This window comes from Sporanaerobacter sp. PP17-6a, assembly GCF_900095615.1.
Taxonomy (GTDB): Bacteria; Bacillota; Clostridia; order Tissierellales; family Acidilutibacteraceae; genus Acidilutibacter; species Acidilutibacter cellobiosedens.
On the sequence record NZ_FMIF01000026.1, the window covers coordinates 1 to 57,671 of the forward strand.

General features: G+C 33.9%; 43 protein-coding genes and 1 pseudogene (1 of these 44 running past the window's edge). 37 read left to right on the forward strand and 7 right to left on the reverse strand.

Annotated elements, in window-relative coordinates; all coding sequences use genetic code 11:
• Positions 1-362: 362 nt before the first annotated feature.
• The 15 genes and pseudogenes from PP176A_RS10665 to PP176A_RS16245 all read left to right on the forward strand — a co-directional run bounded on the left by PP176A_RS10665 (position 363) and on the right by PP176A_RS16245 (position 28,209).
• Positions 363-1,337, forward strand: coding sequence for a PstS family phosphate ABC transporter substrate-binding protein (locus PP176A_RS10665; protein ID WP_071140465.1), 975 nt, complete (start codon positions 363-365; stop codon positions 1,335-1,337).
• A 219-nt stretch (positions 1,338-1,556) separates the two neighbouring features.
• Complete coding sequence (locus PP176A_RS10670) at positions 1,557-1,808, forward strand: hypothetical protein (protein ID WP_071140466.1); 252 nt, start codon at positions 1,557-1,559, stop codon at positions 1,806-1,808.
• 172 nt (positions 1,809-1,980) lie between these two features.
• Positions 1,981-2,391, forward strand: a complete 411-nt coding sequence (locus tag PP176A_RS10675) for an NUDIX hydrolase (protein ID WP_071140467.1) — start codon at positions 1,981-1,983, stop codon at positions 2,389-2,391.
• A 39-nt stretch (positions 2,392-2,430) separates the two neighbouring features.
• Entirely contained in the window at positions 2,431-3,066 is a 636-nt protein-coding gene (locus PP176A_RS10680; RefSeq protein WP_071140468.1) for a flavodoxin family protein, read from the forward strand.
• Between the two features lie 44 nt (positions 3,067-3,110).
• Complete coding sequence (locus PP176A_RS10685; protein ID WP_071140469.1) at positions 3,111-3,965, forward strand: SDR family oxidoreductase; 855 nt, start codon at positions 3,111-3,113, stop codon at positions 3,963-3,965.
• An 85-nt stretch (positions 3,966-4,050) separates the two neighbouring features.
• Entirely contained in the window at positions 4,051-5,226 is a 1,176-nt protein-coding gene (locus PP176A_RS10690; protein ID WP_071140470.1) for a M20 metallopeptidase family protein, read from the forward strand.
• A 19-nt stretch (positions 5,227-5,245) separates the two neighbouring features.
• The gene (locus PP176A_RS10695) at positions 5,246-6,964 is read left to right on the forward strand and encodes a phospho-sugar mutase (protein WP_071140471.1); all 1,719 of its coding nucleotides are present in this window, start codon (positions 5,246-5,248) and stop codon (positions 6,962-6,964) included.
• Positions 6,965-8,034: 1,070 nt separating this feature from the next.
• Positions 8,035-9,155 (forward strand): annotated as a pseudogene (locus PP176A_RS16530) (ATP-binding cassette domain-containing protein).
• Entirely contained in the window at positions 9,112-10,797 is a 1,686-nt protein-coding gene (locus PP176A_RS10705) for an ATP-binding cassette domain-containing protein (RefSeq protein WP_071140472.1), read from the forward strand. Before PP176A_RS16530 ends, PP176A_RS10705 begins: the two are co-directional and overlap by 44 nt.
• Before the next feature lie 179 nt (positions 10,798-10,976).
• Positions 10,977-13,424 carry a sugar phosphate nucleotidyltransferase gene (locus PP176A_RS10710; protein ID WP_083381916.1) on the forward strand — a complete coding sequence of 816 codons (2,448 nt, stop codon included), beginning with the start codon at positions 10,977-10,979 and terminating at the stop codon, positions 13,422-13,424.
• A 27-nt stretch (positions 13,425-13,451) separates the two neighbouring features.
• Complete coding sequence (locus PP176A_RS10715; RefSeq protein WP_071140473.1) at positions 13,452-21,959, forward strand: GH36-type glycosyl hydrolase domain-containing protein; 8,508 nt, start codon at positions 13,452-13,454, stop codon at positions 21,957-21,959.
• A gap of 228 nt (positions 21,960-22,187) precedes the next feature.
• Positions 22,188-22,727 carry an NADH-quinone oxidoreductase subunit NuoE gene (gene nuoE / locus PP176A_RS10720; RefSeq protein ID WP_071140538.1) on the forward strand — a complete coding sequence of 180 codons (540 nt, stop codon included), beginning with the start codon at positions 22,188-22,190 and terminating at the stop codon, positions 22,725-22,727.
• Positions 22,717-24,471, forward strand: a complete 1,755-nt coding sequence (locus PP176A_RS10725; protein ID WP_071140474.1) for an NADH-quinone oxidoreductase subunit NuoF — start codon at positions 22,717-22,719, stop codon at positions 24,469-24,471. The genes nuoE and PP176A_RS10725 overlap by 11 nt, the downstream gene beginning before the upstream one ends.
• A gap of 17 nt (positions 24,472-24,488) precedes the next feature.
• Positions 24,489-28,067 carry an NAD(P)-binding protein gene (locus PP176A_RS10730; RefSeq protein ID WP_071140475.1) on the forward strand — a complete coding sequence of 1,193 codons (3,579 nt, stop codon included), beginning with the start codon at positions 24,489-24,491 and terminating at the stop codon, positions 28,065-28,067.
• Complete coding sequence (locus PP176A_RS16245; RefSeq protein ID WP_159429060.1) at positions 28,042-28,209, forward strand: hypothetical protein; 168 nt, start codon at positions 28,042-28,044, stop codon at positions 28,207-28,209. The genes PP176A_RS10730 and PP176A_RS16245 overlap by 26 nt, the downstream gene beginning before the upstream one ends.
• A 72-nt stretch (positions 28,210-28,281) precedes the next feature.
• Here PP176A_RS16245 and PP176A_RS10735 read toward each other — a convergent pair whose 3' ends face one another.
• The 6 genes from PP176A_RS10735 to PP176A_RS10755 all read right to left on the reverse strand — a co-directional run bounded on the left by PP176A_RS10735 (position 28,282) and on the right by PP176A_RS10755 (position 32,367).
• Positions 28,282-28,602, reverse strand: coding sequence for a hypothetical protein (locus PP176A_RS10735; RefSeq protein WP_071140476.1), 321 nt, complete (start codon positions 28,600-28,602; stop codon positions 28,282-28,284).
• A 2-nt stretch (positions 28,603-28,604) separates the two neighbouring features.
• On the reverse strand, positions 28,605-28,805 hold the full coding sequence (locus PP176A_RS16060; protein ID WP_143037687.1) for a hypothetical protein: 201 nt from the start codon (positions 28,803-28,805) through the stop codon (positions 28,605-28,607).
• 137 nt (positions 28,806-28,942) lie between these two features.
• Positions 28,943-30,499, reverse strand: a complete 1,557-nt coding sequence (locus PP176A_RS10740; protein ID WP_306341341.1) for an S-layer homology domain-containing protein — start codon at positions 30,497-30,499, stop codon at positions 28,943-28,945.
• Positions 30,453-31,835, reverse strand: coding sequence for an alpha amylase C-terminal domain-containing protein (locus PP176A_RS10745; protein WP_071140478.1), 1,383 nt, complete (start codon positions 31,833-31,835; stop codon positions 30,453-30,455). The genes PP176A_RS10740 and PP176A_RS10745 overlap by 47 nt, the downstream gene beginning before the upstream one ends.
• Before the next feature lie 32 nt (positions 31,836-31,867).
• Positions 31,868-32,110 (reverse strand): hypothetical protein, encoded by a 243-nt coding sequence (locus tag PP176A_RS10750; protein ID WP_071140479.1) that lies wholly within the window; start codon positions 32,108-32,110, stop codon positions 31,868-31,870.
• Positions 32,111-32,112: 2 nt separating this feature from the next.
• Positions 32,113-32,367 (reverse strand): hypothetical protein, encoded by a 255-nt coding sequence (locus PP176A_RS10755; protein ID WP_083381917.1) that lies wholly within the window; start codon positions 32,365-32,367, stop codon positions 32,113-32,115.
• Between the two features lie 194 nt (positions 32,368-32,561).
• Between PP176A_RS10755 and PP176A_RS10760 the strand changes: the two genes are divergently transcribed.
• The gene (locus PP176A_RS10760; RefSeq protein ID WP_071140480.1) at positions 32,562-33,254 is read left to right on the forward strand and encodes a response regulator transcription factor; all 693 of its coding nucleotides are present in this window, start codon (positions 32,562-32,564) and stop codon (positions 33,252-33,254) included.
• 3 nt (positions 33,255-33,257) lie between these two features.
• Here the strand turns inward: PP176A_RS10760 and PP176A_RS10765 are convergent, their stop codons facing one another.
• Complete coding sequence (locus tag PP176A_RS10765) at positions 33,258-35,198, reverse strand: sensor histidine kinase (protein ID WP_200796131.1); 1,941 nt, start codon at positions 35,196-35,198, stop codon at positions 33,258-33,260.
• 376 nt (positions 35,199-35,574) lie between these two features.
• On the opposite strand from PP176A_RS10765, the gene PP176A_RS10770 reads away from it, so the two are divergent.
• The 21 genes from PP176A_RS10770 to PP176A_RS10860 form a co-directional block, all read left to right on the forward strand.
• Complete coding sequence (locus PP176A_RS10770) at positions 35,575-36,153, forward strand: TetR/AcrR family transcriptional regulator (RefSeq protein ID WP_071140482.1); 579 nt, start codon at positions 35,575-35,577, stop codon at positions 36,151-36,153.
• Positions 36,150-36,434 (forward strand): hypothetical protein, encoded by a 285-nt coding sequence (locus PP176A_RS10775; RefSeq protein ID WP_071140483.1) that lies wholly within the window; start codon positions 36,150-36,152, stop codon positions 36,432-36,434. The genes PP176A_RS10770 and PP176A_RS10775 overlap by 4 nt, the downstream gene beginning before the upstream one ends.
• Positions 36,435-36,624: 190 nt before the next feature.
• A complete protein-coding gene (locus tag PP176A_RS10780; protein ID WP_071140484.1) occupies positions 36,625-37,314 on the forward strand; it encodes a LytR/AlgR family response regulator transcription factor in 690 nt (229 codons plus the stop codon).
• A 161-nt stretch (positions 37,315-37,475) separates the two neighbouring features.
• A complete protein-coding gene (locus tag PP176A_RS16065) occupies positions 37,476-37,667 on the forward strand; it encodes a hypothetical protein (protein WP_143037688.1) in 192 nt (63 codons plus the stop codon).
• A 153-nt stretch (positions 37,668-37,820) separates the two neighbouring features.
• Positions 37,821-37,958, forward strand: coding sequence for a hypothetical protein (locus PP176A_RS16250; protein ID WP_159429061.1), 138 nt, complete (start codon positions 37,821-37,823; stop codon positions 37,956-37,958).
• Positions 37,959-38,020: 62 nt separating this feature from the next.
• The gene (locus PP176A_RS10785) at positions 38,021-39,346 is read left to right on the forward strand and encodes a radical SAM/SPASM domain-containing protein (protein ID WP_071140485.1); all 1,326 of its coding nucleotides are present in this window, start codon (positions 38,021-38,023) and stop codon (positions 39,344-39,346) included.
• 18 nt (positions 39,347-39,364) lie between these two features.
• Positions 39,365-40,480 (forward strand): DUF4932 domain-containing protein, encoded by a 1,116-nt coding sequence (locus tag PP176A_RS10790; RefSeq protein WP_071140486.1) that lies wholly within the window; start codon positions 39,365-39,367, stop codon positions 40,478-40,480.
• A 72-nt stretch (positions 40,481-40,552) separates the two neighbouring features.
• Positions 40,553-42,202: an ATP-binding cassette domain-containing protein gene (locus PP176A_RS10795; protein ID WP_071140487.1), complete on the forward strand. Its 1,650-nt coding sequence runs from the start codon at positions 40,553-40,555 to the stop codon at positions 42,200-42,202.
• Positions 42,202-43,311 (forward strand): DUF4932 domain-containing protein, encoded by a 1,110-nt coding sequence (locus PP176A_RS10800; RefSeq protein ID WP_071140488.1) that lies wholly within the window; start codon positions 42,202-42,204, stop codon positions 43,309-43,311. The genes PP176A_RS10795 and PP176A_RS10800 overlap by 1 nt, the downstream gene beginning before the upstream one ends.
• Before the next feature lie 230 nt (positions 43,312-43,541).
• Positions 43,542-44,807: an MFS transporter gene (locus PP176A_RS10805; RefSeq protein ID WP_071140489.1), complete on the forward strand. Its 1,266-nt coding sequence runs from the start codon at positions 43,542-43,544 to the stop codon at positions 44,805-44,807.
• Positions 44,808-44,920: 113 nt separating this feature from the next.
• Positions 44,921-46,048, forward strand: a complete 1,128-nt coding sequence (locus PP176A_RS10810) for a DUF4932 domain-containing protein (RefSeq protein WP_071140490.1) — start codon at positions 44,921-44,923, stop codon at positions 46,046-46,048.
• A gap of 295 nt (positions 46,049-46,343) precedes the next feature.
• Positions 46,344-47,006: a class I SAM-dependent methyltransferase gene (locus PP176A_RS10815; RefSeq protein ID WP_200796132.1), complete on the forward strand. Its 663-nt coding sequence runs from the start codon at positions 46,344-46,346 to the stop codon at positions 47,004-47,006.
• 61 nt (positions 47,007-47,067) lie between these two features.
• A complete protein-coding gene (locus PP176A_RS10820; RefSeq protein ID WP_071140491.1) occupies positions 47,068-48,774 on the forward strand; it encodes an ABC transporter ATP-binding protein in 1,707 nt (568 codons plus the stop codon).
• Positions 48,755-50,431 (forward strand): ATP-binding cassette domain-containing protein, encoded by a 1,677-nt coding sequence (locus tag PP176A_RS10825; protein ID WP_071140492.1) that lies wholly within the window; start codon positions 48,755-48,757, stop codon positions 50,429-50,431. Before PP176A_RS10820 ends, PP176A_RS10825 begins: the two co-directional genes overlap by 20 nt.
• 265 nt (positions 50,432-50,696) lie before the next feature.
• Positions 50,697-51,623, forward strand: a complete 927-nt coding sequence (locus tag PP176A_RS10830) for an ABC transporter ATP-binding protein (RefSeq protein WP_083381919.1) — start codon at positions 50,697-50,699, stop codon at positions 51,621-51,623.
• Positions 51,620-52,417, forward strand: a complete 798-nt coding sequence (locus PP176A_RS10835) for an ABC transporter permease (protein ID WP_071140493.1) — start codon at positions 51,620-51,622, stop codon at positions 52,415-52,417. Before PP176A_RS10830 ends, PP176A_RS10835 begins: the two co-directional genes overlap by 4 nt.
• A 24-nt stretch (positions 52,418-52,441) precedes the next feature.
• Positions 52,442-53,650, forward strand: coding sequence for an MFS transporter (locus PP176A_RS10840; RefSeq protein WP_071140494.1), 1,209 nt, complete (start codon positions 52,442-52,444; stop codon positions 53,648-53,650).
• Positions 53,651-54,547: 897 nt separating this feature from the next.
• Complete coding sequence (locus tag PP176A_RS10845; RefSeq protein ID WP_071140495.1) at positions 54,548-55,486, forward strand: ABC transporter ATP-binding protein; 939 nt, start codon at positions 54,548-54,550, stop codon at positions 55,484-55,486.
• Complete coding sequence (locus PP176A_RS10850; protein ID WP_071140496.1) at positions 55,473-56,273, forward strand: ABC transporter permease; 801 nt, start codon at positions 55,473-55,475, stop codon at positions 56,271-56,273. Before PP176A_RS10845 ends, PP176A_RS10850 begins: the two co-directional genes overlap by 14 nt.
• 50 nt (positions 56,274-56,323) lie before the next feature.
• A complete protein-coding gene (locus tag PP176A_RS10855; RefSeq protein WP_071140497.1) occupies positions 56,324-57,124 on the forward strand; it encodes an ABC transporter permease in 801 nt (266 codons plus the stop codon).
• Between the two features lie 225 nt (positions 57,125-57,349).
• Positions 57,350-57,671: the 5' portion of an NUDIX hydrolase gene (locus tag PP176A_RS10860; protein WP_071140498.1), read on the forward strand. Its footprint extends 182 nt past the window's final position; 322 of the gene's 504 nt are visible here — the first part of the coding sequence; its start codon is at positions 57,350-57,352; its stop codon lies off the right edge, out of view.

A 57,671-nucleotide genomic window follows, 5' to 3' on the forward strand; every position in this document is an offset into this window, starting at 1 on the left:
ACGTTTCAAGACCACTGATAAAGTCGTTATTTTTAAAAATTACTCCAGCAAAAATGTGGATTTGTAGATATAAAAAATTAAAAAATCGGACTTTTTCACTGGTCTCGGACGTTTCATTTGTCCTTTTTGCGTTTTTTATTTAAAAACATTGAAAAAGGCCGTATATATGCTAATTTTATATACGGCCTTTTTTATAACTCATAGGAAAATCAAGATTTTCTTAATATAAATTTTCCGTAAAATGGGTTTCAAAAAAGGCATCATTTATTTATAATTTTAATAGAAAGCTTTTTTATAAATATGACTTTTAAAAATAGATATGATGTTTGTTGAAGTTAAATTATTTATGAGGAGAGGATATAATGAGAAAGCGGTATGGAATATTTCTATGTATCTTATTTATGCTATCTTTATTATTAGCTGGCTGTAAAGAAGATGAAGATACCCAATCGATAAAGCCATCAGAAGAAGGCATAGCTGTTAGTAATACAGGTTTAGAGCTTGGACTCACATCGGAAAATTACCCTTCTATAGACGGTTCAACTTCTACCCTGCCTCTTGTACAGGAGATCTACAAAACTATGGTTGTATCAACCGGAGAAGGAGAAGAGTGGTTGAATTTACCTCAAACCCCATCAAAAACGGTACCTTCCTATAAAAAATTAATTGCCGGAGAAGTAGATATGATATTTGTTCCTTATGCTTCTCAGGATATTTTAAAAGAGGCGGAAACTCAAAAGGTGAAGTTGGAATTTTTTCCCGTATCGACAGAAGCTTTGATTTTCATTACAAGTAAGGATAATACGGCACAAAATATTACTGAAGAACAGGTACGCAGCATTTATATTGATTATGCAATAGATAACTGGAAAGAAATAGGAGGACCGGACAAGGAACTGATACCCTTATGCAGGAATGCAGACAGCGGCAGTCAATCTCAGCTTGACAACCTGATTTTAAAAGGGCAGCCTATGAATGAACGGGTCAAGGAGAATTTTGTGGAACTTACTATGGATGGTTTGCTGGAACAAGTGGCTTTTTATCATAATGTCTCTGAAAAGAAATGTTTTGGATTGGGCTATACTTTGTATCACTATTTGCAAAACGTAGACGGAATGACGGGTATCGGTGAAAAATTGAGAATCTTAAATTATGAAGGCATCCCCGCTACTTCGGAAACCATTAAAGATGGCACCTACCCTTTAGTTTCAAATTATTATGCGGTCGTAAGAAAAGATTTGCCTAAAGATCATGCAGCACGTAAAATAATTGAATGGTTGAAAACAGATGACGGGGGAAAATGCATTCGTCGCAGCGGGTTATATCCTGTAACTTAAACAAATATATCAAAGTACTAAAGTACTGCCGACTTATTTATATCAATGCCAAAAAATAATTCATCCCGATAAAAAGGATGTTCGTCCCAATTGCCAGGCAGTTTGTTTGAAAGAGTTTATTAAAATGATAAATAATCAAAGAAGTTGCTGTTTTAAGATTTTTGTTATTTCTGAAAAGTCAGCAAAGTTAATCGGAGTTTATGTTGAAATAATATATTAATGGATTGGATTGAAAGTACTTATCCGGAAGAGAGTGAGGTAGTGATGACTTTAGTCGAAAAGCTCAGAAAAGAAGGAGAAGAAAGAGAACTTTTAAAAGGAATGGAGAAAGGGTTGGAACTGGGAACAAGACAGAGTAAGATAGAAGTAGCAAGAAAATTAGTTAAAATGGATATGAAGTTAGAACAAATAGTATATATAACGGGATTACCATATGAAGAAGTAAAAAAAATAGCAAAGAAAATAGAATAAACATTTTCTTCGATACTAACTTACTATGATAAAAAATGGCATCATGTTAATATGATAAAGCATGGTGTCATTTTTTATCGCCTTGGGTTTTGCCGATTCAGGTAATGTTATGATTTTTATTTTATGATATAATTAATTGGATAATATTATGGCAAAAAAGAAGGATGAAATTATGCAATGTATGATACATAAATTAAATGAGCTTAAAAGTTATAAATTTGTTGTGATTATATCTCGGTTTAAGGGAAAATGGCTTCTGAGCAGACACAAAGGCAGAAATTCCTGGGAAACTCAAGGAGGACATATAGAAAAAGAGGAAGAGCCCTTAGATGCCGCAAAACGTGAATTATTTGAGGAATCCGGAGCAATTGAATTTTCTATAAAGCCGGTTTTTGATTATTGGGCAGGGGATGAGATATCCGGGGCAAATGGAATGGTTTTCTTTGCCGACATTGTTAAATTAGGTAATATGCCTGAGAGTGAAATGGAGGAAGTAAACTCATTTGATAAACTCCCAAAGGATTTAACTTATCCCGATATAACTCCTAAGCTTTTCGAACATATAGAGAATATGGGAAAATAAAAGATTTAGAAAGTATTTATTAAAGAGGAGGTAAAATAAATGAAAGTTGTGGCTTTTAACGGAAGCCCTAATGAGAAGGGAAATACTTATTATGCAATAAAAATGGTTTTGGAAGAGCTTGAAAAGGAAGGCATAGAAACGGAAATAGTTCATATAGGCGGAAAACCAATCAGAGGATGTATTGGCTGTGAGAAATGCAGAAAAAACAAGGACGAAAAGTGTATTCTTCCTGATGACGGAGTAAATGAATGTATTCAAAAGATGAAAGGAGCAGATGGGATACTTTTAGGTTCTCCCGTTTATTATTCATCAATTGCAGGTACTATGAAATGCTTTTTGGACAGAACTTTTTATGTTGCAGGTGGGAATAACAGGATGTTGAGACATAAGGTCGGAGCATCGGTTGTTGCGGTAAGGCGCTGTGGCGGGATGCCGACCTTTAACCAATTAAATAATTATATTGGATATTCGGAGATGTTAATGCCGGCTTCAAATTATTGGAATGTTATTTATGGGGAAGAGCCCGGAGAGGTTTTACGAGATAAAGAGGGTATGCAGATAATGAGAGTTCTCGGGAAAAATATGGCATGGCTTATGAAATTAGTTGAAAACGGAAAGGGAAGAGTTAAGGAACCGGAGGCAGAAGGGAAACTATCTATGAATTTTATTCGTTAGGTAATTTTACCTTTTATTTACTACCCTTTATTGGAGGGATTATTGTGAATAAAAATAAGGTGACAATTATTACTGGAGGAAGCGGAGGCATTGGAAAGGCTGCTGCAATAAAGTTGGCAGAAGAAGGCGGGAAGATAGTCATATTTTCTCGAAATGAAGAAAAAGTAAAAAGAGCAGTTGAGGATATAGTAAGAAAAACGGGCAATAATAGGATAGAATATATATTATGTGATTTGAGCAGTTTTAAAAGTATAAGAAGAGCTGCTAAAGAATTTAAAGAGCGGAATGGGAGGCTGGATGTTCTCATTAATAACGCCGGAATGAATCAGCTGGAACGAAAGATAACAGAAGACGGATATGAGATGCAGTTTCAAGTGAATTATTTAAGTCAATTTCTTCTTACAAATCTTATGCTGGACTTGTTAATTAAAAGTACACCTTCAAGGATAATAAACGTTTCATCGGCTATGCATAAATACGGAAAAATTAATTTTGGTGATATTAACTTTAATAGGGGATATTCCAAATATAAAGCCTATACCCAATCAAAATTAGCAGTTATATTTTTTACCGAAAGCCTTTCAGAAAAGTTGGCCGATAAAGGAGTTTCTGTTAATGCCCTCCATCCCGGACTTGTAAGGACAGAAATAGGAATTAATAGGGAAAATGGTAATGGTAAGTTTATAAGGAGATTGAAAAATCCCTTTGCTATACCGCCGGAAAAAGGTTGTGAGACCTTAGTATATTTAGCATGTTCTCCAGAGGTCGAGAAAATTACGGGAAAATATTTTATAAGAAAGAAAATAAAAAGGACTTCAAATCTCTCCCACGACAAAGAAATAGCCGATAAATTGTGGCAACTTAGCGTTGATGCTACAGGAGCGGATATAATAATATGAGATTTTAAAAACTGCTGTATGAATTTGAAAGGTAAAATATTATAATAATTATTGTGAAAAAAGAATAATTATATGGAGGCATAATATGGATATAAAGAGCAGAGCTATGGATATAAAGGATTGGGTCATAGGTATAAGAAGAGATTTTCATATGCACCCGGAGTTAGGGTTTGAAGAATACAGGACCAGAGATAAAATAATAGAAAATTTAAAAGAAATCGGTATAGAATATAGAATAGTTGCCAACACAGGAGTTGTAGGAATTATAAGAGGAAAGGAAGGAGGAAAAACTGTTGCTTTAAGAGCAGATATGGATGCCCTTCCCATAAAGGAGAAAAATGATGTTTTATACAAATCAAAAGTTGAAGGAAAGATGCATGCTTGCGGCCATGACGCTCATAGTGCCATATTATTGGGAGTGAGCAGAATATTAAACGATATAAAGGATGAACTAAAAGGAAATGTTAAATTATTTTTTCAACCTGCCGAAGAAACGACAGGCGGTGCAAAGCCCATGATAGAACAAGGAGTATTGGAAAACCCAAAGGTAGACGGAATATTTGGACTTCATGTAGATAACGGATTGGATGCGGGACAGATAGGAATAAGATACGGTCAAATGAATGCTGCATCGGATATGATTAAAATAATAATAGAAGGTAAAAACAGCCACGGAGCATATCCTGATTTGGGAGTAGATGCTATAGCTATTGCTGCTTATGTAATAACCGCAATTCAAACTATCATAAGCAGAAATACCGATCCCAGGAATTCAGGAGTAATTTCTCTCGGAGTTATTAATGGAGGATATGCAGGTAATATTATAGCTGATAGAGTTGAAATTGAAGGAATAGTTAGGACATTAGATGAGGAGACGAGAGAAAGGACTATAGAAAGAATTAAAAATATAGTTGAGAAAGTAGCTGAAAGTATGGGAGGAAAAGGAGAAATCAAAAGGAGAAAAAGTTATAATGCTTTGATTAATGATGATAAAATGGTAGATATCATAAAGCAAAGCGGAGAAGGATTTCTTGAAAAGAAAAATGTGATAAAAATAAAATATCCCAGTTTCGGGGTGGAGGATTTTTCATTTTTCTCGGAAAAATGCAGCGGAGGTTTTTTCCTTCTTGGTTCTAAAAATGAGGAAAAAAATATTGTATATAGAAATCATACCCCTAAATTTGATATAGATGAAGATTGCCTTGTTTATGGGGTAATGGTTCAAGTGCAAAATGTTTTAAATTTTTTAAATGGAAATTAAAATAAAGGAGGGCATTATTTTGAATTACATAGATAAGTATAAATCATGGTTAAAAGAAGATTATTTTGATAAAGATACCAAAGAAGAACTTTTATCTATTAAAGATAATGCTAAGGAAATAGAAGATCGGTTTTATACGGATTTAAGTTTTGGAACTGCAGGACTTAGGGGAAAAATCGGAGCCGGAACAAATAGAATGAATAAATATACCGTATCTTTAGCAACTCAAGGATTAGCGGATACTATAGCTGGCTTTGGGGAAGAAGCAAAAAAAATGGGAGTTGCAATAGCCTATGATATCAGACATTATTCTAAAGATTTTGCAACAGAAGCCTCTTTGGTTTTAGCCGCTAACGGAATCAAAGTATATCTATTTGAGGATATAGCTCCTACGCCGGAACTTTCCTTTGCAATAAGGAGACTTAAGACATTATCCGGAATAGTCATTACGGCAAGTCATAATCCTAAGGATTACAATGGGTATAAGGTATATTGGAAAGAAGGCTCTCAAATACTTGATAATATAGCCGAGAAAATACTAAAAAATATTAAGGCTATAAAAAGTTTTAAAGATATTAAGACTATGAGTAAGGAAGAAGCCCTGGGTAAAGGACTTTTAAATATAATAGGGAAGGAAGTAGAAGATGAATACATAGAAAATGTATTAAGATTGTTTCTTAATGACAATATAGATAAAAATATAAATATTATATATACTCCGTTAAACGGCACCGGCAACAGACCTGTAAGAGAAGTATTAAAAGAGAGAGAATTTAAAAATATATTTGTAGTGCCGGAACAGGAGAATCCTGACTCTGACTTTACTACAGTCGGTTATCCCAATCCTGAGAATCCCAAGGTATTCGATTACGCTCAAAAATTGGGTAAAGAAGTAGACGGAGATATATTAATAGCAACAGATCCTGATTGTGACAGGGTTGCATGCATGGTTAAAAATAAAGAGGGAGAATATGTATTTTTGAACGGAAATCAAACAGGAGCTCTTTTGGTAAACTATATTTTATCATCACGAAGTAGGAAAAATACAATTCCTCAAAATGGAGTGATAGTAAAATCAATAGTTACGGGAGATTTAAGCAGAAGAATTTCAGAGAAGTACAATGTGGAAACCATAGAAACTTTAACGGGGTTTAAACATATATGCAGCAAAGCCAACGAATTTGATATAACTAAGGAACATACTTTTATATTTGGGTTTGAGGAGAGTATAGGATATGTGTATGGAACGATGGTAAGAGATAAAGACGGAGTTATTTCTTCCATGCTTATATCAGAGATGGCCGCTTATTATAAAAAAGAAGGCAAAACCTTGCTGGATGTGTTGGAAGAGTTATATAGGGAATTTGGATATTACAAAGAAAAACTGATATCTATAGTATTGGAAGGATTGGAAGGTAAAGAAAGATTTGAAAGTATAATGAAAGAAATCAGAGAAAATCCCATTACTCAAATCGGAGACAAAAAACTCATTATGACTATGGATTATTTAAATGGAGAGATTAAAAACTTAGAGAAAGGGACTGTAGAGGAAACTCATATGCCAAAATCAAATGTACTTAAATATAAATTTGATGACGGCAGCTGGTATGCGATAAGGCCTTCGGGAACGGAACCCAAAATCAAAATATATATTTATTCTACAGGTAAAAGCGAAAACCATTCGAATGAGAACATATCCCTTATTGAAAAAAAGATTATGGATAGAATTAAAAAATAACCTGAATTATTCATGACGGTAAAAAGATAAAATTTTTACCGTCAAAATTTATTTTAAAAAAATTCGTTTACTAAATATATTAATATTTCGCTAAAAAGGGGCACAAAAAGAATTTTTTTAAAATTATGATAAGTAAAAAAATTGCGGAAATTTCTTTACTCATTATAATTTCTATAGTATTATTAATATAACATCATGAGTTAGTTGGATTTGAAGAGTATATTAGTTTAACGGAAAAGATATCATGCAAAATATAAGTGCTATTTTTCATTAAATTTTTAAATATAGACATAATTAATAAAATTTAATAAGTCTTAAAACTAAAACGAGATTTGAATATCCAGTCGATGTTATTTCGCTACAAAATACAAAAACTAAATCTGTTGAGTATAAAACTACAAAAGTATGTATTAGTAAAAAGCCAAAAAATAAAATTAGCATAAAAAAGATATAATAGATATTTTATTAAGGAGGTTCCAATGGCTAACTATTTAAGAAAAAACAAATTACTTCTATTTATATATGGGATATTTTCCCTTGTGACCTATGCTTTTCTAACTTTAATATTTACTTCATATTCTTGGATAACAGATATTGCATTAAATAATGATCTTGCTCAAGGAAAAGTTGTTACCATTCAAGTTATGTTAATGCTTTTAGGGATGTTGATTTTTGTGATCACCATATCTTTTATTGAAAGATATCTTCTTTATAAAGTTTCAAAATCTTTGAGAGGAGATATGGTGAGCAAATTACTTGATTTAAACTATAATAGTTTCTATGAGAAGGATAATGTATACTATTCTTCCATGATTGTAAATGATATTGATGTTCTAGAAAATGAATACTATATGAGTTTAATCAATATTATTGGAGAAGTAATTCAAATTTTGGTTATGATATTTTTTATTGCAAAAATTGATTTAAAGTATGTATTTATTATTTTGCTATTGACCATACCTTCTCTAATACAACCTTTTTTACTTAAGAAAAAAATTGGTATAGCTGGGCTTAATAGTTCAAAGGCAATGACTCGATACAATGATAAAACTAATGAATATATCTATGGTATGGAAGAAATCACAACAAGCAATAAACATACTATATTTCAAGAAAAATTTAAAGATGATGTTTTTAAATTGGAGGATACCAGATATAATGAAAAATTCCTAGGTGCAATAAACTTTGTTTTGGCAGCTGTTGTAATTTATTTTTTAAAAGTTGGAGCTTTGATAGTCTTTGTAAATGATGTTGTAGCTAAATTAATAGAAGTTTCTGCAGCTACAGCCTTGTTTGGATATGCAAATAATATAGGTAACCCTGTATCATCCATACTGGACTATTATGAAAAAATCAATGCAAGTAAAAATGTTAAAGAAAAAGTAGATACTTTTTTAAATGAGGGAAATGATTTTGAAGATTCATTAGACGATATTGATGATATTGAAAGAATAGATGTTAAAAATCTAAGTTTTTCCTATAATGATACACAAGTTTTAAAAAATATTAATTTTACATTTAATAAAGGATATAAATATGCAATTTTTGGTGGCAGCGGCAGCGGTAAGAGTACATTGATAAAACTTATGACGGTCAGATATTTTTTAATGATATGGAGCTGAAAACAATTAAAAACAGCTCACTTTGGAAACAAATGGCATATATTCAACAGAAAGTGTTCATAATGAGTGGAACCTTAAAGGATAATATAACTTTATTCTCAAATAAATATACAGATGATGAGATAAATAAAGCCGTTAAATTTTCAGGACTTGATGGATTAATAAAAAGCCTACCTAATGGTATCGATACATATATAGAGGAAGGCGGAAAGAATTTTTCAGGAGGAGAAAAGCAGAGAATTTCATTGGCTAGGGCGTTACTATCAGATAAATCTATTTTCTTATTAGATGAAAGTTTTTCTGCACTTGATAATAAAAATTCTATGGAAATTGAAAAGAATATTTTGGACATTGATAAGACTATAATAATGATTAGCCATAGACCTAACGATAATCTATATAAATATGATGATATTATAGTTTTTAAAGATGGAGAAATAGCGGAACACGGTTTATATGATGAATTGCTTAAGAAAGACACATATTTTTACAATCTAATCCAAGATAGCAAGGAAGGGGAAAACGATGAAGAAAAGAAACAATGTAGTTCTGAAAGCACTTTTTCATAGTCCCTTAAAGATACTTGGACTTACGATATTATACATATTTACGGCAATTTTTGTAAACATTTTAAGCAAGGATTTAGGAACTGCATTTGATATTGGAATCAGCGGATCAACTAATGATTTTAAAGATTATGCTATTAAAATAACTCTAACTCTTGCACTTTTATTGGCATTTCAATTTTTAGCCAATGTATTTGAGCAAAAATATTATTTTGAAACTTTAAAGAGAACTAGGCTTGGTATCTTTAATGAAATAGGTAAGAAACCATTATATAAATTTATTGAAAAGGATTGTGGAGAATATAGCTCTTCACTTATTAATGATGTAAAATTATTAGAAGAACAATTTTTTAACCCCGTAAGGCTTACCTATAATCATGTGATTAAGCTGATAATAGCTATAGTGTTTGTAATACAAATTAATGTGGGAATCACTATATTTATAATTATTGCTAGTTTCATCCCTATATTAATACCAAACCTTTTTACAAAAAAGCTATCAGAAAAATTTTCAAACTATAGTGTCGGTATATCTAATTACACTATGAATCTAAATGAACTATTAGAAGGTTATGATGTAATAAAAACTTATAATGCAGAGGATTCTATAAAGTTTAGACATAATGAAATCAATGAAGCAGCTTTAACTACAAAAAGAAATGCATATAATTTTTTGGGGATTGTATCCAATATTGCAGCCATAACTTCGATTTTTGTAATGATGGGGGCATTATTAATCGGCATGTTTTTATCTATTCACGGTATTCTAACAGTAGGTGAAGTTTTTGCTATAACTTTTATATCCAGTAATATTACAGCTCCTCTCAGTACAATTAGTAGCAATTTTTCAAATATTAAAGGCAGTAAAAAAATCATTCAAAAATTCAATAACGAAGAATATAAGAAAGATGAATTAGTAGAACTGAACAATATTAATAAAGGTATAGAATTTAAAAATTACTTTTTAACTATCAATAAACCAATTTTAAAAAATGTTAACTATACTTTTGAAATTGGTAAAAAATATGCTATAGTAGGTGGGAGCGGGAGCGGTAAAAGCTCGTTAGTGAAGAGTATATTGGGATATTATTACGACTATTCCGGGGATATCTTTGTAGATGGGTTAGAATTGAGAACTATAAATATAAATAGTGTATATGACAATATTTCATATGTTCCACAAAGTGTATCCTTTTTCCAAGGAACAATTAGAGATAATTTAAGTTATTTTAAATCAAATACAAAATTGAAACTAACAGAAGTATTAGAATTTGCAAATATATACAAGAAAATACAGAGTCTACCTAATAAATTAGATACTGAAATAGATAGAACTGTTTCAGAACTTTCTGGGGGTGAAAAACAAAGGATTGGTATTGCTAGATCCGTAGTAGAGGGTAAACAAATTTTTATTTTAGATGAAGCCACATCTGCGTTAGATGGTAAAAATTATAATATAGTTGAAAATAATATTTTAGAAAAAGATATAACATTAATTACAGTTACCCATAGACTAGATAAAAATATTTTAGAAAAATATGATGATATTATTGTTTTAGAAAATGGAGAAATAGTTGAAAATGGAAGATTTGAAGATCTCATAGATAAGAAAAGCCATTTTTATCAATTATATTTTGGAAACTGATGTGTTTAAATAATGGGAAATATTCTTGTTCGGCAGAGCCGCCAGTGCGGTACGGTGAGAGCCACCTATATTATGATGGATAATTCAAAAAATAGTTTTGATTTAGAACCTTGGTATATTCCAAGGTTTTTTCTTTTTCATGAATAGATTTTTGCTTTCTATCAAAGAATATTTCTTATATGAATAAGATGGGAGTGATAAAAATTAAAGCAGTAATAATGTCCGGAGGAAAAGGAACTCGGCTCAGACCTCTTACATGTCAAATTCCAAAACCTATGGTTCCTATATTTAATAAACCCGTTATGGAATATATAATTAAACTTTTGAAAAGTCACAATATTTATGATATAGCTGTGACTCTTCATTATTTACCCAACGAAATAACGGAATATTTCAACGAAGGAGAAAAATATGGGGTTCATATGAGTTATTTTATAGAAGATGTCCCTCTCGGAACTGGAGGAAGTGTAAAAAATGCTAAAGGATTTTTAGACAGCACGTTTTTAGTAATAAGTGGAGATGCCTTTACAAATATTGATATAACCAAGGCCGTAAAATTCCATAAGGAAAATAATTCAAAAGCTACTTTAATTTTAAAAAAAGAGCCCATACCTTTAGAATATGGTGTAGTAATTACCGGCGAAGATGGGAGGATAAAGAAGTTTTTAGAAAAACCCGGTTGGGGAGAAGTATTCAGCGATACTATCAATACGGGAATATATATTCTTGAACCGGAAGTAATGAATTATTATAAGGCCGGAGAAAATTTTGATTTCGGCAAGGATTTGTTTCCTCGTTTGCTTAAAGATGGTATTCCAATGTATGGATATATAACTTCGGATTATTGGTGTGATGTCGGAGATTTACATTCTTATATGAATACTCACGTTGATTTTTTGGAGAAAAAAGTTTTTCCTGTAGAGGATGCCGAAGAAGTAAAAAAAGGCATATGGATAGGCAGGGGAACAATAGTTGAAGAAGGCGCTCAACTGTTTCCTCCTGTTTATATAGGAAAAAATACTATAGTAAAGAAGGATTCAAAGATTTATGGTTGTACCGTAATAGGGGATAATTGCTACTTAGGCGAAAATACATCTGTTAAGAAGAGTATCCTATGGAAGAATGTCCATATATGTAACAATGCCGAGATAAGAAAATCGGTCTTGTGTGATGGTGTGAGGATATCCGATAGAGTAAGGATATTTGAAAATTCGGTAATAGGCACTTCATCCATAATTAAGGATAACGCTGTTATAAAATCTAATGTTAAAGTATGGCCTGAAAAAAGAGTTGAAAGGGATATGGTTGTTAAAAATGATTTGATCTGGGGTACCGGTGTTTCTAAAAATATATTTGGGAAAAGAGGCGTATCCGGAATATTTAATCAGGATATAACAACGGAGTTTTCGTCAAAATTGGGAGGAGTATTTGCTTCATTATATCAAGGAAAAAGTTTATTTGTCATAGCTTCCGATGAGAAAGATTCATCTCAAATCATAAAAAATGCATTAAATTCGGGAGTAGTTTCCGCAGGAGGAAGAATGGTGGATATTCGTGTAGGAACTGTTCCCATGGTAAGATATGCTGTCAATTACCTTAAAGGAGACGGAGGTATTTTTGTAAGCTGCGGAGATTCAAATTCAGACACAATATCAATAGAGTTTTTTGATGATAAAGGGAAAAATATTGACAGAACTCAAGAAAGAAAAATTGAAAATGAATTTTCTATCGGAGATTTTAATAGAACAAATGGGGACAAAATAAAGGATATAATTGAAATTTCAAATTTTTCGTCTCTTTATCTAAAATACGGAGAGGAGATTCTTGATCATATTTCATCAATAAAGGAGAAAAGGCCTAAAATCGTTATAGGCTCAAAATCAAAATATATTATTGATTTGGCAGAGAAATATTTAAAGAATATAGGCTGTAATACTGTTTCCATATTAGAAGAAGAATTAAAGGAGATAAAAGAAAAAATTATATCTGTAAAGGGAGATATGGGTATAATAGTTTTCCAGAATGGGGAAAATATTATTTTAATTGACCACGAAGGAAATTTTATAAAAGACGAAAAATATAATTTCCTTACTTTTTTGATAGGATTGGAAACTAAGAAGATTAAAAACATAGTCATTCCTTATAATTTTCCAAGGACAGCTGTTTCATTGGCGGAAAATTACGGAGGAAGTATATCTATAACAAAAACGAATGTGTCTGAGATAATGAAGGAAATGGAAAAAGATGATTCGCATTTCCAATATATATTAAGTTTTGATGCTCTATTTGCTGCAGGGAAAATAATAGATTATGTATCCTATAAAAATATAAAGTTGAAAGATATTGCCTCAGAGATACCGGATTTTCATTTTATAAAGAAAGAAATACCATGCAAGTGGGAAGATAAAGGGAAGATTGTAAGACTTTTGTCGGAAGATAAAAAGCAGCAACTGGAGATGTTTGAAGGAGTAAGGTTTTTAGATAAAAACGGTTGGGCATTAATACTTCCTGATATTGAGAAACCTACTTTTAATTTATATGCTGAAGGTAGTACCGAAGAATTTGCAGAAGAAATATCGGATTTCTACTATGAAAAAATTAAAAGACTTTTGGAAGACAAAAGATAATATTTTGTTTGGGAGGAAGAAATATTCATGTGGCAGCTTTTTTTCATGTATTTTGCTACTTTGTTATTGCTTATCATATACATTGTTATTTATTTAAGAAAGGATAACAAAGAATATATTGAAGTGGCAGATGTATTGTTAAATAATGAAGAACTTTTTAAACATGCGAGGGAAATCGGAAGAATAGATGTAGGGGAAAAGAGTATGGATGTTAAATATTGTCTGCTCAATAGATTAGATAGAAATTTTGAAGATATTGAGGACATATATTTAAATCTGAATGAAGAGTTTAATAAAAAAAGAGAATTGCCAAAAGCCTCCGAATGGCTTTTGGACAATTTCTATATTGTTGAACTTCAATATAAAATGGTCAGACAAAATCTTGAAAGAGAAAAAAAATTCAAACTCAGAACTTTAACTGCAGGGCCTCTTAAGGGCTATCCAAGAGTGTACAGGGTAGCTTTAGAGCTGATATCCCATTCTGAAGGAATAATTACAGAGGAGAACATTATTAAATTCATAAATTTTTATCAAAGAGAAACCATTCTTTCCATAAAGGAAATATCAGCTTTATCTCTTATGTTTACTTTTGCGCTTATGGAATATGTAAGAAATATTTCAATAAAAATAGACGAGACTCAAAGAGTGTGGAAGGAAGCAGAAGAAGTACCATTAAGTGATATAGATGAAATTGAAAAGTATATAGATAAGTATGGAAAGGTAAATACCTCCTTTATTGAACATCTTCTTAAAAGAGTGAAAAAAGAAAAAGAAGATGGAAATTTGTATGCAAATTTGTTGGAGAAGAAGATTACTTATCTGGGGACAGATATAAAAACAGTATTGGAGAAAGAATATAAAAAACAAGGCCATATGAAAATATCCATAGGGAATGGAATAACAAGTATGAAATCCATATCGAACTTGGATTGGAATTACATATTTGAATCATTATGCGTTGTAGAAAAAATATTAAAGGAAGACCCTATGGAAGTATATCAAAATATGGATAAAGAATCCAAAAATTATTATAGATATCAGGTAGAAAAATTAGCCGAAAAATTAAATACTCAGGAGACTTTTATAGCAAGAAAAGCTATAGAATTGGCGAAAGAAGAAAATGACAAGAAAAATATGGGCAGAGAAAGTCACGTTGGATATTATATACTTGATAAAGGAAGAAAAAAAATATTTGAAAGTTTAGGATATACAGGAAAATCATCACTTATGTATTTGAACAATTCATTTCTTTATATAATTCCGATTGTATTATTATCTCTGCTTATGAGTGGTATATTGGCGAGATACGGTTATTTGAGAAATGGAACGAGTATGGGAGCAGTTATATTTTTAACTGTATTTATTCCCTTTATGACTATTTCAACTGCAGTTGTTAATGAAATATATTCCAAAGTATACAAACCGAAACTTCTTCCTAAAATTGAATTTAAAGAAGGGATACCCGAAAAATGTAAAACATTCTTGGTTATTCCAACTCTTATTACCAATAAGAAACGGGTTAAAGAGCTTGCGGAAAATCTTGAAACCCATTATCTGTCTAATAAAGAGAAAAATATTTATTTTGGGATAATAGGAGATTTTGCGGATTCTGAAAAAGAAGAGATGGAAGATGATCACGAGATAACAGAAGAAGGACTAAAATGGATTAATAAACTTAACGAAAAATATGCTGGAGATGAAAATATATTTTATTATTTTCACAGAAAAAGAGTTTATTCAAAAACTGAAGAAAAATGGACAGGATGGGAAAGAAAAAGAGGAGCTTTAGTAGAATTTAACAACCTTATTTCAGGGAAAAAAGGCACTACATTTTATGTTATTTCCGGTAATGTAGAAAATTTAATGGAAAAAATCAAATATGTTGTTACTTTAGATGCTGATACTAAAATCCCTATTGGAGGAGTTAAGAAGTTAGTAGGGACTATAAGTCATCCTTTAAATTCCCCTGAAGTCTATAAATATAGAGATATCGTTCGTGAAGGATTTGGAATTATTCAACCGAGAATAACAGTAAATATGGAAAGTGCAAATAAATCATTGTTTACAAGGATTTATGCAGGCCATGGAGGAATAGATCCTTATACCACATCCGTATCCAATGTATATCAGGATGTTTTTGGAGAAGGAATATTTACAGGTAAGGGAATATATGATCTCAATGCGTTTCAGCAGGGTCTGAAGGATAAGATACCGGAAAACAGCATTTTAAGCCATGATTTAATAGAAGGAATTTATTTGAGAGCAGGCCTTGCTTCAGATATAGAATTGGTAGACGAATATCCATGGAAATATAATTCCTATATAATGAGGCAACATAGATGGGTAAGAGGAGATTGGCAGCTAATAAAATTTTTATTTTCCAGAGATAGGTCAATAAACGCTATTTCCCGATGGAAGATATGGGATAATATGAGAAGAAGTATTTCTCCCATTGCCACTATGCTGACTTTGATATTGGGAATTATAATTTTCCCGGGGAATAAATACATATGGATAGGAATAAGTCTGATTTCTTTATTTATGCCCTTTATAATCGGATTTATAGAATCCATATTATATAGAAATTTCAGGATAAGTATGATCAAAATTAACGGAAATATAATTACAGGATGGAAAGGGCTGATATACCAAGGAACACTTTCATTCATGTTTTTACCTTATGAAAGTTATATGATGGCTGATGCCATAATAAGAACTTTGTGCAGAGTTTTTATTACAAAGAAAAACTTAATCCAATGGACCACAGCCTTTGATGTAGAAAAAGAACTTACCAATGATATAAAAAGCTATTTTAAGCTGATGAATAAAGGTGTATTAATCAGCGTATTGACTTTAGCGTTGGTTTATATATTAAATCCCCATAATATATGGATAGGATTGATAATAAGCTTTTTGTGGTTTATTTCTCCCATAGCGGCTTTTAAAATAAGCAATGAAGATAAAGACGAAAAAAAGATGATATCAGAAAGGGATTTAAGAACCTTGAGGAGAATATCTCGAAAAACTTGGAATTATTATGAAGAATTTACAAATGAAGAAAACAATTTTATTCCGCCGGATAATTTTCAGGAATATCCATATAACGGATTGGCTTACAGAACTTCTCCGACCAATATAGGATTTTATCTTTTAGCGGTACTTTCGGCAAGGGATTTTGGATATATAAGTACTAAACATATGATCGATTTGATAGAAAAAACTATTTATACTATTAACAAAATGGATAAGTGGGAAGGCCATTTATATAATTGGTACGGAACTTTGGATTTAAAACCCTTAAGACCTTATTTTATTTCGACCGTAGACAGCGGAAATTTTGTAGCTTATTTGATAGTGCTGAAAGAGGGAATTAAGGAATATTTAAACAGACCGTTTTTTGAAGGAAGTATTATTGACGGCTTTATTGATACGGGGGTTTTAATTGAGGATAATGAAGTAAGAAATTTGATTTTGAATGAATTTAACTCCGTGTCTAGGATAAGGGAAAAGGAATTAACCGATATAGAAAATAAATTTATTGTTTGTAAAGATAATAATGAAAATAAAAAAGATAAGTGGTTAGAAAATTCTATAGGATTTATCAAAGATCTAAAAGCTGAATATACCGAATTTTTTTCTGACAGCGATATAGAAGATACATTTGAGTTAAAACCTGCAGAATTAGTTAAATATTATGAAGAACTGATTAATGAAGAGGAAGCAGAAAGTGATTCATATAAAGACCTTTTTAGATTGAAATGCAATGCTGAGGATTTTATAGAAAGATGTAAGAATTTGATAGACAATATTGAACATTTAATATCCGAAACAAAATTCAAACCTTTATACGATAACAAAAAATGTTTATTTTCCGTTGGATATAATGTTGAGGATAAAAAGATTGTAAATTCCTATTACGATTTATTGGCTTCTGAAGCAAGAACGGCCAGCTATATATCTTTATCGAGAGGAGAAGTACCCGCGGACCATTGGTTTAAACTGGGGAGACCTTTGGTCGTGAAAAAAGGGTTCAGAAGTTTAGCATCTTGGGCAGGAACCATGTTTGAATATTTGATGCCTGCTTTGACAATAAAGAGTTACAAAAATACGCTTTTGGATGAAACCTATAAAACTTCGGTTAAAATTCATATAGACTATGGAACGGATAAAAAGATACCTTGGGGAATATCCGAGTCGTGTTTCTTTGCCTTTGATTCCAATTTGAACTACCAATATAAAGCCTTTGGAGTTCCATTTTTGGGATTTAAAAGAGGACTAAAGGACGATACCGTAGTATCCCCTTATTCTACTATTCTGTCTTTGAACATAAACTATGAGGCTGCGTTAGAGAATATAAGAAAATTAATAGAGGAAAACTTGGAAGGAGAATACGGATTTTTTGAATCCATAGATTATACTTACAGCAGACTTCCTATGAATATGGATAAAGCTGTAGTTAAAAGTTATATGACCCATCATCAGGGAATGATATTCGTATCCATAGACAATTTTTTGAAGGATAATTCCATGGTTAAGAGATTTCACCGAGATCCGGAGATGAAATGCGGAGAGCTGTTTCTTCAGGAAAAAATACCTTTAAGAGCTATTGTGGCAAAGGAAACCGAAAATCTTATTCGTACAGAAGAAAAAGCCAAGAAAAATGAGATGAATATTATAAGAAGGTATGATGAAAGAAGTCTTTCCTATACCAAATGCCATGTATTGTCATCGGGAGACTATTCTTTGATGATTACGAACAGAGGAAGCGGATTTTCAAAAAAAGGCGATATATATATAAACAGATGGAGAGAAGATTTTTTAACTAAAAGTTACGGGAATTTTGTATATATTTCCGACCTGAAAAGGAATAAATTCTGGTCTAATACCTATGAGCCGACTAATGTAATTCCCGAAAAGTATAAGGTGGAATTTTCAAATCATAAGGTTGATTTTTATAGGTTGGACGGGGATATTGAAACCAAAACGGAAATAGTTCTTCTTCCTGAAGAAGAAGGAGAAGTCAGGAAAATTACTATAAAGAATATCGGCAATGAAGATACATTAATAGAAATAACAAGCTATTTGGAATTAGTCGGGGATAAGATAGAAAATGATACTACCCATTCGGTTTTTAACAATTTATTTATAAAAACCGAGATATGTGAAGAAATCCATATGCTTCTCGGAGAGAGAAGAAAGAGAAATAAAAATGAAGAAAAGGTATGGGTATACCATATGGGAAAGATATACGAAAATGCGGAAGAAAATTTTCAATATGAGACCAACAGGCTGAATTTTGTTGGCAGAGGAAAAAATTTGAGATATCCCAATGCTTTATCTAAGGGACTCACGAATACGGCCGGAGTTGTATTGGATCCCATTATGAGTATAGGAAAAAGGGTTAAGATAAAAGGAAAGGAAAGTATAACAATTTATTTTTTAACCGGAATTACCGATACAAAAGAAAATGCCGTAAATATCGGCAAAAAATATTCGGACCAAGGACAAATGGAAAGGTCGCTGGAATTAGCTTATACGAGAAGTCAGACGGAAATAGGATATTTAAACTTGAAATCCAATGAAATTAGGCTGTATCAGGATATTCTGAATGATATTTTACTGCTGGAAGGCAACAGTAAAAGAAGATATGATGAAATAATAAGGAAAAATGAAAAAGGGCAGAACGGATTATGGGCTTACGGAATTTCAGGGGATCTTCCCTTGGTATTGGTAGTTATCAAAAATGTAGACGGAATTGATAACTTAAAAACTATTTTAAGAGCTCATGAGTATTGGACATTTAAAGGTATAAAAATTGATTTGCTGATTTTAATTGAAGATGGAAACTCATATTATCAACCTTTGTTAGATAATGTGAGAGATATGGTCTACGAATATAGAGGAAATTTTGTAGAAATACAAGGAGGAATATTTATACAAAATGGCAATGACATACCTCTGCAGGATAAAGGGCTTTTTTATAAATGGGCAAATATTGTGATAGATTCATCTGTAGGATATATAAAGGAAAATTACAAAAAGGTTGGCATACCTTATAAAAAATATAATAAAGACCCGATAAAGTATGATTCTTCGGATAAAAATTTAGAATTAAGATTTTTCAATGGTTATGGAGGCTTCTCTCAAGACGGAAGGGAATATATTATCAAATTAAATAAGGATATCAATACTCCGTTACCTTGGATAAATGTTATTTCCAACGACAAATTCGGATTTATAGTAAGCGAAAGGGGAAGCAGTTTTACTTGGGCTGATAACAGCAGAGAAAATAAACTTACACCTTGGTACAATGATTTAGCAGAAGATCCGTCGGGGGAGATCATATATATAAGGGATGAAGAAACAGGGCATATATGGAATATAACTCCTGGGCCTATAAGAGAAAATGAGGATTATATTATCTCCCACGGAATGGGATATACAAATTTTTATCATGACAGCAATGGAATGGAGCAGAATTTGACTATGTTTGTTTCCATGGAAGACAATATAAAAATTAATTATATAAAGATTAAAAACAATTCTCCTTTTGAAAGGAAATTATCCTTGGCATATTTCGCAAGACCTGTTTTAGGGGTTGAAGACGGCAAAGAAAGGAAGCACGTTGAAACATATATGGATGAAAAAAAAGAGATATTTTATGCACTAAACAGTACTAATAGTGAATTTAGAGGAAGTACCCTATATATGGGTTCATCGGAGAAGATCAAAAGCTACACGGGAGATAGAAAAGAATTTCTTGGTTCAGGTTCCTTCGAAAATCCGGAAGGAATGAAAAGAGACAGCTTTTCTAATATGGCAGGAATAGGCATGGACCCTTGCTGTGTAATAAATATTGATTTAACTGTTCCCTCGGGAAAAGAAAAGGAATTGGTTTTTTTAATTGGTGAAAGTAAGGGAGTCAAGAGCGGAAGAGAGACGATAAGCAAATATAAAGACATTGGATACTCTAAAATGATGCTGGAGAAAGCCAAATATTTTTGGACGGATTTGTTAACTAAAATTCAGATAGAAACTCCCGATGAATCCATGAATCTGCTTATGAATAATTTTCTTCTGTATCAGACCATTGCTTGCAGGTTATGGGCAAGGGCAGGATTTTATCAGGTTGGAGGTGCCTACGGAGCGAGAGATCAAATTCAGGACAGTATGAACTGCATATATGTGTTTCCTGAGTTAACAAGAAAACAAATTATATTAAATTGCCGTCACCAATTTTTGGAAGGGGATATACAACACTGGTGGCATCCGGATCCCTATTCTGACGTCCACAAGGGAATAAGGTCAAAATGTTCAGATGATCTTTTATGGCTTCCTTATGTATTAGCCGAATATGTCAAGATTACGGAAGATTATGAGATTTTAAATGAGAAAGTTTATTTTATAGAAAGTATGCCGTTAAATGAAGAAGAATATGAAAGATATGAGATACCTGATATTTCAAATGTAGAAGAGAACGTCTATGAGCATTGTGTAAAAGCAATAGAGAAATCCCTTGTCTTCGGAGAAAGAGGATTACCTCTTATGGGTTCGGGAGACTGGAATGACGGTATGAACAGAGTAGGATTTAAAGGAAAGGGCGAAAGCGTATGGCTTGGATGGTTCCTTATATCGGTACTTGAGAAATTTATTCCTATATGTGAAAAAATGAATGATAAGGAGAAAGTCAGCCGGTACAAAGGAGTTATTAATGATATTAAATATTCCATTGAAAAAAATTGCTGGGATGGAGATTGGTATTTAAGAGCTTTCTTTGATGACGGGACTCCCATAGGGTCAAAAGAAAGCAGTGAGTGTATAATAGATTCTATCTCTCAATCTTGGGCAGTAATATCGGGAATGGGAGATTGGGACAGAATTGAAAAATCCCTAAATTCATTAGAAAAATATTTAATTAATGAAGATAAGGGTATGATACTTTTGTTTACTCCTCCTTTTGATAATATATCCGAAGACCCCGGTTATATAAAGAGTTATGTTCCCGGAGTGAGAGAAAACGGAGGACAATATACTCACGGGGCAATATGGGTAATAAGTGCCTTTGCCAAAACCGGAAAGGGAGACAGAGCTTATGAGCTTTTTCACATGATTAACCCCATCAACCACTCAAGGAGTGCCATAGAATGTTCCAATTATAAAGTTGAACCTTATGTTATGGCAGCAGATGTCTATAACGTTAATCCTCATGTAGGAAGAGGCGGATGGACGTGGTATACGGGATCGGCAGGGTGGATGTACAAAGTTGGACTTGAAGATATATTGGGATTTAAAAAGGAAGGAAACAGATTGTATATAAATCCATGTATACCGAGGAAATGGGATAAATATACTATTAAGTACAGATATAAAAATACCCATTATAATATAATGATTAAAAATCCGTATAAAGTCAATAGAGGGGTTAATTATATAATGATTGACGGGAATAAAATTGCCGAAAAGTATATTTTATTGCAAAATGACGGAGGGGAACATCTCATTGAGGTAATATTGGGAAGTTATAGAGACAGTTAGAAGGAAGATATAAATCTAAATGTGTCCTTTAAAAAATGCAATTTTGCTTAGCCAAAATTGCATTTTTATGTATATAGGGGCAAATATATATTATTGAACTGATGAATGTAATGTGATAGAATGTGTAAGGTAGGAATATATTTAATTTATGCAAAGAGAAATGTTTTTATAATTATTAAATAGATAATGAAAAAAATTTTAAAAATAAAAAGAAAGGTAGGAATCAAAATGAGCAATTGCTGCGACGAAAAAAAACTGGAAGCGAATTTTAAAGATGAACAAGTAGATCTTTCGCTCTTAGATGAAACTTTAAATGAATTAAGTCATGAAAAGGGAAATCTCATCAGCATTTTACAAAAAGCTCAAGATATATACGGCTATTTGCCTTTAAGCGTTTTAAAGTATATATCGGCTGAAACGGGGGTTAAAAGAGCAACAATATATGGAGTAGCAACATTTTATACTCAATTCAGATTAAATCCTATTGGGAAATATTTGATACTCCAATGCCAAGGGACAGCCTGTCATGTTAACGGTTCTGATGAGGTGAGCAGGGCATTACGTGAAGAATTAAAAATAACTCCGGGAGAGACTACTCCGGATGGAATCTTTACGTTGGAGAATGTTGCTTGCCTCGGTTGCTGTAGTTTGGCACCCGTAATGATGATTAATGGAGAAGCTTATGGTAAACTGACTCCTGCTAAAGCAACAAAGATTATAAGAGATATATACAAAAAGGAAAGAGAAGGTGAAAAGAATGAAAATTAGGGTTGGTTTAGGCAGTTGCGGTATAGCTGCGGGAGGCGGAAAATTACTTGATATAATAAAAGACGAAGTTTCTAACGAAAAACTTGACATTTCTGTAGAACCTACCGGCTGTATTGGAATGTGTTTTTATGAACCAATTGTTGATGTTGTTGATGGGGGCAAGACTTACAGTTACGGATTTGTTGATGAAAAACTTGCAAGGGAAATAGTAGACAAGCATGTGAAAAATGGACAACCGATTGAAGATAAATTAATATATACCAGTGACGAACCGGCAGGTTATGTTAAAAAACAAGTTAAAGTTGCCCTTGAAAATTGCGGCAGGATAAACCCGGAAAACATAGATGATTACATTGAAAAGGGAGGGTATTCATCTGCAGAGAGAATTTTGAAATCCATGAGCCCTGAAGAAGTAATAGAGGAAATTAAAATTTCGGGATTAAGAGGAAGAGGAGGAGCCGGTTTTCCTACTTGGTTTAAATGGAATGCAGCTCGTCAATCTAAAGGAGATACAAAGTATGTAGTTTGTAACGCAGATGAAGGAGATCCGGGAGCTTTTATGGATAGAAGCGTATTGGAAGGAGATCCTCACAGAGTCATAGAAGGTATGATTATTGCCGGATATTCCATAGGCTCACATCAGGGGGTTATATATTGCCGTGCGGAATATCCCCTTGCAATTAAGAGATTGGAAATTGCCATGAAGCAGGCAAGAGAAAGAAATTACCTCGGAAATAATATATTTGGTTCTTCTTTTAATTTTGATATAAGGATTAAAAAGGGAGCGGGAGCTTTCGTGTGCGGAGAAGAAACGGCCCTTATAGCATCCCTTGAAGGGGAAAGAGGAATGCCAAGGTTGAAACCACCTTTCCCGGCTCAATCAGGTTATTGGAAAAAGCCTACAAATATTAATAATGTTGAAACTTATGCAAACGTACCTTGGATAATGCTTCACGGACCTGAAAAATTCGCAGAAATGGGTACGGAAAAGAGCAAGGGAACGAAGGTATTTGCTCTTACGGGAAAGATAAAAAACGGCGGACTTGTAGAAGTACCTATGGGAATGACTCTTCGTGAAGTAATATTCGGCATTGGCGGAGGAATAAAAGGAGACAAGGAGTTCAAGGCAGTTCAATTGGGAGGCCCTTCAGGAGGATGCGTTCCAAAGGAATTATTGGATACTCCCGTAACATATGAGGATATCGTCAAAACCGGAGCTATTGTCGGTTCAGGCGGAATGGTTGTTATGGATGAAACAACCTGCATGGTTGACATGGCAAGATTTTTCCTTGACTTTACTTGTAAGGAATCCTGCGGAAAATGTATTTATTGTAGAATCGGGACTAAGAGGATGCTGGAGATACTTGAGAAGATTACTAAAGGAGAAGCAACTCTTGATGATTTGGATGAACTTGAAAATCTTGCCGTTACAGTAAAAGACGGTTCAATGTGCGGACTTGGACAGACGGCACCTAATCCTGTTTTAACAACTCTCAGATATTTTAGAGATGAATATATTGCCCATATAGTTGATAAAAAATGTCCGGCAAAGAAATGTACTGCATTGCTGACATATAATATAGATCCACAGTTCTGCGTAGGATGTACTGCTTGTGCTAGAAATTGCCCTGTTCATGCGATTTCGGGCGAAGTTAAGAAAACTCATGTAATTGATCATGAAAAATGTATTAAATGCGGAAATTGTTTAAATACATGTAAATTTAATGCTGTAAAAGTAGATTAATAAAAGGAGTGAATGGAATGTCGGTTATAAGAGTTAATATAAATGGCAGAGAAGTGGAAACCACTGTCGGCAAAAGTATATTGGATGTCGCTGAAGAAAACGGCATAGATATTCCACATCTTTGTTATGATAATAGAATGGAAATATACGGTGGCTGCGGACTTTGCGTTGTGGAAATCGAAGGTATTCCGAAACTTCAAAGGGCCTGTGCTACTCCTGTAAGAGACGGAATGGTAGTAAAAACCCACACGGACAGAATAGTAGATACAAGAAAAGCAGCGTTAAGGCTTCTTGTGTCGGATCACAGGGGAGACTGCAGACCTCCTTGCGTATTGGCTTGTCCGGCTCATACGGATTGTCAGGGCTATGTAGGGCTTATTGCTAACGGTCAGTTTGATGAAGCCTTAAAACTTATAAAGGATAAGATTCCCGTACCGGCAAGTATAGGAAGAATATGTCCTCATCCTTGTGAAGATGCATGCAGGAGACAGCTTGTGGAAGAACCTATCTCAATAGCAAGATTAAAAGCTTTTGCTGGGGATATGGATCTTGCTGGAGAAAAGTATATTCCTGAAATAAAAGAAAATACAGGGAAAAAGGTGGCAGTCGTAGGCGCGGGACCTGCCGGCCTTTCAAATGCATTTTTCTTAAGACGGGAAGGCCATGATGTAACGATATATGAGGCAATGCCTCACGGAGGCGGAATGTTGAGATACGGAATTCCGGAATACAGGCTTCCCAAAGAAGTTCTTGATAAGGAGATATCCCTTATTGAAAAGATGGGGGTTAAAATCGTATATAATACCAAACTCGGTGAAGATATAAGCCTCGAATACCTGAAAAACAATTATGACGCGGTATTTATCGGAATAGGTGCATGGAAGAGTTCAAGTATCCGATGTAAAGGTGAAGACAAAAAAGGAGTCCTCGGAGGAATTGACTTTTTGAGGGAAGTCAGCACCAACGGGAAAGCAGAAATAGGGAAAAGAGTAGCAGTAGTAGGCGGCGGAAATACCGCTATGGACGTAGCGAGAACTGCCGTAAGACTGGGCGCCGATAAAGTAAGCGTGTTATACAGAAGAACGAGGGAAGAAATTCCGGCAGAGGATGTAGAAATTGAAGAAGCGGAAGAAGAAGGAGTGGAATTTAATTATTTAGTTGCTCCTATTGAGATAACGGGTGATGACAAGGTTACAGGAATCAGATGCCAGAAGATGAAATTGGGAGAGCCCGATGCATCGGGAAGAAGAAAACCCGTTCCTATAGAAGGGGAAGAAATAGTATTTGACGTGGATACTGTTATAGGGGCAATAGGCCAGCAGGTAACTTTGGGAAATATTAAGGGATTAAATGTAACCAAGAAAAATACTATTCAGGTTAAAGAAGGAACTTATGAGACAAACATTCCAAAGGTATTTGCAGGAGGAGACGTAGTTTCGGGACCGAAAATTGCCATAGAAGCTATAGCCCAAGGCAAGGAAGCATCCATTGTAATGGACAGTTTCTTAAGAGGAGAAATCAAACCTTTGGAAGAAAGTTATTATGTAAAACAAGATGATTTAACCGAAAAGGATTTTGCAGACAGAGAAAGAATAGACAGAGCTATATCCAATGTATTATCCCCTGAAAAGAGAAAGAACAATTTCCATTCCATAAATGAGACTATGACTGCTGAAGAGGCAATGAAGGAAGGCAGCCGATGTTTGGAATGCGGATGTAAGGATTACTTTGAATGTCAGTTATTTAAATATATTAATGAATATGATATAGACCCGGACAAAGCTCACGGAGAAAAACATAAGAGAAATAACGAGGATTATCATCCGTTTATTGAGAGAAATCCGGATAAATGTATACTCTGCAGCAAATGTATCAGAGTCTGCGATGATGTAGTGGGAGTTACTGCTTTAGGGCTTATTGACAGAGGATTTAATTCCATAGCAAGCCCCGAGTTCGGACTTCATTTGAGAGATACCGAATGTATTTCCTGCGGCCAGTGCGTGGATGCATGTCCTGTAGGGGCTATTATTGAAAAATCAGCTGTTAAGAAGCAAGTACCGGTGGATTTAAAAACTACTCCTTCAGTATGTACTTTCTGCGGAGTCGGATGTAATTTGAACCTTGAAAGCAAGGGAGAATACATTTACAGAACTACTCCGAGGGAAGACTTGGAGGAAGGCCTCCTCTGCATGAAAGGTAAATTTGGAGTAGATCATGTTAATAATAAAAACAGGATATTGGAACCGACGGTTTACGGAGAAAAGGTATCTAAGAATTTAGCACTAAACCATGTAGTTAAAAAACTTCAATCCATAAGAGGAATGTATGGCAAGGATAGTATCGGAGTACTTGTTTCCCCGAGATTTACTACGGAAGAACTGTTTGTTTTGAAAAAAATTGCCGATAAACTCGGCACATCTTTGACCGGGTCCTTTGTATTAGAGGGCGGAGACGGTTTGAAGAACTTGTTCGGATATAATGCATCTGCCAACGGATATGATGAGATATACAGCACGGATTTAATTCTTTCCTTAGGGAATATATATGAAAATCATCCTGTAATGGGGATGAAGATGAGAAGGGCATATAAAAAGGGAAAGAAAATAATATCAGTATCTAAAGAAGGAACAAGGCTTGATGATATTGCAGATATAAGTTATTCTCCGGAGGATAATTTGAATTTCTTAAAAGGATTGATAAAAGTACTCATTGAACAAGGATATGTGAACGAAAAGGAAATCGGAGAAAAATCCGTAGGTTATGAGGAATTGAAAAAGTGGGTAAAAGATGCATCTGTTGACAAGAATATTGAAGCTATTGCGAAGATGTATGGAGAAGCTAAAAAGGCAATAATAGTGGTTGAAGAGGATACTCTTACGGATGAAGCCGTAAAACTTTTAGGTGAAACTGCATATCTGACCGGAAAGATAGGAAAGGCTCACAGAGGAATTATTATTATGAGAGTTAAAAACAATAGTCAAGGAGCATGGGATGTGGGCTTCAGAACTTCCGGAAAAGAAGTGGCAGAGCTTATTGAAAAAGGCCAGGTAAAAGGCTTGATAGTTTTGGGAGAAGATCCTGTCAAGGCAGATAAAAAATTAAAGGAAACATTTAAGAAACTTGAATTCCTCGGAGTATTTGATATATTCAACACGGAAACAGCCAAAGAAGCAGAAGTTGTAATTCCTATCGGAAGTTCCTATGAATCTTCGGGAAGCTTCACAAGATCCGACAGAAGGATTCAAAAAGTAAATCCGGGAATCAAACCGAGAATAGGAGAAAGCAATCTTGAACTATTCATGGATTGGGCTGACAAGTTGAATATTGAATATAGGGATTTGGAGGATATAAGGGAAGATATATCCCATACTATCCCTGAATATAGCCAATTACTGAGCTTAGAAGACCAAAACAGAATATATTGGTCTGACAAATCCGTTTCAAAAGGATTGCTGTACGATAACGGGTTTGCCACAGAAGATAAAAAAGCTCATTTATTCTCAGGGAAAGACGGAAAGATGTACAGAGAAAAGAAAGTGTATGACACTATAGATATAAACCTTGAGGAATATGCGAAAAGGGAAGGAATCAGGTAGAAAGAAACAATATGAAAAACAGGAGAATGTAAACCGCGGGGACGGTTCTTTCGGTTGGGAAAATGGCCATAAGAACCGTCCCTTCGGTTTTTTGGCAGCGCACAAACTGATATTTATCAGCTTGTGCGCTGTTTTTGTTTAGAATTTTGTTTTTTTACAGTTGCTATAACTTCCAAAGTATTAGTAGGTAACAGGTTGATTCACTATAAATTCCTTATACGGATACTTCCACCGTAAAGCTGCTTTCGGCGTGTTGCGGATTGGCGATGTACAGGTTGCGATGATGCGTGTTGTCCGCAACATGGCCCGAGCGTATGTTTTTCAAATATACGGGGTCTTTTCCAGTCCTGTCTGCCTTAACGTCGAACACAATGTCTGTTGCTTCCGATTGTGTAGCCATATCGTAATCATAGTAGGCTTTGAATGTCAGCCTCGCATTTTCAGGAAAATCTGCCGTGGTGAAATTGTTGCTTGACCTTTCTTTTTGATCTCTCTGTGGTTGCTTTTCGCTAATAATTGTAACTTTTAGGTTCATGACTATAATCCTCCTTGATTTTTATTTGTACAGGGGAGAATTTTCCCCGAATACCAACGATGAGTTTTATTTTTTTTTCTCATGCCGTCCTCATCGATTTTATAACCGTCAATAATGGCATTCCGTGCAAGGGAGCCATCGGCATCGAAGTAGTAGTTTTTTTTCGTGCTGCTGTTGTCTATGTTCAGCCAGCCAGTGAGCAATCTTTTGCCTGAGTAATATTTCTAGTTGTCGGCGTCCTTAGCTCAGCCTGTTTTCAGAGCGCCGACGGTGTGAATGTCGGTGAGGGCTTTGCCCTCCTTATAGTTCGGCGTCTTTTATCGTCCAACCCTGAGAGGTATCAGGATCCAATGGTCAGCTTGATGTAGCGATAGAGCATGGATGAAACCTCTGCGCGGGTGGAGTTAGATTTCGAATTGAACTCGTTGCCTGTGCCGCCCATCATGATACCGGCCTGCTGCATAGCCGTTATCGCTATTTTATACATGCTTCCGATGCGGTCGGCATCCGCATAAATGGTCGCCTCATGGTTTACAGGCAAAGTGTAGCCGGTAGCTTTCGCATAGTTGGTGAAGACGGCTGCAATTTCCTCACGACTGATTGCTCTATCTGGAGCGAATTGACTGTTGCCGATGCCCTGAATGATGCCATTCTGATATGCCCATTCAATGTAAGGACGATAAGCGCTGTCTGTTTTTACATCCGTGAAACTGCTCTCCGTATAAAAATTCACATCTATGCACGCAAGCCTGCCAAGAGCCGTTACCAGCATTTCCCGAGTCATAACTGCATCCGGCGTGAAGGTAGTTGCCGATGTGCCGGAGAGAAGCCCTTTGCCTACCACATAGTCAATGCTTTCCTTACCCCAATGGGTTCTGATATCGGTAAATTTGGCACTTGGTGCAGTATAACCGATACCGTACAAAGAAAAATGGTTTGTGGTAAAGATTACGCAGTTGCTGTTAGCTTCGTAAGCGGAGCCTGCGATGCGGATGGCGTTTCCATTTGCGTCTACATAAACCCCATACAAGTAGCTGGTGACTTCGTCCTTTGCTGGTGTATAGGGAATGGAAACCGTAACGACACCGCCGTCCAAGTTGGATACCGTTTTGCCGGAACTACAACTTATCGTGATGTTATACACCGGTCTTGTGCCGATTAATTCCTTGGCCGAAGCCGAAAGATTCGTCTGCGGCGCAACGGCAATGTTGATATTGCCGCTGCCCTGTTCTCGAATTTCTGCCAGCGCCTTTTTGTCAAAGGCCATTGTCGCAGGAGAACCGTTGATTTCAAAACTGGTTACGCCTGCGCTCACAAGACTGTTCAGAGAATTTCGGGTCAGGGTTGCGGTAAACGCAGTTGCTTTCCTAGGCATGGTGATATTCAGCACCACGGAAATGCCGTTTGCGGTTTTGCCCTGGGATTTTGCGTCAGATTGTGCCTTGGCAATTGCGTCTGTGATGGTTTTATCCGGGATGGCGGCGCTGGCGGCCGCACCGCCTGTTCCTGATGTTGCCATTACGGATACGACCACTGTGACAGGCTGGTCAGGTTTCTTTTCAGGTATTGTTACAGCAGGTGTAGTCGTACCGCCGGCGAAAGAAGAACTGCCCGAAGAAGAACCGTCTGAGCTACCGCCACTGTTACCGCCGCCGCTGGTATAGGTTGTTACTGTTATGGTACAGGAAGCTGTGAAACCGCCGCTGTTGGTTGTGGCGGTGATGACCGCCGTACCGTTACCGATTGCCGTTACCCTGCCGTTTGTGTCTACTGTGGCGACCGCCATGTTGCTGCTGTGCCATGTTATGGTTTTGTCCGTAGCATTGGAGGGTGTGACGGTAGCTGTCAGATCAGCTGTACGGGGCGTTGTATTGCTGTAAAGAGATAGACCTGTTATGGTTCAGGGTTATTCCTGTCACAGGGATAATACCTGCCTGTATGGTAAGCGTACCATTTTCATGCTTTAGCATGTAATTTTTGGTTTTCTCAGGAAATAGCTCTGCTTCTGTTACAAAGGTAATCGGACTGTCTCCAGGAGTATTGGTGTCGCTGACCTCACACTTTGCCACCGCTTGCCGGGAAATGGAATTATTTTTAGTATCAGTACCTACAAATCCAATATAGTTTATATAGATATCTTCTGCTGATGGAAGTGAATCGCCTTGGGATATGATATAATTTATGGGTTTTACCGTAATTTCCTTTTTCCTGATAGAAAAATCAACATCAAGAGTTCCGGTGTAATCTGATTCTTCCGGTATGGACAAGGTGACGGTATAATTCCCGGCATCGCTGGGCGGAGTCGCGCTCTCCCCATATTCGGTGCCGTTTCTTCCTTTGTAGGAATGGTTCAGTACACCTTTGTAATTGCCGGCATCCGGCGTACCGGTGTAGCCTTGCTGCGGAGTTCCGGAATATTCATCATCTGTTCCGGTGACACCGGTAATGCTGACGGGGATTTTGTCAACGGCTTTTACAGTCAGCGTAAAGTCGCTGTCTTCATATAATATGCCACCGTTGATGTCCATGGCGATGTCCTCCGATGCGCCGTTTGCCTGGCTTGACGTGTCGAAGGTTAGCATCCATTTCCAGTTTGTTGATTCATTCCGCTCAGTGACAGGTGTTCCTGAAATCAAGCTGTTTCCCGTTGACTTCACAGTATATTCCATATCGCTTGCGGGCAAATCAGGCAGATTGTAGACATATTTCTTGGTTTCCTGATTGGCTTTTACAAAAACAGTATCTGACCTTTTGCCGTCATACGCCATTTTTGTGATGGTGAGTGTTGTTCTCTCACTCTCTACCTCGGCGCAACCCTCCGCTTTTAATTTACAGTAAAGTCCGTAAGCCCCGGGCAGAAAATCTGAGGGAATAGTGTAGGTGTCAGCAGCTGTCCATTGAGTTGCATTATAGCTATAACTGTCATTGTCAATCCACCACTGGTACTCTATAGGCGCATCGTTGGTAGCGGTTGCCGTGACGGAGATTGTGCCGGGGCTTTCACCATAAGGCGCAGTCAGACTTGACGTGGGTTGCTGTGAAATCTGAATCTCCCCCGCCTCATAGCTCATTGGTTGAACGGCTCTACGCGTCATCAGCGTTACCGCTTCCGCCACGGTTACGCTAATTTGGGGTGCGGTTACATCCTCAGCAAACGCTGCTGCCGGCAGCAGGGTTAGTGCCATGCACACGGACAGAAACAGGTTTCCGATTCGTTTAACTGTTTGGTTCATATTTTGCATTACCTCCATTCTTTGCGGTGGAATCAAGATTCTGCTTCGTTCTCCAGCATTTCCATGATTTCATCCAGTGTCAGGCTTGCACCGTTGGCCCAATAGACACGTTCTCCGTCCGTCTTTGGGCGGAAAAGCTCCTTAATCTCAGCAAACAGTGGGTCATCGTGCTTGGAGGCAAGTTCCAGCACGATGATGCTGCCGTTTGCCAGTTCTACGGAAATACATTCGGATTGCTCATCAAGTGCCTCCACCTTTACAATTTTTTTTGCCATACTTATGTCTCCCTTGCCATTTCCATGACTTCTGAAAGAGATAGCCGGGGGCCATCCCGCCAGTAGATGCCCTCGCCGTCCGTTTCGGGGAAAGACAGTTTCCCGTTTCGGTATAGGCGCAGAAAGTCAGGATCATCCTGCTTGGATTTCAGGGAAAGCAGCAGGACCTGCCCGTTGTGGAAATGAATATCCAGCAGTGTGCCAAGCGTTCCCCCTTCGGGGTCGGCACAAGTTGCAACATAGCTGATTTTCGCCATGTTCTTTTACCTCCTTATGTTCGTTCCTGCATGATTTCCTGCGGAACTATTTTAAGTGTAGCGCAACCGTTTCCTCCTGTGTAAATTGCTAAGAAATCTTAGCAGTTTTTTTGAAAAAATTTTTCGCTTACCAAAATCGTTAAAATATGGTATAATTTTAGGCAGAAAATTCAAAATGGGATCGGGGTGATGAGATGGAAAAGGCGAAAATACTGATGGTCGAGGATGAAGTGAACGTGCTTTTCATGAACCGGGAGTATCTGGAGAACGAAGGCTATGATGTGGTAAGCGCATCTACTATCGCCCAGGCGCGATTTCTGCTTGAGGAACACGCCCCTGACCTGATTCTACTGGATGTGATGCTGCCCGATGGCCTGGGTTGGGATTATTGCATAGAGCTGCGCAAAAAAACCAACGCCCCCATCATCTACCTGACAGGCAGGGATGAAAATGAGAGCGTTGTAAAGGGCTTGCTTCGAGGCGGTGACGATTATGTCACCAAGCCCTATGATATGAACGTGTTGGGCGCCAGAATAGCAGCGCAGCTTCGCCGAGCCGGAATCACGGCGGAACGGATACTTGAGCTGCCGCCTCTTGTTATAGACACCTTGACCGGAGAAGTAACCTTATCCGGCAGTCCCGTGAGTCTGACAAAAAAAGAATTGCAGTTGCTCATCTGTTTTGTGCAGTTTCCCGGGCAAAGGCTCAGCCGAGAGGAAATTTACCGCCGCGCCTGGGGAGAATCCGCCGACAACACTTCCCGGACTATCACGGTACATATCACTAATCTACGCAAAAAGCTGGGCATGGGCGTAGAAAGGGATGGTTGGTTTGAAATCCGAAGTAGCGGTAAAGAAGGGTACATCTTCAGCAAGGTACGGTACTGAGCGTCATGCAACGGGGATGGTGAAGCGAAAGGTTGTCCCTTTTCCTTCCTCGCTTTCCACGGAAATCGTTCCGCCATGGGCCTCCACAATGTGCCTGCAGATATAAAGACCAAGTCCGGTGCCGGTATCCTGACCGCTGCCGGATTTTTGTTTTGTCACATACCGGTCAAAGATAAAGGGCAGTAATTCCCGGATGATGCCTGTTCCGGTGTCGGCCACACGGATTGCCACAAAGTTGCCTTCCTCCTTTGCGGACACGGTGATCTTTCCGTCTGCTGTGAAGCGGACAGCATTGGAAATCAGGTTGGCAAGCACCTGTGAAACACGGACGGGATCGGCCAGCACATCTGGTAGTCCTTCTTCGATCTGCACCTCCAAGCGGTTATTGTTCTTGTTTAGCATGGGGTAGTAGGTGGAAATGGCGACGTTGATGAGTTCGTCTGCGCCGCAGACCTTTGTTTCTATATTCATGCGTCCTTCTTCAATGCGGGTTATGTCGAGAATTTGTCCTACCATAAGTCCAAGTCTCTTAGCTTCGGAGGAAATGACTTTCATTTTTCCGGCTGCATCGGCGGTTTCCGGCGGCGATGCCAGAAGTTGCCGTTCGGCGTTTTGTGCATAGCCGGAGATTACCGCCAACGGTGTTTTCAGTTCATGGGATATATTTCCTAAAAATTCCGTTTTCATCCTGTCTAGGCTCTCCAAAGCGGCTTTTTCTGCTACCAACTTCTGTTCCACTTCTCTGGCTTCGGCCAGTACCCGGTTATTCATCAGATACAGGGAAAAAGCTTGCGCCAGTGCGAAAATCAGCATAGTCGCCTCGCTGACCGGTCGGTTTACCTCCGTATTGCCGAAAACGTCAAGGTACATTACAATATCTGCCACAGCAGAAAGAAAAAACACGGCAATACCGTACAGCGCCACCGCCTGCTCTTTGGCGGGACGGCGTAGCTTCCAGAACAATCCGGCAACGCCCGGAATGATGCACAAAAGGAGCAGCAGTTGATAATATTTCAACACAGAGGTATAGAAAATTGAATCACCAAACAGTACACATATGCCGTAGATGCCGGAGCCGACGAGAGCGGTATATTGAACGCTTTTCAGAAATTTTTCCAATGCATATTGTCCAAGATATAGGGAAAGAAAAATCGTCAGCAGTACTACGCTTAAATATTCCAGCATAAAGGAGATGTTACCGGAAATGGGGAAATACGTCCACGCCTGACTTTGCACACATTCCCGCAGGGACATGGCAATACAGGCCATAGCAAAATATAGAGTTGCCTTTGTGTGCGCCAGCATCAGATAAATACCCATCAGCGATACTGCTGCACTCAGCAGCGCACCCATGACTAACAGGCCCTTGATACGATCCGAAGCAAAGGGTTCTGTGTCCACACCTGCCTTGCTCAGGCTCAGTATCGCGAGGGAAGCGCCTCTCTTGGCATGATAAAACTGCGCACTGTGAAGAATGATGTCCATTTTTCCGTTTACGGCGGCAGCGCTGAAGGTAATATTGTTTTCCCAAATCTCCGTATCTTGCTTTGTGGTTCCGGGATGTCCGGTTTGAGCAGCCAGCCTGCCGTTCACATAAACACGCATGGCATGGCGGCCGGACAGTTTGAAAGTGAGAGTATATGTATCGCTGTTGTTAGGAAGGAGCAGAACAAACCGCTGGGAGAGATAATCCGCCCTGATTTTATCGTAACGGTCAACGTTTTCAGGTATGGAGGTATTCATGCTTTCAGGTGTCAGGTAGATATTAGGGTAGTAAGTATTGCCGGGAGCAAGGCGGATCAGGGTAACATCCGAATTTGTGATTCCGGTCAGGTCGTAAACGCTATTTTGCTCCGTAACTGTGACACTTTCGGGGTTCTCCGGCAGCCTAACAAGCACCATCAGCGCAAGAACCGTAAGAAACGCCGCCAGTATAACATTCAAAAGTTTATGCTTATAAATGAAATTTTTGATACACAGCGCCTCCTTTCTCGGCTGACTATCTTTTTATATTTCATCACGGCTTCCTCTCCATTTCGTTGTCTTTTCCTCTATTATATTTCCTGTTTGAGAAATAATCAAGCAGCAAAGAGAGTTGAAGTGAAAAGGTCGTACCAAAAGAAAATGAACAAGTAGAAGCAAAGCCTGCAGGACAAAGCATTACTTTTGCTGTTGCGGAAACTGAAACGGGAAATCAGTACTGGGCAGGGCAAAATGCTGAATGTCCTAGTAACAAATATTTTTGTTATTGACAGAACAATGTTCTTTTAATACAATAAATTTAGAGAACATTATTCTGTATATTAGAAAGGAGTAAATTATGTCACGAATTGTAAAACCGCCTGATATAAGAAAACAAGAGCTTATAGATATCGCTCTAAAACAATTTTTAGAAAAAGGATATGAGAGAACGTCCGTGCGTTCTATATTGAAAGAGGCAAATGGGGAAATAGGCATGTTTTATCATTACTTTGAATCAAAGAACGAAATATATGAGGCGGCTCTGGAGAAATATAACAAAAAATATATTGATAAAGTTGATAAGATTATTAAAGATCCGGTTTTATCTTTTGAAGAAAAGTTGGATTGTATTTTTGAAGGATTGTCAGAATCTCTTTTAGAGCATAGTTTAATGTATACTGAGAAAACAAATCCTGATATCATGAGTATTTTACATTCAATGACTTTGAAAAAAATGATCCCTTTATTTGAAGAACTTCTTATTGAAGGAGTCAAAGAAAAAAAGCTGCATACTCCGTTATCGGATATCCATCAATTGACCGGTTTTCTTTTGTTTGGAGTAAGTGCTATTATACACGATGATACGGAAGATGACATGAATATCAAAGGCAGAAATATAAAGTTGCTTTTAAACAAAATTTTGGATACAAAGGTATGAACAGTGTAAACGAGGCAATGTATTATAGTGTTCCCATTATTGCTATTCCTCTGGCAAATGACCAACCAACTATTGCAGATAGGATTGTCGAACTTAATCTCGGAATACGCTTAAATAAAAGAGCTTTAACTCCTGAGCAGCTTAGAGATACTACAATAGCTGTTTTAAATGATGTAAATATACGTTCCAAAATACAATTGATGAAAGAAACCGTGAGAAATGCTGGAGGAAGTCCATATGCCGCACTGGAAATCGACAAGTATATAAACAAACGGCAGTAATCATGAAATGAAGGATATGTTTCTGCGAGATATAAAAAAGTGAAAAGTAACTTGTTATATACTTATAAGTATGAATTAAGAAAAATTCATATTTATTTTAATTTTTTTAGAGGAAATGTAAAAATAATGTAGAATTTAATATTACCAAAAGTAAAAAAATTTAAAACATCGGGGAAAAGGGGGTATTTAAATGAGTAATCTGCTGATTGCGGAGGAGGAATCAGCTGTTGCTGAAAGTCTGGCAGATACGGCAAGATATATACGCAATGATTTAAATATCACTATAACAAAACATGCCAAAGAAGCTTTAAAATATATAAAAATCAATCATTATGACTTGTTTCTGCTGGGTATGGAATTTAAAAGCTGTACGGGAATTGAACTGGCTAAAAAGATAAGGGAGACGGAAAATCATAAATTAACGCCGATATTTTTTATAGTTTCCGTTCCCGTGAAGAAATTTGATATATCAGGAATGAGCTGCAGTGATATTAAGCTTTTACCGGAAAGGGAAATAAGGAAAGCCTTGGAAGTATTTGACGGTGAAACCGAAAAAGATGATGACCGCAAAAATCATATTGTATTATATCATAAGGGACATAGCTATGTTATAAATAAAGGAGAGATTATTTATATCGAATCAAATAAAGGTTCCGTATTTATACACACTATTAATAAAGAAATTGAAGTCCCTTCCTATAAATTTACCATGGAAAGGCTTATGGCCCAATTGGCAGAAGGCTTTGTAAGATGCCATAGAGAATATATAGTAAACACAAAATACGTAGAAGAATTTGAAGGTACAGATGTGATCAAACTTAAAAATGTAGGTATTGCTCTTCCTATCGGAAGGAAATACAGAGATTTTTTTAAAAAGTAGAACCCATATAACAAAAATATCCTTCACCTCCGTTAAAGTGACGTTCGATTAGCCGTAGATGTCGTTCACACCGATGGAGGTGTTGTTCGTTTAAAGTATATTGATATATTTTTATAAGATGATAAAATTAAAATTAGGAAAACGATATAGGGGTTGGAAAAGTGGTAGTGAAGTTATTTAAAAGAAGGTGTGTGATCATGGAAATTATTAATGCAGGAATGATTACTCCGGATTACCATGCCAACTGTCCAGACAATGGTGGTTGCATTACAAATTGTCCTGTAGATTGTATTCATTGTGTTATATATGAATCAAGTAATAATATAGAGGATTTATGTGTTCTCAATATTTAATATTATATTTTGTGTAAATTATATAAAAAATATTCGAACTATTCGAATTAATTAAAAAAGAAGGGATAATCAATTTATAATTTTATAAATTGATATAATTAATAACTTAAGCTATTAGACCCCAATTAAAAAAAAGAAAGGAGGGTTGAGATTATGGAAATTATTAATGCAGGAATGATTACTCCTGATTACAATGCACCGTGTGAAGGAGATTTTAGTTGTGGTACTAAGTGTACAGTACATGTTCCAGGTTGCATATATTGTGAGAAAATATGTATTGTTCATGCTTAATGACATAGGCATTTAGGATCATTGATCCTAAATGCCTATAAATAAAGAAAGGAGTTGTGGCAATGAAATATAAAGAATCTTTTTATAATATAGAAATTGATAGAACCGATAATTTTGTTCTTTTATTTAATTCTCTCCGTTGTGTATACGTAAAATTAAATGAAGAGTATTATGGAAGACTAAAAAGTATATCCTTAACAGATATCGATTTGGAAAATGATGTTATTACCAAGGATCTTTATAAGTATGGATTAATAATAGAAGATGATGTTGATGAAATGGATATTTTGAAATTAAACGGAGAAATATCAAAATACAATAATTTAGGCATGGGATATACGATTGCAGTGACGATGGACTGTAATATGGCTTGTCCTTACTGCTATGAGAGACACGATAAAACAAATATGACTATAGATGTGGCAGATAAAATAGTTGATAATGTTAAAAACAATATAAAGGACAAGAAATTTTTAGATATTTGTTGGTATGGTGGAGAACCGCTGCTGGCATTAGATATTGTTGAATATATGAGCGAAAAGTTAATAAAAATTTGTGAGGATAATGATGTACCTTATTATTCATTTATTGTAACTAACGGATTAAAATTGAACAGGGAGACTGCCGAGTTATTAAAAAATAAATGTAAAGTATCCGGTGCCCAAGTTACAATAGACGGGCTTGAAGAAACCCATAATAAACGTAGGATTTCCTTGGATAAGAATATTAACAGTTTTAATACTATAGTCAATAATATAGACAGCATTAAAGATTTTTTCAAAGTGTCAATAAGAGTAAATGTTGATAAAGATAACAGTAATGAGATTGATAAATTGTTGGATTATTTTTTGTACGAGATGAATTGGAAAGATGAAAAAAATGTAAATACTTATATTGCCAGAGTAGAGGATAAAAATAGATGTTCCTTAGCTTCTTGCTATTCTGTTCTGGATTTCAATAAGATTGAACAGAATTTTGTGGATAAATTGTTTGAATTAAACAGAAAATCTATTAAAAATTTTTATCCGAGGTCTATGGCAATTGCCTGTGGAGCACAGCAACTGTATGGTGCGGTTATTGATCCACATGGGAACTATTATAAGTGCTGGGAAGAAGTTGGTATAGATAAGTATAAGGTTGGAAGTGTTGGCAAAACTTCAAGAATAAATAAGAATTTTTTAAAGTACATTTATATGGATATTCCGGATGAATGTAGAGAATGTAAATATTTATCGTTATGTAACGGAGGGTGCCCTCGTACGAGATTATATAATGGTAACAAATCCTGTTGTTACAGAAATTTGGGAATTATGAAAGATATATTGAAGAAATATTATATCGTTTGGTCGGAAGAAAAGAGAGAAGGTTCATTGCCGGAAGTAAAATAGAAGAAAGGGAGTTCCATAATGAAAAAGAAAATAAGCAGTATTTTAATTATAATTTTAGCTATATTGGTTTTCATATCCGGCTGTGAAAAAGAAATAAATGTAGTTAAATATGGGGAAGGAAAAGTAACCGTGTCAGTAGACCCGAGGATTGAATTGATTTCAATCATTCAAACCCTCGCGGGAGTTAAACATCTTACAAGATTAACATTTGACTATAAAGATGATGTACTGGATTATTTTAATGAATATAAAGATCATCCAGCGGTAAAACTGTTTAAAGAATATGATTCAAAAGGGTTTAACTATCAAAGACCTATGTATTTTATACTCTGCTGTAATTACAATAAAGGATTATTATCGTTTGATGAAGAATTATATAATAAACAGGATCAACTTGATTTTAATATTTTTTCAAAGGATAAAAATAAAATAGATAATTTCATTCATCAGTTAAACGATTTCATCAGTGCAAGCAAATTTGATAATTTTTTTGATTCAAACAAGAACCGCTATGCTGGTTATATATCCAATTATGAAAAAATTGTTAATATTGTTGATGCTAAAAAAAGATTGGAACAGTATTACGGTGTTGGACAAAAATCATATAATGTCATTTTAGTACCTTTGATATTAGCTGGGGGATATGGAATTAATATAAAAAATGAAGAAAAATTAAATGATATATATTGTATTATGGGACCTATAGATATGAAAAATAACGATCTTTTATTTTATATAGAAAATCTTCCGAAATATATAGAATATCATGAGTTTAGTCATTCGTTTGTAAATCCCTTATTTTCTAAGAATAAAAATAAAATAAATGAGAACTATAAATTAAGTAAATTATTGGAAAAAGTAGGAGGCGATATGAAAAGACAGGATTATGGAAATATAGAAGGATTTTTAAATGAACTTATAGTAAGATCCGTAGTAGCAAGACTTATTAGCAAATACGAAGGAGAAGAGGATTATAAAAGAGTAATAGAGCTTGAAAAAGAAAATGGCTTTATATATATAGAAGAAGTATGTGATTCCCTTGAAAATTATGAAAAAAACAGAGATAAGTATCCGACATTTGAATCCTATTATGGTGAGATAATAAAGTGCTTAAGCAATATTGAGACAGAATAGTACAAATATGAATAAATATCAAATATGATTGAAAATCAATATAATGTGACTATACGAAGGTGTGACTGAACTATGATAATAAACGTATGGAAAAATTTTAATAGAGTGAAGATAAAAAATATTATCTATTTTATTTTATGTATGATATTGGAATGTATAATAATTTATAGGACGTTTATCCTTGGAAGGTATATTGATGCATTGATACAGATGGATAAACGATATATATATGATTTTACCGTAAAATTCATAGTGCTTCTTTTACTGTCCATTATTATTACATATTTTTTAAGAATTTTGTCAACCATGATAATAAATGATGTAGAATATTCAATAAAAAACCAAGTCTATGAACATTTGATGAAGGTTCCCAATAAAAATATCGTTAAGGATTCAGCTCATCTTGTCAGCCAAATTGATACGGACTGCAAAACCGTATCGAATTTTACGGTTAACAGTGTGATTTCTATATCGGATGCCATATTTAAGTCTGTCGTTATCTTATATATAATGATAAATACGGATGTAGGGATTTCCTTAATGATCATTTCAATCATTTCTTTAAGTGCGATTATATACTTCTTATTGAAAAAATTAATCTACAAGAAATATCTATCTTTAGTGGAAGAAGAGAATAAATATTTTTCATTTCAGAATAAATATTTGAGATTTAAGGAAACCATATCACGAAATTCGTGGTATGAGTTGTTTTCGAAAAAATTTGCAAGCAGATATAAAAATAAATACCGTAAAACCCTGGAGTTTGTTCATATTGACACCATGTATTCACAATTAATAAATGTTATGACAAATATTTGTACTATTATACTGATTTTTTACGGCGGTCTTAGAATTATTAATCATGAAATGACTTTGGGGGATTTTACGATATTAAATAATTATCAGTCTAATTTGCTTCAGGCACTGGTTGTTATTTTTTCTTTCGGAAGCGAGTATCAGAAAGCTTTGGTTTCATATAATAGATTAAAGGAAATCTTTAATATTGAAGAAAATAAAGACGGCGTTGTGAATATACAATCCGTAGATTCAATAAAAATATGCGGGTTATCGTATAAAATTGAAAATAATGTACTCTTTGAAAACGTAAATATCAATTTGAAAAAGGGTAATATCTACTGTATATCAGGTAAAAACGGTACGGGAAAATCAACTATTTTAGATATATTATCCGGAGTAAATCATGACTATGAAGGAAATATATATTATAACGGTATAGATATCAAAAACATATCCGTTACGGATACACGAAAATACAATCTTAGTTTTCTTGAGCAAGAGCCGGTTCTGATAAGCAATGATTTATATGAGAATCTGACTTTGGGATTAGATAATGTTGATAGAAATAAAATATTGGATTTATTCAATGAACTGTTTGAAAAACCTATGGAGGAGTTCTGTAAAAGGGAAGATGCATCCCTTCAAGACGAGTTGAAAATGTCCGGAGGAGAAAAGCAAAAGGTTTCTCTGATTAGAGCTTTATATAAACCTGCCGATGTTATGTTGTTAGACGAGCCCACTTCTGCTTTGGACAGTAAATCCAAGATAAAATTGATTAACATATTAAACCGTTGCAAAAAAGAAAAAATAATAATTATAATAACCCATGACAGAGATTTACTGAATATAGCAGATAAAGCATTCAATTTTGATGATAATTTTTTATCGGAAAGTCATGAAAACAGAAAGGCGGCATTTTCATAATGAAAAGGAAAATAAACTGTATTTTAATTATAATTTTAGCCATATTGGTTTTCATCTCTGGCTGCGAAAAAGAAGTAAATGTAGTTAAATATGAGAAAGGAACAGTAACCGTGTCTGTAGACCCGAGGATTGAATTAATCTCGATAATTCAAACTCTCGCGGGAGTTAAACCTCTCACAAGATTAACATTTGATTATAAAAATAATGTATTAGATTATTTTAATGAATATAGGGACTGCCCTGCAATAAAATCGTTTAAAAAATATAATTTAGAAGGGTTTGGCTATGGAAAGCTGATTTATTTTATGCTTTGCTGTAATTATAATAAAGAATTATTATCATTTGATGAAAAATTATATAATAAACAGGATCAAATTGGTATTTTTTTTAAGGATAAAAATAAAACAAACGATTTCATTCATCAATTAAATGATTTTATCAGTGTAAGCAAATTTGATGATTTTTTTGATTCAAACGAAGATTGTTATAGAAAGTATGTGGCTGCTTATGAAAAAATTGTTGATATTGTTAACATTAAAGAAAATTTGGAGCAGTACTATGGTATTGAACAAAAATCGTACAATGTTATTCTGGCACCTCTAATACAGGCGGGAGGATATGGAATTAAAATAGAAGATGAAGAAGAATTAGATGATATATATTGCATTATGGGACCTATAGATATGAAGAATAATAATCTTTTATTTTACATAGAAGATTTACCAAAATATATAGAATATCATGAGTTTAGTCATTCGTTTATAAACCCATTAGTTTTTAAGGATAAAGACAAAATAAATAAAAATTATAAATTAGTTAAACTGTTTAAAGAAGTACAGAGTGATATGCAAAAGAACTCAATTGGAACAGTAGAGACTTTTCTAGATGAATATATAGTAAGAACCGCAGTAGCAAGGCTTATTAACAAATATGAAGGAGAAGACTATTATAGGAGAGTAATAGAACTCGAAAAAGAAAAAGGTTTTATATATATAGAAGAAGTATGTAATTCCCTTGAAAATTATGAAAAAAACAGAGATAAGTATCCGACATTTGAATCCTATTATGGTGAGATAATAAAGTGTTTAAGCAGTATTGAAACAGAATAGGATAAATACCAGTGAAGTAATGTAACTATTCTAAATGTCATGGTTGGATATTTAAATGATGATGAAGCTACTTCTAAAGTTATAAAAGATGGCTGGTACTATACAAGTGATTTGGGCAAAATGGATTATGATGGGTATGTATTTATTTAGTTGGAGAAATGAATGTATAAATTCATGTAATAATGTTTTAGAAAGCGCTGTTATTGGTATAGAAGCGGAGATGATTTTTTATGAATATAAAATTATTAAAGCAAAAGGATTTTTTCCTGCTTATGTTTGGAAATATGACATCTCTTATAGGAACATCAATGCAAAATTTTGCATTGGCGCTATATGTTCTCGCTATAACACATTCAACTATCAAATTTGCTTCAGTTACAGCTATAACAATAATTCCCAAACTTATTTTCGGACCAATTTCCGGGGTTTTGGCAGATAGGTTTAATAGAAAAGGAATTATGATTGGAACGGATTTAGTGAGCGGCATTGTAGTTTTAATATATTCAGTTGTTTTTTACGTAAAGGGTAATTTAAATTTAATAGATATATATATGATTGTAATTATACTAACTACAACATCGGTTATTGACAATCCTGCGGTTCAAACTGTAATTCCGTCCATAATGAAAAAAAATGAATTAATAGATGCAAATTCCATAAACACTTTGCTTATGACTATTTCGGATATATTGGCACTTACTATTGGTGCAATATTGTATGATAATTTTGGAATAGGTATTATATTTATATTAAATTCCATAAGTTTTATAATTTCGGCTATTAGCGAAATTTTTATAAACATACCTAAAGATAATGTAAAGAATGAGAAAACAGATTTAAAGATATTTATGTCAGATTTTAAAGAAGGTATGAATTATATTAAAGGAGAGAATTTGATATTTAATCTTTTGTTTATAATGATTTTTATAAATTTTGCATTTAATCCTATATTTAAAATTGGTCTGCCGTATATTTCGACAGAAGTTTTATCAGGTAACGGCATGCAATACTCGATGCTTCGTATAACTATAATTATTTCCGGAATTATTGGCTCAATAATATCCGGAAGAATATCCAAAAAATTTGGAATAAACAAGCTTTTATTTTGGAGTGGAATAGCCATATCGGTAGCAATAGGTTTACTTGCAGTGTTTGTTTCAAAACCCTATTTAAATATTTTTGCGACTAGCATAATACCTTTTATAACGGTAATCATAATTTGCTTTATAATAATGATGATAGCTACATTATGCAATATAGTGTTTGAAACTGTGATACAAAAGACAGTTCCTCTTAATATGATGGGCAGGATACAGTCGGTAATATCTATGGTATGTACAATAGCAGTTCCGTTGGGAGAATTATTTTTTGGTGCAGTTGTAGATGTTACAAATCCAGCACTTGCAATAGGAATATCATCATCCATAATATTGATGACTATAATCCTATTTGGGAGAAGGTTTTTATATAAGAGCCAAGACCAACCTAAATTTTAATTTATAAATAGCACATAAGGACAGAAGTTATATTCTGCAATGCTAACGTCTGGTCGGAAGAAAGGAAAGAAAATTTATTGCCGGAAGCAAAATAGAAGAAAGGAAGTTCCATAATGAAAAAGAAAATAATCAGTATTTTAATTATAATTTTAGCTATATCGGTTTTCATCTCTGGCTGCGAAAGAGAAGTAAATGTAGTTAAATATGATAAAGGCACAGTGACCGTGTCTGTAGATCCGAGGATTGAATTGATTTCGATCATTCAAACCCTTGCAGGAATTGATGATCTTACGCTATTAACATTTGATTATAAAGATAATGTATTAAAGTATTTTAAAGAATATAAAGATCATCCTGTAGTAAAATTGCTTAAAGAGTATGGTTCAAAAGGGTTTAACTATACAAAGCCCATGTATTTTATGCTTTGCTGTAATTACAATAAAGGGTTATTATCATTTGATGAGGAACTATATAATAAGGGACAAGCTGAGATTTTTTTCAAGGATAAGAACCAAATAGATGATTTAATTCATCAGTTAAATGATTTTATCAGTGTAAGCAAGTTTGATAAATTTTTTGATTCAAATAAGAACCGCTATGCCGGTTATATATCCGATTATGAAAAAATTGTTAATATTGTTGATGTTAAGGAAAGGCTGGAACAGTATTATGGGGTTGGACAACAATCATATAATGTTATTTTGGCCCCTTTGATAATGGCAGGGGGATACGGTCCTAAGATAGAAAGCAAGAAGAATTTATATGATATATATTGTATTATGGGACCTATAGATACGAAGAATAATAATCTTTTGTTTTATATAAAAGATTTACCAAAGTATAAAGATTTACCGAAATATGTGGAATATCATGAGTTTAGTCATTCATTTATAAATCCCTTATTTTCTAAGAATAGAAGCAAAATAAATGATAACTATTATAAATTGAATAAATTATTTGAAGAAGTACAAGATGATATGGCGAATCAATCATATAGCGGGGTAGAAACTTTTTTAGATGAACTTATAGTTAGATCCGTAGTAGCAAGACTTATTAACAAGTATGAAGGAGAAGAATATTACAAAAATGTAATAGAGTATGAAAAAGGAATAGGCTTTATATATATAGAAGAAGTATGTAATTCCCTTGAAAATTATGAAAATAACAGAGACAAGTATCCGACCTTTGAATCCTATTATGGTGAGATAATAAAGTGTTTAAGCAATATTGAAGTAAAATAAAGGAGTAATAGGCATAATTATCACTGTTCTTAGTATTATCGGCTTGTAATATAGCCTAAATTTTTATAAGGTCAGCAAACAAATCCATTTTACCTGATATTTCAGGAGAAGAAAATATCTAAGGTGTGAAATGATTTTAGGTAGGTTGATGGACAAAATAAAACCTCTGGTCACGCTGGAATGGAGTGGTTCTTGAATTGTAAAGTCAAGGGAAAAGCTGTATAATTAAAATTAAAGATTTAATGTACATTCTGTGCTGTTTGTGGTTATAAAAATTTATTCCAGGAGTAAAAATATGAATGAAGATAACGTAAAAAAGGCGTATTCGTCTTCAAAAAATGTTTATGATGATATACTGACTCAGACAAAATGGTGGTCTAAACTATATATACGGTTCTTTTGGAACGGTATAAATGATAATGAAATCGCTGACAAGGTTTTAAAAATGATTCCGAGTGATTTTGCCGGGAAATTACTTGATGTGCCAGTTGGCACCGGAATATTCACATTAGGTAAATATATGACATTGCCAAATGTCGAAATAACGTGCATAGATTATTCAGGAGATATGTTACTTCAAGCTCAAAAAAGATTTTCCGATAGTAAACTCAGAAATGTTACTTGCATGCAAGGTGATGTAGGAAACCTAAAATTCAGCAATGAAACATTTGATATTGTCCTATCTATGAACGGATTTCATGCTTTTCCTGACAAAGAGAAGGCATTTTCTGAAACTGCACGTGTTATAAAAAAAGGTGGTATCTTTTGCGGCTGTTTTTATATTAAAGGGCAATGTAAACGTACGGATTTTATCGTCAATTCTCTGCTGGCGAAAAAAGGTTGGTTTACACCGCCTTTTCAATCTCTTGAGGAATTGAGGTCAAAATTATCTGCGATATACACTCAGGCTGAGGTAGTCAATCAAAAATCAATAGCTTATTTTAAGTGTGTCAAATAGTTCCATATTTGTTCGTTTTTTATATACAGATTATATTAAATCATGAGGGTAATGGTGTAAAATGAAAATCAAAGAGTTTTTAAAAAAGTATTTGCTTCCTAAATGGCCGGCATATCTGATATTGTTGATTATTATGATTTTAAGTGTCTGTTGCGGAATTATATTACCGCAAATTGTCGGACAGGCTATTGATAACTTATCGGTAAAACAATCCGTGGGAGAAAAGGTATTAATCGGGCTGCCTATTTTGTACATAATGGTTGTATTTTTAAAAATAGGGGTTACAACATTAAATGAATCTTTAAGCTTAAAAATTGGTTGGACGGTAAGCAATAATATACGAAAAGACTTATTTAGGCATTGTTTAACTTTAGAACTTGATTATTTTAAATCACATACAAGTGGTGAAATAACGGAAAGAATTGATGGAGATGTAAGTCAGCTTAATTCTTTCTTCTCAAGTTTTTTCGTAAATCTACTGGGAAATATGTTACTAATAATTGGCGTAGTAGTAATGTTTTATAAAAAGTCATGGATATTGGGTATTATCACTACAATCTTTATAATAACTATATTTTTAGCATTTCAATTAAGTCAAAACAAGATACAAATGTTATGGAAAGAAACGCGAGAGAGTACTGCTAAACTGGATGGAGCTTTTGAAGAAATGGTTCAACTCCAGAAAGATCTGTATGGTACTGGCGGAAAAGAATTTTGTACGAATATTATAAATAAATGTTTACAAAAAAACAAAAAGGATATAGTTAAAGCTCAATTTATTGGGAATTGGCCGGCTACTTTTTTCTTTTCTGCGCTTAACTTGTTAGAGGCAATAACCTTCTCAATCTGTATATATCAATTTTACAGAAGCGAAATATCCATTGGCGATGTTTATGTCTTGACCAGTTATATAAGTATGTTGAATATTCCGCTAAGCCTCATTAGATATGAATTTTCCAACTTACAAAAGGCAGGAGGCTCTCTTAGCAGAATTCTGGAATTTTGGAATGAGAATTCCCATATTTCAAGTGGAGATAAAAAGCTTCTAAAAAAGCCAAGTATTGTTCTTGAAGACGTTTATTTCTCTTATGGTCAAGAAAATGTTCTAAAAGATGTGAATTTATTTATAAGGGCCGGAGAGACAGTGGCATTACTTGGGAGAACTGGAAGCGGGAAAAGCACGCTGTTTAATGTTTTATCAAAATTATATGAAACTGACAGAGGAAATATTTTATTAAATGGAATTAATATTAAAGATTATAACCTTGAAACATATCATCAGAGTGTGGTTGTAATTCCGCAGGATGTTTTTTTGTTTCCCGGAACCTTAAGAGAAAATTTACTTGTATTTACTGATAAGCATTGTTCAGATGAACAATTGATTCAAAGAATTAAGCTATCTGGTTTGAAAGATTGGTATACATCTCTTGCCGACGGCCTTGACACATTAATTAATTCCAACATGTTGTCGGCTGGTCAGGCTCAAATGCTCGCTTTTGTGAGAGCTACTTTTCAAGATGCAAAATTGATTTTGTTGGATGAAGTAACCAGCAGGATTAATTTTGAAAGCGAGAAAATGTTTTCTCGATTCGTGAAAATGTTTATACAGGGCAAGACATGCATCTTTATTACACACGACATTAGACATTTATATAACGTCGATAAAGTGGTCCTAATGAAATCAGGTAAAATTGTTAAGGTAACTGATCCAAATAATATTAATTTTGAAGAGATAAAGGAGTTCACAGATGAAGGAATCAGCATCTAAAAATCGTTTATTTTACCATAATATTATAAAACAAAATCTAAATAAATATATATTGGTGACAACTATAGAAACTATTACGTATACAGCTAGTTTTTCTTTGAGTGGACTATTTAAAAGAGATGTTTTCAATATACTAGAAAATAAACCTCAATTATTTAGATTGTCACTTCCAATATTGATTGCTCTAATTGCAGCAGTACCAATAATTATTAACATTGTAAAACAACTAAATGCTTACTGGGTTAATGCAATAAATATGGATTTTCAAAACAATGTTAAGTTATTTTTTTATAAGCATTTATCTAATATTGAACCTGAAGCTGAAATCAGAAAAAATATTGAATCCGGCGATATGATGAGTAGGTTTAGAGATAGTTCAGATGAGATTGTAAATTATATTATGGAATTTTATTATCAACTTCCCAAGTTGTTTTTATCCATAGTTGCACTTATCGTTATGTTTCGAATAAATTGGGAATATACGTTGATTTGCGTTGTTCCTGTTCTCTTAGTTTTAATTTTATTGCGTAGATTACGAGATAAGATTTCTATGTATAGGAAAAAAACTTTAGAATTGTCAAGCCAAACTAGTAGCTATTTAGGAAATATTTTTGATTCAATGACGGTAATTAAATTGGCATCAATAAAAGCGTTTTTTATTAAGAAATATGATAAAATATTAAATTTAAGAAAAAGGGTAGCTGTTAAAGATGGAATTTTAAATAATATACTTAATGAATTTTCATCTAATATAATGTCATTGGCAATGGGGACAATATTACTGTTAATGTATAACAGGTTTTATTCCGAAGGATTTACTGTAGGTGATTTTGTATTATTTGAATATTATTTTTGGTTTTTGGCATATTTACCATCTTCAATAAGCCGGTTAGGGCTACGCATGAGACAGGCTTCTACAGCTAAAGACAGAATTGACTTAAATAGCAGTATAGAGAATGAAAACCTATTAAGTGCTGACAAAAGTATTAACGATGTTAATAATGAAATCTTTGGTTTTGCCCATAAATGGACTAAAATGAAAATTATTTTTAAAAGAAGCCCTATCGAATCTTTAACTCTACAACAAAAGGTAATTGATTTAGAACCCGGAGATATCATTTTTATTCAGGGAAGTATGGGAAGCGGTAAAAGTACCTTTTTAAAATCATTATTTGATTATTACGGTAAAAAGAATGTCGAAGTATTATGGACAGATAGAAATGGTGAACAGCAGAAGACAGATAGATTGTATCCGCCAATAGCAACTTATGTTTCCCAATCACCATTATTATTTAACGGTAGTTTAAGAGATAATATATGTTTAGGGAAAAAATATGATTCAGATTTAATGAAACGAGTACTTTATAAGTCATGTTTAGACATAGATGTTAGTGAATTTGAGAAAGGGCTTGATACTGATGCTGGGAGTAATGGGCGAAAAATGTCCGGAGGCCAGAAAAAACGAATTGCCTTAGCTCGGGCATTATATCAAGAAGGCCAAATTTTAGTTGTTGACGACTTGCTTACAGGTCTTGATATAGCAACACAAATGAAAATTAAAAAGAGATTACTTAAAGATCATAATTTAACTTTTATTTTAACCGGAGGAATTCCAATTGATGATATAGATACTAATTCAAAAATTATATATTTATAATCAACTAAAGGAGAGATATGTAAACTACAGATACTGGAAATATTATATACTTGGTTAAAAGAAAAAGAGAAGATTATGTAAATCAAAAGAACAGGTATAATGTTTCGGAATAATTTTGAAGTGTGTAGTTTTAGCTGTGAGAAGTTTATATACTTTTATACATAAAAGAAAAAATTTTTATTTTTTGGAGGAAATATAAAAAGCAATGTAGAATTATATGGAATAAGAAGTAAATTTAGGGCATAAGTGAAACGGGGGTGGCTTCTTGAAAGCAATAGAAGTTAATAACTTAGTGAAAAGGTATGGAGAAGTTTTTGCCGTAAATAATGTTTCATTTTCTGTAGAGAAGGGGAGTATATGTGCAATACTTGGACCTAACGGTTCAGGCAAGACTACTACTATTAAAAGTATATGCAACTTAATAATTCCAGATGAAGGTGAAATAAAAGTATATGGAAAAGATAATAAAAAATCCATGGATAAAATGGCAGCATTGTTTGAAGGCAACAGAAATATTTATTGGAGATTGACTCCAACAGAAAATTTAAGATATTTTGCAGGTATAAGGGGTCTGGGGGGAAAGAAAATAAATGAAAAAATAGATGAGTTATTGACAAGATTTAATTTAGAGAATAAGAAAAATGTTGTTGTCAATAACTTATCTAAGGGTATGCAGCAAAAGGTTGCTATAGCTATGACACTGATTTGTAATACGGATATTATTCTTTTAGACGAGCCAACCCTTGGCTTGGACGTTCGAAGCTGTATGGATATAGAAAGAGAATTAAGAACTATAGCTCGAGAAATGGATAAAACTGTGCTTTTAAGTACCCATGATATGAAATTGGTTCAGGATGTATGTGATGATGTTGTTATATTGGACAAGGGCAAAATAGTGGCGGATGGTACGGTAGAAAACCTTTTGCGTATGTTTAGAGGTATGACTTACGAATTTGTTTTATTAAATCCTATATCTGAAGAAATAAAAGATTGTTTATTGGGCTTAGATTATAATTTTTATTTTACGAAGGATGATACCGTATTAGAAACGGAAATATCCGATTCTAAGGAAATATATAGTATTATAGATACCTTAAGGGCTAAGAACATATTAGTGAAGGAAATAAAGCAGAAAGATGTAAATTTTGAAAGAGTATATTTGAATTTTACCGGTGGGGAGGGTAATCAATGAAAAAGTTGTTTTATTTATTTAAGGTATCTATTGAAAAATCTGTTATTGACTTAGTCAGATATAGATTTAATACCATTTCGGAAATTATCAGTTTTTATATTCCGTTTATCATGATGTTTTATATAATAAGGATGTTTGGCATCAGTATGGATGTAAGTCCTATAAAGTTAGGAGGAACATTGGAAGGTTTTGTAATAGGGTATTTTTTGTGGGTTGTAATGGTGATGGCTTATGCAGATACTGCCAATAATATAATAAATGATGCTAACCGAGGCACTTTAGAACAAATAAGCATGTCAAATTTAGGGTTACATAATGTGTTAATTGTAAGGAGTATAACAAATTTGATAGTAAACCTGTTGGTTTGCTTTATAATATTGTTTACAATAATGGCAACTACAAATTATTGGCTTGACATAAAAGTAGGCCAACTTTTAATTTTGATATTTATAGGGATTTTCAGTATTTTAGGAATTGCTTTGATATTTGGAGGATTAGCTTTAATATTTAAAAAGATTCAATCATTTTTAAATATGGTTCAATACTTTTTAATAGCGCTGGTTATTCAAGGACCAGATTCCTTTAGTTTATTAATATCGGCACTGCTTCCTTTTAGATTGTCTATTGAGAGTGTATATAGAATAGTATTGGGAGGAGAATCCATTACAGATTTTTCCTTAGGCGATTTTGGAATTATGATAGGGAATTCGGCCGCTTATTTTTTTGTAGGGTTATTGGTTTTTAAACTATGCAGTAAAATTGCAAGGAAGAACGGCTTGTTAGGGCAATATTAGGAATAAAAAAGGGGATATTTCATAATGAAAAACAAAAATTTTTTATTTTTTGCACTATCCCAAGGGATATCAAGCTTCGGAGATATATTTTTTGATACTTCTATTCTCCTGCTTGTATATGATTCTACCAGGTCGGTTTTGCAGAGTGCAATGGTGGGAGTTGCATGGCATATTTCATCTATGATACTTTCACCTATTGCAGGGGCGTTATCCGACAGCTATGATAGAAAAAGGATTTTAATGTTTTCTAATTTTATCGGATTTATTGTTACCTTCTGTGTTGCTTTATTTTATTTGATTAATGAAAAATTATCGCTGCCTATAGCATTGTCGGCAATTGTATTATCCAATATAGCCCAGACTTTTATAAGACCTGCGAGCAAATCCATTTTACCTGACATTTCAGGGGAAGAAAATATCGCAGGTGCAACGGGAACATTAAGATATATAACAGATATATTTAATTTTATCGGAACCTTGTCGGTGGGATTTGTTATTGAATTTTTCGGCGGATTTACAGCTATAATTATTGATAGTATAACGTTTTTTATAGCCAGCGTGATTATTGTATTTATCAATATCCCGCAGAGATCTATTTCCATTGATATTAATAAAAATGATAATTTATTAGGAAAAATTCGTGATGGCTGGGGAGTACTTAGTAGCAATGTTTTATTGAAAAGAATAGTTGTTGCTGCGATTCTAATAAATGTTGTATCATTTATAGGACCATTATTACCTGCTTTTATTGATGAAAAGTTTAACGGAGGGTCAATTGACTATAGCGTTATTGAGACTGTAAGTTTAATTGCCGGCATATTAGTCGGTTCCACGGCTTCTACTTTAACCGAGCATATTCAGAGCAAAAAACTTATCTCCTATGGATGGATTGGAATGGGGCTGTCTATTTTGGGGACATCAATATTTAAGGGAAGGTTTATAATATATGTCATGTTTTTCCTTCAATCGTTGTTTGTCACTGTTTCAGCGGTCAATCTTGATATTTTTATGCTCAGAGAGGTGGAGCAGAAATTCAGAGGCAGGATAATAGGGATTGTTTCCAGTTTAAGTGTTATTTCAATTCCTCTTAGCACGCTTATAGCCGGTATAGTAGGAGACAGAGTACCCGTAATGTATATATTTATGTTTGCAGGGATATATGCAACTGCTATCGGAATTTTATGCTTTATTACGGTAAAAAAAGTTAATGTTCCTCCTGAAATCGAGCATTAAGTTATTATATGTAAAAGAAGAAAACAAAATTATGAAAAATAAAATGAGTTTAAAAAAACTTGTATATATATGTGAAGTATTTGATACTAATGCAATTATAGTTCCTATAAAAACAGCATTTTATTTGAGCTTTTAAGCAATAATATAGGTTTGCTGTTTATTGCAATTGTCTTACAACAGATAATATTTTCTTATTTGTCAATACACTTTGAAATATATGTTTTAGATTCGATTGAAGATAAGAGTACAAGCACTCACTATCAATCTATCGTTTCGTTTATATACTCATCGCTCAGAATGATTATTTTAATGCTGATAACTATATTGTTTAAATATCTAAATCTGAATAGAGTTTATTATATTTTTATTGGGACTTTAATTTTTACAATTGTATTCTATGAAATTTTTAGGAGTAAAAGTCATGAACAAAGTTAAATTCCTATCTTTTATTATTTCCATCAATACTATAATGTCATAGTATGGTTAAAAAATGGCTGCATACATAGGGACGTTTTGTTTACCGTCTTTTTTGCACTAAAATCAGGGCTGTCTTCTAAAGATCTAATTGTTTTACTCCGAAGTTAAGGTAGAAAATGGAAAAGTGTAGTCAAAAATAATATTAGCGCTTTTTTTATCTTTTTTATCAAAGAGGATTGAAATTGTCTAATCAAGGATACGGTTCTTCAGGTTGACAAAATAGTCATGATAACCGTACCCACGACTTTAAGTACATTCATCTTAGTGCAACACTAACGTTTATGAATAGAAAAATAATGTCAGGGGAAAAAACAAATTAACGACAAAAATCGATAAAAAATACAGATTCACTAATGTATACTTAGTAATATGGGTTTTTGTAATGTATAATTTTTATAAATTAAAGGAAGGTAGGTAAATATGCTAAAGATATCTAATATTTCAAAAGAATTTGGTAAAAACAATAAAAAAGTACAAGCTCTAAACCATATCAATTTACAAGTAGATAAAGGGGAGATTGTTTGTATTTTAGGTCATAATGGAGCCGGGAAAACTACATTAATAAAGTGTATTAGTGGATTGATAATACCTACTAGTGGGGAAATAACTATAGATTCTGAAAGTGTTATAAAAAATTCTAATATTCCTAAAAATAAAGTAGGTGCTGTTTTGGAAGGATCAAGAAATATTTACTATTATCTTACGCCTAGGGAAAACCTGAAATATTTTGGGTTGCTTAACAATTTATCTAAAAGAGAAATAGAAGAAAGAACTGAATATTATTTAAACCTATTTGATTTAAAAAACAGAGAAAATGATATGGTTAAACAATTCTCAAGAGGAATGCAACAGAAGGTGGCAATTATGGTTGCTCTTATGAAAGAACCTGATATATTACTTCTGGATGAACCTACATTGGGATTAGATATAATATCTTCAAGCATTGTTAAAAATATTATCAAAGAATTATCAGAAAAATCCAACAAAACTATAATAATAACAACACATGATGTGCGTTTGATTGAAAATTTAGATAGCAGAGTAGTATTTATGAAAGAAGGTAGGTTAGTTAAAGATGATTATTTAAGTAATTTAAAAAATATTATAGGACAAGAAGATATTTATGAGTTAGTTATTACAGAGCAGAGTTTTAAAAGGCAAATGAACGAATTAATTGAAACTGATTACCAAGTAATAGACAATAGGGAAAATCTGATAATAATAAATACAACTAGCAAGAAGTGGATAGCTCAAAATATAGACAGTTTAGATATTATTAATATAAATAAAAAGGAATATGATTTTGAAGCTATTTATAGAAGAATCTTAGAAGAAGGTGCTATAAATGAGAAACCTTAAATTATTAGGTGCGGAGATAGTTAAAATAATGGGAGACTTAAAAGCCTATTGGTTTAATTATTTATTTGGCAATTTAAATGTATTTTTTCTTTTTCTTGGAATATTTTATGCGTTTCAAAAAAGTAATGGAACTGCAACAGATACTTTTAATTTATTGATTGGACTTATGATATGGTATTACGGAGTTCATGCCATTGATTTAATAGCTATAATAATTGAGGAAGAAGCAGAAGAGGGTACATTAGAACAGATTTTTGTTACAAGAAGCAGTTTCATAAAAGTGTTATTTAACAGAATAATGTCTCAGATTATATTTGATACGATAAAAGGTGTTTTTGTATTTGTATTATGCGCTATTACATTTAAAATTCCCTTCAGCTTTATCAAATCGATAAATTGGTTATGGACATTAATAATCTTTTTTTTAACGTTATCAGGTTTATATGGTATAGGCTATGCAGTTGCTGGGTTATCTATAATTTATAAGAAAACTACGGCAGTTGCAGGAACATGTTCAAATTTGTTATTATTTTTTACTGGCATAATAATTGATCTTGATAAATTACCTAAGGCATTTATATATCTTTCGAAAGTTTTACCATTGCATTGGGGGATGAACACTTTAAATGATTTAATTAGAAATGATTTTCAGTTATTTAAAATTGTTAGGAGTTCAAATTTTATTTACTTAATTATAAGTTGTTTATTTTGGATACTATTTGGTATATTTATATTTAAAATATGTAATGAGAAGGCTCGGATAAAAGGCACATTAAATCAATATTAATGTAGGTGTAAAGCTAATGTTATATAAAAAAATTAAAAGGGTGAGGTTTTATGAATAAATTTGGCAATGCTATCAAGGCGGAGTTTGTGAATTTATTTGGCGATTTTAAATCATATTATTTAAACTATATATTTTATAATATAAATATGTATCTTTTATTTTTAGGATTATTTTATGGAATGGAAAAGCAATCAAAAGAAAGCATTGAAATACTTTATTTCTTAATAGGATTAATATTGTGGTGGTATACGACTACCGCCATTCAATCTGTATCAATAATAATACAAGACGAAGCAAGACAAGGAACTCTTGAACAAATATTTATGACTAAATCTAAGGTAGGACAAATTACTTTATGCAAATTAATAGCTAACTACTTATTTGAAACATTACAAATAATCTTTGTAATTCTACTATGTACGCTTTCTTTTGGATTAGCAGATTTATTTAAATTAAATATAAGTTATATTAATTTATTAATCAATATTCTAATGACGCTTGTGGGGCTATGTGGAATAGGCTATGCTGTAGCAGGTTTATCTATAATATATAAAAAAGCACAAGCAGTAGCAAGAGCAACATCGAATGTAATTTTATTTTTTTCTGGTCTAATCTTACCCATAACAGCAGTTCCTAATATATTTAGATATATAGCTAAAGCATTTCCCTTCTATTGGTCAATGGAATCTATTAATCAATCTATATACAATTCAAAAACTATTTTAGATTTATTTAATAGATCTTTTGGTATGTTGACATTAGTTTCTTTAATATGGGTAGGTGTAGGAATTTTAATTTTTAATCATTCAATTAAAATAGTAAAGGTTAAGGGGAGTATATCTCATTACTAAGCAAATAGTGGAGATGCTTCTTTGAATAAAATAAACATGATCTTTTATTTATCAAAACGTAAGTATACCATAATGATGTGAGTGTAAGATTACAATAGTATAATAGTATAATAGTGTACAACATTTTGATGAATTTGGAATAAAGGGAATCGAAAATGAGATAAAAAATATGGTACAATAATTTAGTAAGATAGTGAATACTTTATGGCGAGAAGGGGATAGATTATGGAACTTTGGGATATTTACGATGAAAAAGGAAAATCAACGGGTAAAAAGGTATCAAAGGGAAGTATCTTTTCAAAGAAGGAGTACCATTTAGCTATGGAGGCATGGATCATTAATCCGGACAATCATATATTGATACAGAAACGAAGTGAAAACTGTGAAGTACTGCCGGGCATATGGGCTTTAACTACCGGTAGAATGATTTCAGGAGAAAGTTCTCTTGAAGGATGTATTCGTGAAATACATGAAGAGTTGGGAATTGCCGTAGATAAAAAGGACTGCAGTTTTATACGCAGAATATTTAGAAATAATTCGAATTTAA

Coding starts and splice junctions, on each gene's coding strand:
- PP176A_RS10665 (WP_071140465.1), top strand. CDS start 363: ATGAGAAAGCGGTATGGAATATTTCTATGTATCTTATTTATGCTATCT.
- PP176A_RS10670 (WP_071140466.1), top strand. CDS start 1,557: ATGGATTGGATTGAAAGTACTTATCCGGAAGAGAGTGAGGTAGTGATG.
- PP176A_RS10675 (WP_071140467.1), top strand. CDS start 1,981: ATGCAATGTATGATACATAAATTAAATGAGCTTAAAAGTTATAAATTT.
- PP176A_RS10680 (WP_071140468.1), top strand. CDS start 2,431: ATGAAAGTTGTGGCTTTTAACGGAAGCCCTAATGAGAAGGGAAATACT.
- PP176A_RS10690 (WP_071140470.1), top strand. CDS start 4,051: ATGGATATAAAGAGCAGAGCTATGGATATAAAGGATTGGGTCATAGGT.
- PP176A_RS10705 (WP_071140472.1), top strand. CDS start 9,112: ATGAAGAAAAGAAACAATGTAGTTCTGAAAGCACTTTTTCATAGTCCC.
- PP176A_RS10710 (WP_083381916.1), top strand. CDS start 10,977: ATGAATAAGATGGGAGTGATAAAAATTAAAGCAGTAATAATGTCCGGA.
- PP176A_RS10715 (WP_071140473.1), top strand. CDS start 13,452: ATGTGGCAGCTTTTTTTCATGTATTTTGCTACTTTGTTATTGCTTATC.
- nuoE (WP_071140538.1), top strand. CDS start 22,188: ATGAGCAATTGCTGCGACGAAAAAAAACTGGAAGCGAATTTTAAAGAT.
- PP176A_RS10725 (WP_071140474.1), top strand. CDS start 22,717: ATGAAAATTAGGGTTGGTTTAGGCAGTTGCGGTATAGCTGCGGGAGGC.
- PP176A_RS10730 (WP_071140475.1), top strand. CDS start 24,489: ATGTCGGTTATAAGAGTTAATATAAATGGCAGAGAAGTGGAAACCACT.
- PP176A_RS16245 (WP_159429060.1), top strand. CDS start 28,042: ATGCGAAAAGGGAAGGAATCAGGTAGAAAGAAACAATATGAAAAACAG.
- PP176A_RS10735 (WP_071140476.1), bottom strand. CDS start 28,602: ATGAACCTAAAAGTTACAATTATTAGCGAAAAGCAACCACAGAGAGAT.
- PP176A_RS10745 (WP_071140478.1), bottom strand. CDS start 31,835: ATGAACCAAACAGTTAAACGAATCGGAAACCTGTTTCTGTCCGTGTGC.
- PP176A_RS10750 (WP_071140479.1), bottom strand. CDS start 32,110: ATGGCAAAAAAAATTGTAAAGGTGGAGGCACTTGATGAGCAATCCGAA.
- PP176A_RS10755 (WP_083381917.1), bottom strand. CDS start 32,367: ATGGCGAAAATCAGCTATGTTGCAACTTGTGCCGACCCCGAAGGGGGA.
- PP176A_RS10760 (WP_071140480.1), top strand. CDS start 32,562: ATGGAAAAGGCGAAAATACTGATGGTCGAGGATGAAGTGAACGTGCTT.
- PP176A_RS10770 (WP_071140482.1), top strand. CDS start 35,575: ATGTCACGAATTGTAAAACCGCCTGATATAAGAAAACAAGAGCTTATA.
- PP176A_RS10775 (WP_071140483.1), top strand. CDS start 36,150: ATGAACAGTGTAAACGAGGCAATGTATTATAGTGTTCCCATTATTGCT.
- PP176A_RS10780 (WP_071140484.1), top strand. CDS start 36,625: ATGAGTAATCTGCTGATTGCGGAGGAGGAATCAGCTGTTGCTGAAAGT.
- PP176A_RS16250 (WP_159429061.1), top strand. CDS start 37,821: ATGGAAATTATTAATGCAGGAATGATTACTCCTGATTACAATGCACCG.
- PP176A_RS10785 (WP_071140485.1), top strand. CDS start 38,021: ATGAAATATAAAGAATCTTTTTATAATATAGAAATTGATAGAACCGAT.
- PP176A_RS10790 (WP_071140486.1), top strand. CDS start 39,365: ATGAAAAAGAAAATAAGCAGTATTTTAATTATAATTTTAGCTATATTG.
- PP176A_RS10795 (WP_071140487.1), top strand. CDS start 40,553: ATGATAATAAACGTATGGAAAAATTTTAATAGAGTGAAGATAAAAAAT.
- PP176A_RS10800 (WP_071140488.1), top strand. CDS start 42,202: ATGAAAAGGAAAATAAACTGTATTTTAATTATAATTTTAGCCATATTG.
- PP176A_RS10805 (WP_071140489.1), top strand. CDS start 43,542: ATGAATATAAAATTATTAAAGCAAAAGGATTTTTTCCTGCTTATGTTT.
- PP176A_RS10810 (WP_071140490.1), top strand. CDS start 44,921: ATGAAAAAGAAAATAATCAGTATTTTAATTATAATTTTAGCTATATCG.
- PP176A_RS10815 (WP_200796132.1), top strand. CDS start 46,344: ATGAATGAAGATAACGTAAAAAAGGCGTATTCGTCTTCAAAAAATGTT.
- PP176A_RS10820 (WP_071140491.1), top strand. CDS start 47,068: ATGAAAATCAAAGAGTTTTTAAAAAAGTATTTGCTTCCTAAATGGCCG.
- PP176A_RS10825 (WP_071140492.1), top strand. CDS start 48,755: ATGAAGGAATCAGCATCTAAAAATCGTTTATTTTACCATAATATTATA.
- PP176A_RS10835 (WP_071140493.1), top strand. CDS start 51,620: ATGAAAAAGTTGTTTTATTTATTTAAGGTATCTATTGAAAAATCTGTT.
- PP176A_RS10840 (WP_071140494.1), top strand. CDS start 52,442: ATGAAAAACAAAAATTTTTTATTTTTTGCACTATCCCAAGGGATATCA.
- PP176A_RS10845 (WP_071140495.1), top strand. CDS start 54,548: ATGCTAAAGATATCTAATATTTCAAAAGAATTTGGTAAAAACAATAAA.
- PP176A_RS10850 (WP_071140496.1), top strand. CDS start 55,473: ATGAGAAACCTTAAATTATTAGGTGCGGAGATAGTTAAAATAATGGGA.
- PP176A_RS10855 (WP_071140497.1), top strand. CDS start 56,324: ATGAATAAATTTGGCAATGCTATCAAGGCGGAGTTTGTGAATTTATTT.